The organism is uncultured Dokdonia sp., assembly GCF_947492815.1.
Taxonomy (GTDB): Bacteria; Bacteroidota; Bacteroidia; order Flavobacteriales; family Flavobacteriaceae; genus Dokdonia.
Genome location: NZ_CANLOB010000006.1, coordinates 115,344 through 173,014 on the forward strand (window position 1 = coordinate 115,344; position 57,671 = coordinate 173,014).

General features: G+C 33.7%; 65 protein-coding genes (2 of these 65 cut by a window edge). 33 read left to right on the plus strand and 32 right to left on the minus strand.

The window, feature by feature from the left end:
• The 9 genes from Q1A01_RS08315 to Q1A01_RS08355 form a co-directional block, all read left to right on the plus strand.
• A protein-coding gene (locus Q1A01_RS08315; protein WP_299678792.1) for a hypothetical protein crosses the window boundary here: on the plus strand, nucleotides 1-718 show its 3' portion. Its footprint begins 62 nt before the window's first position; 718 of the gene's 780 nt are visible here — the last part of the coding sequence; its start codon lies off the left edge, out of view; the stop codon is at nucleotides 716-718.
• 4 nt (nucleotides 719-722) lie between these two features.
• Nucleotides 723-1,226, plus strand: coding sequence for a cupin domain-containing protein (locus tag Q1A01_RS08320; RefSeq protein ID WP_299678795.1), 504 nt, complete (start codon nucleotides 723-725; stop codon nucleotides 1,224-1,226).
• An 8-nt stretch (nucleotides 1,227-1,234) separates the two neighbouring features.
• Nucleotides 1,235-1,618 (plus strand): hypothetical protein, encoded by a 384-nt coding sequence (locus tag Q1A01_RS08325; RefSeq protein ID WP_299678798.1) that lies wholly within the window; start codon nucleotides 1,235-1,237, stop codon nucleotides 1,616-1,618.
• Nucleotides 1,619-1,629: 11 nt separating this feature from the next.
• Nucleotides 1,630-1,896 carry a hypothetical protein gene (locus Q1A01_RS08330; protein ID WP_299678801.1) on the plus strand — a complete coding sequence of 89 codons (267 nt, stop codon included), beginning with the start codon at nucleotides 1,630-1,632 and terminating at the stop codon, nucleotides 1,894-1,896.
• 22 nt (nucleotides 1,897-1,918) lie between these two features.
• On the plus strand, nucleotides 1,919-2,392 hold the full coding sequence (locus Q1A01_RS08335) for a thioredoxin family protein (RefSeq protein WP_299678804.1): 474 nt from the start codon (nucleotides 1,919-1,921) through the stop codon (nucleotides 2,390-2,392).
• Between the two features lie 6 nt (nucleotides 2,393-2,398).
• Entirely contained in the window at nucleotides 2,399-2,920 is a 522-nt protein-coding gene (locus Q1A01_RS08340; RefSeq protein WP_299678807.1) for an exonuclease, read from the plus strand.
• A gap of 97 nt (nucleotides 2,921-3,017) precedes the next feature.
• Complete coding sequence (locus Q1A01_RS08345) at nucleotides 3,018-3,341, plus strand: hypothetical protein (protein WP_299678809.1); 324 nt, start codon at nucleotides 3,018-3,020, stop codon at nucleotides 3,339-3,341.
• Nucleotides 3,338-3,691: a hypothetical protein gene (locus Q1A01_RS08350; protein ID WP_299678812.1), complete on the plus strand. Its 354-nt coding sequence runs from the start codon at nucleotides 3,338-3,340 to the stop codon at nucleotides 3,689-3,691. The genes Q1A01_RS08345 and Q1A01_RS08350 overlap by 4 nt, the downstream gene beginning before the upstream one ends.
• A 135-nt stretch (nucleotides 3,692-3,826) precedes the next feature.
• Nucleotides 3,827-4,168 (plus strand): hypothetical protein, encoded by a 342-nt coding sequence (locus tag Q1A01_RS08355; protein WP_299678815.1) that lies wholly within the window; start codon nucleotides 3,827-3,829, stop codon nucleotides 4,166-4,168.
• Nucleotides 4,169-4,346: 178 nt separating this feature from the next.
• Here the strand turns inward: Q1A01_RS08355 and Q1A01_RS08360 are convergent, their stop codons facing one another.
• The 4 genes from Q1A01_RS08360 to Q1A01_RS08375 form a co-directional block, all read right to left on the minus strand.
• Nucleotides 4,347-4,715, minus strand: a complete 369-nt coding sequence (locus Q1A01_RS08360; RefSeq protein ID WP_299678818.1) for a hypothetical protein — start codon at nucleotides 4,713-4,715, stop codon at nucleotides 4,347-4,349.
• 106 nt (nucleotides 4,716-4,821) lie between these two features.
• Nucleotides 4,822-5,352 (minus strand): YfiT family bacillithiol transferase, encoded by a 531-nt coding sequence (locus tag Q1A01_RS08365; RefSeq protein ID WP_299678820.1) that lies wholly within the window; start codon nucleotides 5,350-5,352, stop codon nucleotides 4,822-4,824.
• Between the two features lie 172 nt (nucleotides 5,353-5,524).
• The gene (locus tag Q1A01_RS08370; RefSeq protein ID WP_299678823.1) at nucleotides 5,525-6,457 is read right to left on the minus strand and encodes a peptidylprolyl isomerase; all 933 of its coding nucleotides are present in this window, start codon (nucleotides 6,455-6,457) and stop codon (nucleotides 5,525-5,527) included.
• A 57-nt stretch (nucleotides 6,458-6,514) separates the two neighbouring features.
• Nucleotides 6,515-7,894, minus strand: a complete 1,380-nt coding sequence (locus Q1A01_RS08375) for an alanine/glycine:cation symporter family protein (RefSeq protein WP_299678826.1) — start codon at nucleotides 7,892-7,894, stop codon at nucleotides 6,515-6,517.
• Between the two features lie 288 nt (nucleotides 7,895-8,182).
• Here Q1A01_RS08375 and Q1A01_RS08380 point away from each other — a divergent pair, with 288 nt between their 5' ends.
• The 4 genes from Q1A01_RS08380 to Q1A01_RS08395 all read left to right on the plus strand — a co-directional run bounded on the left by Q1A01_RS08380 (nucleotide 8,183) and on the right by Q1A01_RS08395 (nucleotide 12,829).
• A complete protein-coding gene (locus Q1A01_RS08380; RefSeq protein WP_299678829.1) occupies nucleotides 8,183-9,463 on the plus strand; it encodes an acyloxyacyl hydrolase in 1,281 nt (426 codons plus the stop codon).
• 97 nt (nucleotides 9,464-9,560) lie between these two features.
• Nucleotides 9,561-9,785 carry a hypothetical protein gene (locus Q1A01_RS08385; RefSeq protein WP_299678831.1) on the plus strand — a complete coding sequence of 75 codons (225 nt, stop codon included), beginning with the start codon at nucleotides 9,561-9,563 and terminating at the stop codon, nucleotides 9,783-9,785.
• Between the two features lie 49 nt (nucleotides 9,786-9,834).
• Nucleotides 9,835-10,290, plus strand: a complete 456-nt coding sequence (locus Q1A01_RS08390; RefSeq protein WP_299678834.1) for a hypothetical protein — start codon at nucleotides 9,835-9,837, stop codon at nucleotides 10,288-10,290.
• Nucleotides 10,291-10,588: 298 nt separating this feature from the next.
• A complete protein-coding gene (locus tag Q1A01_RS08395; RefSeq protein ID WP_299678837.1) occupies nucleotides 10,589-12,829 on the plus strand; it encodes an ATP-binding protein in 2,241 nt (746 codons plus the stop codon).
• Between the two features lie 136 nt (nucleotides 12,830-12,965).
• Here the strand turns inward: Q1A01_RS08395 and Q1A01_RS08400 are convergent, their stop codons facing one another.
• From Q1A01_RS08400 to Q1A01_RS08415, 4 genes are all read right to left on the minus strand, one after another.
• Nucleotides 12,966-13,604, minus strand: coding sequence for a hypothetical protein (locus tag Q1A01_RS08400; protein ID WP_299678840.1), 639 nt, complete (start codon nucleotides 13,602-13,604; stop codon nucleotides 12,966-12,968).
• A gap of 4 nt (nucleotides 13,605-13,608) precedes the next feature.
• Nucleotides 13,609-14,553: a phosphoribosylaminoimidazolesuccinocarboxamide synthase gene (locus Q1A01_RS08405; protein WP_299678843.1), complete on the minus strand. Its 945-nt coding sequence runs from the start codon at nucleotides 14,551-14,553 to the stop codon at nucleotides 13,609-13,611.
• Nucleotides 14,554-14,671: 118 nt separating this feature from the next.
• Entirely contained in the window at nucleotides 14,672-15,169 is a 498-nt protein-coding gene (locus tag Q1A01_RS08410; RefSeq protein ID WP_299678846.1) for a hypothetical protein, read from the minus strand.
• A 30-nt stretch (nucleotides 15,170-15,199) separates the two neighbouring features.
• A complete protein-coding gene (locus tag Q1A01_RS08415; RefSeq protein ID WP_299678849.1) occupies nucleotides 15,200-16,153 on the minus strand; it encodes a PhoH family protein in 954 nt (317 codons plus the stop codon).
• A gap of 181 nt (nucleotides 16,154-16,334) precedes the next feature.
• Here Q1A01_RS08415 and Q1A01_RS08420 point away from each other — a divergent pair, with 181 nt between their 5' ends.
• A complete protein-coding gene (locus Q1A01_RS08420) occupies nucleotides 16,335-17,168 on the plus strand; it encodes an SAM-dependent chlorinase/fluorinase (RefSeq protein WP_299678852.1) in 834 nt (277 codons plus the stop codon).
• On the plus strand, nucleotides 17,168-17,464 hold the full coding sequence (locus tag Q1A01_RS08425) for an antibiotic biosynthesis monooxygenase family protein (protein WP_299678855.1): 297 nt from the start codon (nucleotides 17,168-17,170) through the stop codon (nucleotides 17,462-17,464). Before Q1A01_RS08420 ends, Q1A01_RS08425 begins: the two co-directional genes overlap by 1 nt.
• Before the next feature lie 15 nt (nucleotides 17,465-17,479).
• On the opposite strand, the gene Q1A01_RS08430 is transcribed toward Q1A01_RS08425, so the two are convergent.
• From Q1A01_RS08430 to Q1A01_RS08455, 6 genes are all read right to left on the minus strand, one after another.
• Nucleotides 17,480-18,367 (minus strand): DUF4835 family protein, encoded by an 888-nt coding sequence (locus tag Q1A01_RS08430; protein ID WP_299678858.1) that lies wholly within the window; start codon nucleotides 18,365-18,367, stop codon nucleotides 17,480-17,482.
• The gene (coaBC, locus tag Q1A01_RS08435; protein WP_299678861.1) at nucleotides 18,364-19,572 is read right to left on the minus strand and encodes a bifunctional phosphopantothenoylcysteine decarboxylase/phosphopantothenate--cysteine ligase CoaBC; all 1,209 of its coding nucleotides are present in this window, start codon (nucleotides 19,570-19,572) and stop codon (nucleotides 18,364-18,366) included. The genes Q1A01_RS08430 and coaBC overlap by 4 nt, the downstream gene beginning before the upstream one ends.
• Before the next feature lie 8 nt (nucleotides 19,573-19,580).
• On the minus strand, nucleotides 19,581-19,919 hold the full coding sequence (locus Q1A01_RS08440) for a DNA-directed RNA polymerase subunit omega (protein WP_299678864.1): 339 nt from the start codon (nucleotides 19,917-19,919) through the stop codon (nucleotides 19,581-19,583).
• Between the two features lie 11 nt (nucleotides 19,920-19,930).
• A complete protein-coding gene (gene bamD / locus Q1A01_RS08445; RefSeq protein ID WP_299678867.1) occupies nucleotides 19,931-20,743 on the minus strand; it encodes an outer membrane protein assembly factor BamD in 813 nt (270 codons plus the stop codon).
• Nucleotides 20,744-20,863: 120 nt separating this feature from the next.
• Nucleotides 20,864-21,742 carry a 4-hydroxy-tetrahydrodipicolinate synthase gene (gene dapA / locus Q1A01_RS08450; protein ID WP_299678870.1) on the minus strand — a complete coding sequence of 293 codons (879 nt, stop codon included), beginning with the start codon at nucleotides 21,740-21,742 and terminating at the stop codon, nucleotides 20,864-20,866.
• Between the two features lies 1 nt (nucleotide 21,743).
• Nucleotides 21,744-22,256 (minus strand): hypothetical protein, encoded by a 513-nt coding sequence (locus tag Q1A01_RS08455; RefSeq protein WP_299678873.1) that lies wholly within the window; start codon nucleotides 22,254-22,256, stop codon nucleotides 21,744-21,746.
• A gap of 61 nt (nucleotides 22,257-22,317) precedes the next feature.
• Here Q1A01_RS08455 and Q1A01_RS08460 point away from each other — a divergent pair, with 61 nt between their 5' ends.
• Both Q1A01_RS08460 and Q1A01_RS08465 read left to right on the plus strand, forming a co-directional pair.
• Entirely contained in the window at nucleotides 22,318-23,082 is a 765-nt protein-coding gene (locus Q1A01_RS08460; RefSeq protein WP_299678876.1) for a 5'-nucleotidase, read from the plus strand.
• Between the two features lie 5 nt (nucleotides 23,083-23,087).
• Nucleotides 23,088-23,999, plus strand: coding sequence for a metallophosphatase (locus Q1A01_RS08465; RefSeq protein ID WP_299678879.1), 912 nt, complete (start codon nucleotides 23,088-23,090; stop codon nucleotides 23,997-23,999).
• Nucleotide 24,000: 1 nt separating this feature from the next.
• Here the strand turns inward: Q1A01_RS08465 and Q1A01_RS08470 are convergent, their stop codons facing one another.
• The 8 genes from Q1A01_RS08470 to Q1A01_RS08505 form a co-directional block, all read right to left on the minus strand.
• Nucleotides 24,001-24,657 carry a hypothetical protein gene (locus Q1A01_RS08470; protein WP_299678882.1) on the minus strand — a complete coding sequence of 219 codons (657 nt, stop codon included), beginning with the start codon at nucleotides 24,655-24,657 and terminating at the stop codon, nucleotides 24,001-24,003.
• Nucleotides 24,658-24,825: 168 nt separating this feature from the next.
• The gene (locus Q1A01_RS08475; RefSeq protein WP_299678885.1) at nucleotides 24,826-25,482 is read right to left on the minus strand and encodes a hypothetical protein; all 657 of its coding nucleotides are present in this window, start codon (nucleotides 25,480-25,482) and stop codon (nucleotides 24,826-24,828) included.
• Between the two features lie 49 nt (nucleotides 25,483-25,531).
• On the minus strand, nucleotides 25,532-27,526 hold the full coding sequence (ligA, locus tag Q1A01_RS08480; protein ID WP_299678888.1) for an NAD-dependent DNA ligase LigA: 1,995 nt from the start codon (nucleotides 27,524-27,526) through the stop codon (nucleotides 25,532-25,534).
• Nucleotides 27,527-27,709: 183 nt separating this feature from the next.
• Entirely contained in the window at nucleotides 27,710-28,411 is a 702-nt protein-coding gene (gene aqpZ / locus Q1A01_RS08485) for an aquaporin Z (protein ID WP_366520091.1), read from the minus strand.
• A 133-nt stretch (nucleotides 28,412-28,544) separates the two neighbouring features.
• Nucleotides 28,545-29,135: a TIGR00730 family Rossman fold protein gene (locus Q1A01_RS08490; protein ID WP_299678891.1), complete on the minus strand. Its 591-nt coding sequence runs from the start codon at nucleotides 29,133-29,135 to the stop codon at nucleotides 28,545-28,547.
• A 72-nt stretch (nucleotides 29,136-29,207) separates the two neighbouring features.
• Nucleotides 29,208-29,615 carry a hypothetical protein gene (locus tag Q1A01_RS08495; RefSeq protein ID WP_299678894.1) on the minus strand — a complete coding sequence of 136 codons (408 nt, stop codon included), beginning with the start codon at nucleotides 29,613-29,615 and terminating at the stop codon, nucleotides 29,208-29,210.
• 48 nt (nucleotides 29,616-29,663) lie between these two features.
• The gene (gene prmC, locus Q1A01_RS08500) at nucleotides 29,664-30,509 is read right to left on the minus strand and encodes a peptide chain release factor N(5)-glutamine methyltransferase (RefSeq protein WP_299678897.1); all 846 of its coding nucleotides are present in this window, start codon (nucleotides 30,507-30,509) and stop codon (nucleotides 29,664-29,666) included.
• An 18-nt stretch (nucleotides 30,510-30,527) separates the two neighbouring features.
• Nucleotides 30,528-31,013, minus strand: coding sequence for a GNAT family N-acetyltransferase (locus tag Q1A01_RS08505; RefSeq protein ID WP_299678900.1), 486 nt, complete (start codon nucleotides 31,011-31,013; stop codon nucleotides 30,528-30,530).
• Between the two features lie 27 nt (nucleotides 31,014-31,040).
• Between Q1A01_RS08505 and ribD the strand changes: the two genes are divergently transcribed.
• The 4 genes from ribD to Q1A01_RS08525 all read left to right on the plus strand — a co-directional run bounded on the left by ribD (nucleotide 31,041) and on the right by Q1A01_RS08525 (nucleotide 34,161).
• Complete coding sequence (ribD, locus tag Q1A01_RS08510; protein ID WP_299678903.1) at nucleotides 31,041-32,042, plus strand: bifunctional diaminohydroxyphosphoribosylaminopyrimidine deaminase/5-amino-6-(5-phosphoribosylamino)uracil reductase RibD; 1,002 nt, start codon at nucleotides 31,041-31,043, stop codon at nucleotides 32,040-32,042.
• Nucleotides 32,039-32,905: a DMT family transporter gene (locus tag Q1A01_RS08515; RefSeq protein ID WP_299678906.1), complete on the plus strand. Its 867-nt coding sequence runs from the start codon at nucleotides 32,039-32,041 to the stop codon at nucleotides 32,903-32,905. The genes ribD and Q1A01_RS08515 overlap by 4 nt, the downstream gene beginning before the upstream one ends.
• A 118-nt stretch (nucleotides 32,906-33,023) precedes the next feature.
• On the plus strand, nucleotides 33,024-33,479 hold the full coding sequence (locus Q1A01_RS08520) for a hypothetical protein (RefSeq protein ID WP_299678909.1): 456 nt from the start codon (nucleotides 33,024-33,026) through the stop codon (nucleotides 33,477-33,479).
• A 73-nt stretch (nucleotides 33,480-33,552) separates the two neighbouring features.
• Nucleotides 33,553-34,161 (plus strand): YigZ family protein, encoded by a 609-nt coding sequence (locus Q1A01_RS08525; RefSeq protein ID WP_299678912.1) that lies wholly within the window; start codon nucleotides 33,553-33,555, stop codon nucleotides 34,159-34,161.
• Here the strand turns inward: Q1A01_RS08525 and Q1A01_RS08530 are convergent.
• Nucleotides 34,158-34,556 (minus strand): thioesterase family protein, encoded by a 399-nt coding sequence (locus Q1A01_RS08530; RefSeq protein ID WP_299678915.1) that lies wholly within the window; start codon nucleotides 34,554-34,556, stop codon nucleotides 34,158-34,160. The genes Q1A01_RS08525 and Q1A01_RS08530 overlap by 4 nt on opposite strands.
• Before the next feature lie 204 nt (nucleotides 34,557-34,760).
• Between Q1A01_RS08530 and dnaA the strand changes: the two genes are divergently transcribed.
• From dnaA to Q1A01_RS08565, 7 genes are all read left to right on the plus strand, one after another.
• A complete protein-coding gene (gene dnaA / locus Q1A01_RS08535; RefSeq protein WP_299678917.1) occupies nucleotides 34,761-36,188 on the plus strand; it encodes a chromosomal replication initiator protein DnaA in 1,428 nt (475 codons plus the stop codon).
• 119 nt (nucleotides 36,189-36,307) lie between these two features.
• Nucleotides 36,308-36,808, plus strand: coding sequence for a hypothetical protein (locus Q1A01_RS08540; protein WP_299678919.1), 501 nt, complete (start codon nucleotides 36,308-36,310; stop codon nucleotides 36,806-36,808).
• 88 nt (nucleotides 36,809-36,896) lie between these two features.
• Nucleotides 36,897-37,985 (plus strand): serine hydrolase, encoded by a 1,089-nt coding sequence (locus tag Q1A01_RS08545; protein ID WP_299678922.1) that lies wholly within the window; start codon nucleotides 36,897-36,899, stop codon nucleotides 37,983-37,985.
• Between the two features lie 114 nt (nucleotides 37,986-38,099).
• A complete protein-coding gene (locus tag Q1A01_RS08550) occupies nucleotides 38,100-38,558 on the plus strand; it encodes a low molecular weight protein-tyrosine-phosphatase (protein WP_299678925.1) in 459 nt (152 codons plus the stop codon).
• 48 nt (nucleotides 38,559-38,606) lie between these two features.
• Nucleotides 38,607-39,986: a PQQ-dependent sugar dehydrogenase gene (locus Q1A01_RS08555; RefSeq protein WP_299678928.1), complete on the plus strand. Its 1,380-nt coding sequence runs from the start codon at nucleotides 38,607-38,609 to the stop codon at nucleotides 39,984-39,986.
• Between the two features lie 10 nt (nucleotides 39,987-39,996).
• Entirely contained in the window at nucleotides 39,997-40,722 is a 726-nt protein-coding gene (locus tag Q1A01_RS08560; protein WP_299678931.1) for an SAM-dependent methyltransferase, read from the plus strand.
• On the plus strand, nucleotides 40,719-41,135 hold the full coding sequence (locus Q1A01_RS08565) for a GNAT family N-acetyltransferase (RefSeq protein ID WP_299678934.1): 417 nt from the start codon (nucleotides 40,719-40,721) through the stop codon (nucleotides 41,133-41,135). The genes Q1A01_RS08560 and Q1A01_RS08565 overlap by 4 nt, the downstream gene beginning before the upstream one ends.
• 18 nt (nucleotides 41,136-41,153) lie before the next feature.
• Here the strand turns inward: Q1A01_RS08565 and Q1A01_RS08570 are convergent, their stop codons facing one another.
• From Q1A01_RS08570 to Q1A01_RS08605, 8 genes are all read right to left on the minus strand, one after another.
• Nucleotides 41,154-41,393: a DUF3820 family protein gene (locus Q1A01_RS08570; protein ID WP_299678937.1), complete on the minus strand. Its 240-nt coding sequence runs from the start codon at nucleotides 41,391-41,393 to the stop codon at nucleotides 41,154-41,156.
• Complete coding sequence (locus tag Q1A01_RS08575; protein ID WP_299678940.1) at nucleotides 41,394-41,711, minus strand: hypothetical protein; 318 nt, start codon at nucleotides 41,709-41,711, stop codon at nucleotides 41,394-41,396. It abuts the gene before it with no gap.
• Nucleotides 41,701-43,329: an amidohydrolase family protein gene (locus Q1A01_RS08580; RefSeq protein ID WP_299678943.1), complete on the minus strand. Its 1,629-nt coding sequence runs from the start codon at nucleotides 43,327-43,329 to the stop codon at nucleotides 41,701-41,703. Before Q1A01_RS08580 ends, Q1A01_RS08575 begins: the two co-directional genes overlap by 11 nt.
• Nucleotides 43,330-43,390: 61 nt before the next feature.
• A complete protein-coding gene (locus Q1A01_RS08585) occupies nucleotides 43,391-43,861 on the minus strand; it encodes a hypothetical protein (RefSeq protein WP_299678946.1) in 471 nt (156 codons plus the stop codon).
• An 18-nt stretch (nucleotides 43,862-43,879) separates the two neighbouring features.
• Complete coding sequence (locus Q1A01_RS08590) at nucleotides 43,880-44,332, minus strand: hypothetical protein (protein WP_299678949.1); 453 nt, start codon at nucleotides 44,330-44,332, stop codon at nucleotides 43,880-43,882.
• Nucleotides 44,333-44,444: 112 nt separating this feature from the next.
• Complete coding sequence (locus Q1A01_RS08595; protein ID WP_299678952.1) at nucleotides 44,445-44,894, minus strand: hypothetical protein; 450 nt, start codon at nucleotides 44,892-44,894, stop codon at nucleotides 44,445-44,447.
• Between the two features lie 217 nt (nucleotides 44,895-45,111).
• Nucleotides 45,112-46,887, minus strand: a complete 1,776-nt coding sequence (locus tag Q1A01_RS08600; protein ID WP_299678955.1) for a TonB-dependent receptor — start codon at nucleotides 46,885-46,887, stop codon at nucleotides 45,112-45,114.
• A gap of 33 nt (nucleotides 46,888-46,920) precedes the next feature.
• Nucleotides 46,921-49,941, minus strand: a complete 3,021-nt coding sequence (locus tag Q1A01_RS08605) for a tetratricopeptide repeat protein (RefSeq protein ID WP_299678958.1) — start codon at nucleotides 49,939-49,941, stop codon at nucleotides 46,921-46,923.
• 180 nt (nucleotides 49,942-50,121) lie between these two features.
• On the opposite strand from Q1A01_RS08605, the gene Q1A01_RS08610 reads away from it, so the two are divergent.
• The 5 genes from Q1A01_RS08610 (at nucleotide 50,122) to Q1A01_RS08630 (ending at nucleotide 56,551) form a co-directional block, all read left to right on the plus strand.
• Nucleotides 50,122-51,327 carry a hypothetical protein gene (locus Q1A01_RS08610; protein WP_299678961.1) on the plus strand — a complete coding sequence of 402 codons (1,206 nt, stop codon included), beginning with the start codon at nucleotides 50,122-50,124 and terminating at the stop codon, nucleotides 51,325-51,327.
• Between the two features lie 151 nt (nucleotides 51,328-51,478).
• Complete coding sequence (locus Q1A01_RS08615) at nucleotides 51,479-52,840, plus strand: hypothetical protein (RefSeq protein ID WP_299678964.1); 1,362 nt, start codon at nucleotides 51,479-51,481, stop codon at nucleotides 52,838-52,840.
• 29 nt (nucleotides 52,841-52,869) lie between these two features.
• Nucleotides 52,870-53,553: an ATP-binding cassette domain-containing protein gene (locus tag Q1A01_RS08620; protein WP_299678967.1), complete on the plus strand. Its 684-nt coding sequence runs from the start codon at nucleotides 52,870-52,872 to the stop codon at nucleotides 53,551-53,553.
• A gap of 40 nt (nucleotides 53,554-53,593) precedes the next feature.
• On the plus strand, nucleotides 53,594-55,015 hold the full coding sequence (locus Q1A01_RS08625) for a hypothetical protein (RefSeq protein WP_299678970.1): 1,422 nt from the start codon (nucleotides 53,594-53,596) through the stop codon (nucleotides 55,013-55,015).
• Nucleotides 55,016-55,060: 45 nt separating this feature from the next.
• On the plus strand, nucleotides 55,061-56,551 hold the full coding sequence (locus Q1A01_RS08630; protein ID WP_299678973.1) for a hypothetical protein: 1,491 nt from the start codon (nucleotides 55,061-55,063) through the stop codon (nucleotides 56,549-56,551).
• A 40-nt stretch (nucleotides 56,552-56,591) separates the two neighbouring features.
• On the opposite strand, the gene Q1A01_RS08635 is transcribed toward Q1A01_RS08630, so the two are convergent.
• Nucleotides 56,592-57,671, minus strand: the 3' portion of a protein-coding gene (locus Q1A01_RS08635) for a S8 family serine peptidase (protein ID WP_299678976.1). 1,029 nt of this gene lie beyond the right edge of the window; 1,080 of the gene's 2,109 nt are visible here — the last part of the coding sequence; the start codon falls outside the window, past its right edge; its stop codon occupies nucleotides 56,592-56,594.

Sequence of the window (57,671 nt, forward strand, 5' to 3'; positions counted from 1 at the left end):
AATTAAAATCTCAGGAGGTCAAGTATATTCAGAAAATCAACTTGGTATAGATATTTTCTATTTTGTACATCAAACATTTGCTGATGCATTTTATATGAATGGTTTATCTAAACAACTAACAAATGATGAAATGTATTCTATACTAGAAAATGTATACTATCGTGTGACTAAAGAAGAGAAAGTACATGTTACGATAACTCAGGAAAACGGTCCAGACGCTGTATTAGCTTTTCAAATAATAAATACAAAAGATGGCGATTTATTTGTTTTAGCAACTAACTTTAATAATAAAACTAGAGTATTCGAAGAAGAAATCGACCCTGAAAATTCAATTTATAGATGGTATTTTATGAATAAAGGAAAACTTGTATACCGTAAGGATCTATATTCTAAAAAAGCAGAAAAAGAAAATAGTAAAGAGACCTATTTACTGATTGATATGTACTTATTTGATGACAATTTTAAAAATGATAAAAAAGCAAAGCCTTTAATTGATAAATTATTAGCATCAAATGAAAGTGACACAAATAAATTATATGGATATTTATATTTAGGAGAGTATTGGCTAATGAATGGAGATCTTTCAAAAGCAGAAGAGTCTTTAGCAATACTAAAAAAATTCTTTAATGAAAGTTCTACAATTCCTAAAGGATATGACCTCATAACTAAAATGGCTACAACAGAAGTAGAAATGATGAAACGTTTTATAAATAATTAAAACCATGAACACCAAAGAAAACCTCATCAAAACCTTAGACCTCCTTCCCCATCCAGAAGGTGGATATTATAAAGAAGTGTATCGAAGTGAAGGAAGTATACCTGCAAATGCACTTCCTGATGTTTATGGCAGTGATCGAAATTATGCGACGAGTATTTACTTTTTATTGACCTCCGATAGTTTTTCTGCTTTTCATAAAATCAATCAAGATGAGATTTGGCATTTTTATGACGGCGCTCCAATACGATTACATATCATTTCTAAAGAAGGGAACTATACTTATCATATTATTGGACGTGATATCATCTTAGGGCAAGTACCGCAACTTGTGGTACAAGGAGGTGATTGGTTTGCAGCCGAAGTGGTGGGCGATAACACCTATGCTTTTGTAGGGTGTACCGTGGCACCAGGTTTTGATTTTAAAGATTTTGTCTTACCAAGCAGAAAGGAATTAATAGATTTGTTTCCTGAACATAAAGCTGTGATAACACAACTAACTCGTTTGTAAATACACTTATGAAACCTGCATTAAAATATATAGAATTAAAAAGTGATTATAACGATAATGGCTTAGCATGGATAGGTATGGTTGAATTTTCAAAATCTGGACGTACCGTCTATTTTAACGGGAAAGCTTTAAAAAACTCAGGGGCTCAAGGAATTGCAGGAAATTATTATGATCTTGAAACTGGCGATGAATACTGGATTTCTGGAGTTAAAAAAGATGGAACAGATAGGCACTATGCTGGTGTAGGAAAAGTCATGATCGATAGAGACGTTGTTTCTCTTTACTTGAGTCAAGTAAACTTTAGCTCATTAAATAAAAATCGATTTGAATTAGTTGATATTTTACCTACAGATAAACAGAAGTTTTCTAAAATAGAAAATGACAAATTATAATAGAAGATCAAATGAAATTTCTAGCCTACAGAATATACCCTGAACCAAAGGGGACAACGTATTATTCTTCAGATTTAGATACAGAACAAAAAGTCATTGAGTTATTTGATTATTGTCAAATTTTAGAAGCTATTATTACCAAAGAAAGATGGCTTTTTTTAATGGACACTTTTGGGTTAAAAAAGCTATTCGAATTGAATAATATAAGCGGATGGCAAGATTGTGATACTATTTCTGAATATAAATTATATATTGAAGGAGAAATACAACATAAATAAAAAGTCCCGTAACGTAATACCTATGAAAAAAACAATATTCCTTTATACGCTTATTCTAACCACTGTTACATTCTTTTCGTTTACAACAATAACTGATACAAAAGCACCCAAAGTAGCAACTATCAATTATTATGAGCAAGATTTACAACTTAAAGAGTTAATTACAAGTATAGAAAAACAAGACAAAGTAGCTATTATTTACTTCTATGCTGATTGGTGTGGCCCATGCAAACGGTTTAAAAAGAGCTTTAAAAGTAACTTGGTAAAAGAAGCATTAGCAAATGCTGTTTTCATTAAAATAAATGTAGATGAAGATGTAGAAAAACAAGGTGTTCATGCAAATTACGGTATCAATGTAATCCCTACATTTATAAAAACCAATCCAAATGCAGACGTCATTGCAGAAATCACCAGTGATGAATGGGATGAAGATATTCCTGAAAACATCTCTAAGGTGATGAACTCTTTTATTAATACAGATACGTATCATAAATAAAATACTATGAGTTACTTTATGGTCGATATAGAGAGTGATGGTCCTATCCCAGGAGATTACTCTATGATTAGTCTAGGTGCTGTTCTCGTTGATGAAAAACTAGATAGAACTTTCTATGGAGAACTAAAGCCTATATCTGAAAACTACGATCCAAAAGCCTTAGCCATTTCTGGTTTTTCAAGAGAAAAAACACAAACTTTTGATGATCCAAAAACGATAATGCTCAACTTCAAAAACTGGATTGAAGAAAATTCTAAAGGACGTCCTATTTTTATAAGTGATAACAATGGTTTTGACTGGATGTTTGTGTGTTGGTATTTCCATCACTTTATACAAGAAAATCCTTTTGGATATTCCTCCCGAAGAATCTCTGATCTCTATTGCGGTTTAGAAAAAGACACTTTTGCAAAATGGAAACATTTGCGTAAAACTTTTCATACACATAACCCTGTAGATGATGCCATGGGAAATGCTGAAGTATTAGTACTTATGAAAAATGAAATGGGATTAAAGATTAGTTTGAAATAAATAGGCTATCATAAATTTAGAATTAGAAATAGAAACAATTTTTAGTGAACATCTAAGTTATCATGATTTTGATATAGCTATCGCATTAATCCAAAAGTTGATTACAAAAAATAATCAACTTGAAATATTCCAAATTCTTTGGAATAAGTCTATAAGTGCTCAAGATCAAAATAAACATGTCTATTTATCAGCACTTACATTATATAAATTAAACATTAATTGTCCATTAAGCCTCAAAAGTTCGATTCATCAAATTACTGAAAGTGAATGGGACATAAGCATAGAAGAAGTTCCTTGGTATTTAGTCAATCAGTTTTCAAAAGAAGCAATCATAGCGCTCCTAAAAAAAATTGATTTTAAAACTCAAGATCAAAAAATAAAACTCCAGACAATAGCGTATTGGGTAAAATTATCAAAATGAGATTAAACCTTCTTGTCATTAGAACACAAAACCCTGAAGCATTAAAATCACAATACGAATTATTAGGTATGAATTTCGAATATCACAAACATGAGAAAGGTCCTTACCATTATGCTTGTGAAACAAACGGATTTGTTTTTGAAATATATCCATTTACAAAGTCAATGAAAGAAGCTGACGCATCACTTAGACTCGGGTTTGATATCAAAAATTTATTTCAAACTATAGAGATACTTAAGAATACAAACTGGCAAATACTATCTGAGGTACAAGAAACACCTTGGGGACCTAAGGCTATCGTACAAGATTTAGATGGTAGGAAAGTAGAATTAAAAAATCATATCCTATAAATACATCTAATATTCCCTCATATACATAGTATCTAATAAATAAAGAATTTTCTTTTTTCTAAAGATTATCAAATAGATACTGAAATACCTGTACCTTTACCGACTGATAACCTCTGCAACATTATTACCTACACTATGGATAAAAATGAGTTTTTAGAAAAGCATATCTTCACTGACCTTCAAAAGATACATCAAGAATCAGATGCCGATACTATACATTATTTTTCAGAAGCAGACTTTGCAGTTATCCTTGAGCGAATTGAGCATTTTGGAATTGGTATCTATGGCATTGAACCTTGGTTTAATGGTGAATTCTATGGTGTAAAAACCAATGAAGATTACAGAAAAAAAGCAACAGATCCTAAATGGTATAAAAGAGCTTTTTTTGAATTTAAAAAACAGCAAGCTAATTTACAGTATGCTGCTACTTATAGAATTTCAGATAAACTACTAGCTAAAGCAACAATAAACTCTTAAGTATTTTAATATCAAAAAAACCTATTACTCATAATGAATAATAGGCTTTTAAATAATCTTTATTGGCACCGCCAAAGGGTATAATACTCCGAGACTAGCTATAAATTAAAATTTAGTATTGTATAAATGCCTCGCGGGCTTGTCCAGAGGTAGTTTACTAGATATTGTTGCAATACAATTATTTCTTTCTTATAATTAGATATTTTCTTTCTAGATTACTTTCAATTTCTTCCAAAAAAATAGTGTAATCCTTAGAAACATGTATTGTAATCTCATCTTTCACTTCAAAATCTCCATTATTCATTTTAAGTAGTATCGCTTCTCTACTTATCATGTTAATTAACGGACTTCTTGAAATTTTAATACTATCATTGTTTTCAAAAGTAACAGCAGTCAATAAATCAAAATTCTTTCCTTGTTCAGTTACTTTTTCTAAAAGTAAATATTCTCCTTTCTCTAGGAATACCTTCTCATAACTACTATCTCCAAACTCATTAACGACTATTAATGAATCAGAAAACATAGAACAGCTTTCTAATAAAAGCATTGTACTTAAAAGTAAAATAGATTTTTTAAACATAAAATGCCCATATCATAATAGCGTCAAAAACTCTTAGTATTCCCTACTATTTATAATTTGATTAGAATTTTAATTACGTCCACCCTTCTCTCTTTACAAGATTTGCTATGTGCATATAGTGATGCATTCCATGCCAGGCATATTGCCCTACATTTTGACGTAAAGAAATTGTTTTATTACCATCAGGATGTATAAACGTACGTTCTAACTGTTCATCACTTAAACTACGTAACAAACGTACTAATTTATAGTGTACTGCTTCGAGGTGTCGTAAAGACCATTCGACGGGCATTCCATCAAGATCTGGAAGGTTGGTCCATTCTTTTTCTAAATACGGCTTAATGGTTGGGTTATCTTCGGTAAGTGCCCATTTAAAACGAATATAACTATGGTGATGACTATCTGCCACATGATGTACTACTTGTCGTACAGTCCATCCTTCTGGACGATAGGGTGTGTCTAATTGTTCATCTTTCATTTCGCTTACCATATCACGCAATTGTGCTGGCAATACTTCTAGAATAGTAATCCATTCCTTTAATTTCTCATCAGAAATGGTATCTGGTGGCGTAAATGTGCCTATTGGGTATTTGAGTGCTTCCATACCCTAAAAATAGAAAAAGTGCCTATGGTAATAGGCACTTTCTTATGAGTAGTTATTCACAGTTTATACAACTAATGAATAGGTATTCTTTATTTTCTTTATACGCTTTCGCGAAAGCGAACTTGTGAAATTCACCACCATTAGAATAGCAAAGCGCTAAAGCATATATAACTTATTTTACAGCAACCAGTTCTACATCAAAAACTAGCGTAGCATCTGGAGGAATCACACCACCAGCACCACGGCTACCATATCCAAGATCTGAAGGAATTATTAAACGCGCTTTATCGCCTACACTTAATAACATGATTCCTTCATCCCATCCTGCAATAACTTGTCCTTGGCCGATTGGAAAATCAATAGGTGCGTTACGTTTATACGAGCTATCAAAGACAGTTCCATCAGGAAGTTGCCCTTTATAATGTACCGAAACAATTTGTCCAGCAGTTGGTTTTGCACCATCTCCATTTTGAATTATTTTATATCTCAGACCACTTTCGGTTTTATCAAATCCAGCTGCAATCTTATCTAATTGCGCTTCTTGAGCTGCTTTTGCTTCAGCAATTCTTCTTTCTCTAGCACCTTCAAACGTTCTAAAAGCTTCGATAGCATTCCATGCTTCAGCATCAGCTCCTTGACGTACAATAGCAACAGTATCCATAGTATCTCCCTGTGCAATCGCATCGACCACATCTTGTCCTTCTATAACAGATCCAAAAACAGTATGTTTACCATCTAACCATGGTGTCGCTACATGCGTAATAAAAAACTGACTTCCATTGGTACCAGGTCCCGCATTGGCCATACTCAATTTACCTGGCGCATCATGAACAAGGTCTGGATGAATCTCATCATCAAACTGATATCCAGGGCTTCCTGTACCTGATCCTTGAGGGCATCCTCCTTGAACCATAAAATCAGGAATTACTCTGTGAAATTTTAATCCGTCGTAATAAGGAGTTCCTTGTGGCTTAGCGCCATTCTCCATATTTCCTTCTACTAGCGCTACAAAATTACCTACTGTTCCAGGTGTTTTTTCATGCTCTAGTTGTACTAATATCTCGCCTTTTGGCGTACTAAATTTTGCGTAAATACCGTCTTGCATTCCTTCATTTTTTTATTGAGGTGCAAAGATAGTTATATCCTAATGAAGGGTAAAGTATTAGCCTTTAGATTTTTTGAAACTACTGAAGTATTTTTTTGCTTCTTTCATCACTCTAGGTGCCATATATATGGTAGCAAACATGGTAGGAATAGCCATTAATGCAAATACACCATCTATCAGGTTAATCATCATATCTAGTGTGGTCGTTGCGCCTAGCATAATACTCGCCACATAAAATATATTATAATATTTCTTGTTTTTGGCACCTGCTAAGAAACTTAAACTCTTTGATCCATAATAGGAATACGAGAATAATGACGAGATACTAAACACCGCAATACAAATTAATAAAATATACTTTCCTGCGCTTGGGATTGCTTTCGCGAAAGCGGTTGCCGTAAGGCTTACACCACTTGCTCCTGTATTTTCCCATACACCTGTTACCAAAATAGCCAGTGCTGTAAGTGTACAAACAATAAGCGTATCAATAGCAGGTCCCAACATCGCAACAAGCCCCTCACGTATAGGCTGTGCTGTTTTTGCAGCTCCATGTGCCATAGGTGCAGTACCAATACCCGCCTCGTTAGAAAAGGCGCCTCGTTTAATACCTAGTACAATCAATGCTCCTAATATTCCTCCATACAATGGTTCTCCTTTGTATAATGTTGCTGAAAATGCGTCGGTAAGAATCAATTTAAAGTATTCTGGAACAACTTCTATATGAACAATAAGAATATACATCACAGCCATAAAATACAGTACCACCATAGAAGGTACTAATCGAGAAGCCGTTTTACTAATACGATTCAATCCTCCTAATACGACAAAACCAGTAATAAGGACTAATATGCCACCTATAATAAGATTTGTTTCAAGTCCTACTTTTACTCCCTGAGGCTTGAGTAATATATCATTAATTGCTTGAGTTAACTGGTTGACATTAAAAACAGGTAATGCTCCTATCAATGCAGCGACACTAAAGAAAACAGCCAGTGGTTTCCATACTTTCCCCATGCCTTCTGTAATAAAATACATAGGTCCTCCTTGAGCAACACCTTCACTATCGGTACCACGATACATTACCGCAAGTGTTCCTGTAAAGAATTTTGTTGCCATACCTACAACAGCACTCACCCACATCCAAAATACAGCGCCAGGCCCTCCTATCGCAATAGCCACAGCGACCCCTGCAATATTCCCCATTCCTACTGTAGCAGATAATGCAGTTGTTAATGCTTGAAAATGGCTAATCTCTCCAGGATCATCAGGATCATCATACTTTCCGCGTAATACTTGAATAGCATGTCCTAAATAGCGAAAAGGTAAAAAACGAGAATAAAACAATAAAAAAAGACCTCCGCCTATTAATAAAACTAGTAAAGGAATACCCCATACTGCTCCTGAAAAAGCTTTTATAATTGAGTCTAATTTTTCCATAAATGATGCTCCATAAATTTGCTTAAATCTACAACTTATACCATTTAGAATGTAAAATTGGATAAAAGAATTTGAATTATAATGTATTCAAATGAGATAGAAAATCAAATCATAGCCTTACTTACGGTTCTATTTTATATTGAAATACGTGTACTGAGCGAAGTTGAAGTATGAATAAAGCTGCAACAAATTATTCATCTTATTGTATGTTTTAATTGGTAGTACACCTCTTTTTTCGATAGATAAATTAATTGAACTATCTTCCGACTTTGTAAATTTAAAAACTACATGAAAAATCCTACCTGTGTTTTACGATTTAAAAGAAGTTTCACACTACTATCAATCTTACTATTATTCAGTAATTTACACATATTAAAAGCACAAGAAGATGTTTCTAATATCACGATAGTTCCTGAACTTGTTTTTGGTACATCTGTAGCGTCTAATAAGACATTTCCAGAACGAAATCCTCAAATACAAGCTGTTTTTAATATCCTATGGCATCATGAAAACAACACACAAGAATGGGCACAACGTCTTAAAAGATTACGTACAGGAATAAGTGTAGGGTATACCAATTTTGGAAATTCTGAAAGCCTTGGCGGTGCCTATAGTGTAGTGCCTTTTGTAGCGTTTAATGTGTTTAAAAAAGAACGCTTAACCACTCAAATAGGTGTAGGTGTCTCTTACTTTACAAATGAGTTTGATTTTGATACCAACTTCTTTAATAGAGCTGTAAGTACAGATCTTACTTGGTCTTTTAAAGCGTTTATGCACTATAACTTTCTTCAAACAGAAACGATAAATTACAGAGTCGGTGCTGGTCTTTTTCATCATTCTAATGGCCATACACGGCTTCCTAACCAAGGGTTTAATTCATTCTTATTAAGTCTTTCTGCTGAGTTGAAAAGTCCTAAGTATAAGAGTTACAAAGAAAATATCACAGAACAGCCTACACCAGAAAGAAACGTTCAAAACTATATTGCGATACGTGCAGGTATTGGACAAAATGTATTTAGTGATATTTCCATTTTTAATGATAAAAAAGAAGTCTACACCATTTCAGCAGAATATGGTAAGATATATAACAAAACTCTAAAAATTGGAGTGGGTGCTTTTTACAGAGTATACGAACATTATTATGATTATATAAGAGGGAATGAATTCTTAGTTAGGGACGGAGAAGAATTTGTTTCTCTTAGAGACAATCCTTGGGATAATGCATCTAACTATGGGCTTTTTGCAAAAGGAGAACTCCTTTTAAATCATGTAGGTGTAGAACTACAATTGGGTGTTAATTTTCATAAACCTGCTTATGATATTGATTGGCGTATTAATGAAGGATGGGATTTTGCCCCTAGAGAAATTCCAGATGGATGGGTATTTGGAGAATTTGATTCTAAATTTAGAGCTAAAAAAGCCGTGAGTACGCGTGTAGGGTTAAAGTATTATTTAATAGGAACTGATAAAGCGCCAAAACATAATCTATATGCAGGTGCCTTTATCAATGCAAATTTAGGACAAGCTGATTTTACAGAACTAGGCATAGGCTACGTAAGGTCATTTTAATAATACAGTCTAAAAACTGTATTAAATGTAGTTTCTAATACATCATTTTTAAATTCTTGAATAGTAGCTGTATTATCTACTCTAAAAAATTGTTCTATTGTATGGGACCGCAACAGCTAACAACGGTGGTACTATTACTAACGGAACATGGGCACATATAAACAATGAGACCGAATTACTATTAAATTTTGGAACCTCCTCACCATTAGATGAATTAGAAGACGATTGGGATATCATTTCTGTGACAGAAACCCAAGCAGAGCTTCAAGATGTGAGTGGCGGTAATGGGGGAACTGATACATTGATATTAACAAGATTATAAATTATGAAAACACTGAATAAATTATTTATTGGTACTTTATTTGTCATAGGTGATAGCTTTACATAGTTGTACTACCGATGATAATAGCAATAGCAGTAATAACACGGATGCTCAAATCATGGAAGCACAAAGTATTGCAAATACAGGGACTTGGATCATTACCAACTTTAATGATTCTGGACAGGATGAAACACCAGGTTTTAATGACTATACATTTGACTTTGGAAGCGAAGGTGTATTAACAGCTACCAATGGCACAAATACACTAACGGGTACTTGGTCTATCACTGTCACTGATGACAGTAATAGTAGTAGTAGTAGTGATGATGATGATAGTTCTGATGATGATATCGATTTTAATATTTTTTTCTCTGTTTCTCAATCTAGTGATTTTGAAGATTTAAATGATGATTGGGATATCATGTCTATTACAGAAAATCGTATAGAACTTAGAGATAGTGGAGAAAATGGAGGAATAGACGTAGTCGTATTTGAAAGAAGTTAACAAACAACGCCCTGAATAATTAGTTTAAATCGATAGATTTAAATGATATCTCAAAGAAGTTATCTCATAGATAGCCTCTTTTTTATTGTATAATTATTTTTGAAACAAACACTAACACACCACTACTGTTAAACAACAATTAAAATAAAGAAAAATCTTACATATTAATATTTTAAAAATTTAAAAAAGTATATTTGTTCTGGTTATCAATAAAGTGCCCCCCTATTTATTGATTGATTATATATTATAATGATATATACACTCGTAATATATCATACAGATTTATTGATACTAACCAATGAATAAAGACATAGACCCTACTTCTGAAGTTATCGAACTTCTCGATAAAGCGTATGCACTACGTGGTGAAAATATGCACCATAGTATAAAACTCGCCCAAGAAGCACTCAAAAAAAGTAGAATCCTTAATGATTCTTCTCTTATAGGGAGTAGCCTAAGCAAACTTGCTTTATTCCACATGGTAAGTGCAGACAATCAAAAAGCTATTGAGATGTCTGAAGAAGCTATCACTCATTTTAAGAAAGACAATGATGAGTTAGGCATCGCTAAAGCCAAATATAATATTGCAGGAGTTTATTATAAGACGAATAATTACCATTTAGGAATGTTTCATCTTATTGATTGTCTTACCATATTTCGGAAACACGATGATAAGCATAATGAATCTAGAACTCATAAAACCCTTGGAACCATCTACGAAGTTTTAGGAGACCAAGAAAATGCCATCATGGCTTATAAGAGCGCAATTGCCTGCGCTAAGGACGTAAATGATAAAAATCTAGAGTCTAATGCCTATAATCCACTTTCAGGGATTCTTCTTAAAAAAGGAGAAATTAAAGAAGCTTTAGAAATCATAGAATCATCTGTTACTATAAAAACAGAAACTAAAGATACACGCGGGTATGCCTTTGCCATTTATGGACGTGCAAAAGTATTAACCTATCTAGAGCGATATGACGAAGCTCTAAAAGATTTTGACGAAGCACTAGCCATTCATAAAGACGTAGGAGATCAATTTGCTATAGCAATGTGCCATAATAAAATGGCAAAGCTATTTATAAAAACTGGCAAAAGAGAGATGGCAAAAAAATGCTTACGCATTGCCATAGATATCAGTACAGAAAATAACCTCTCTATTATGAAATATAAATGTTATCAATTTATGTATACCATTTATAAAGAAGAAGGAGATACAGAAATATCATTACAATATTTAGAAAATTATATACAAGAAAAAGATGCTGCTCTAAATTCTCAAACACTCAAAGTAATTGAGAACTATGAACGTATTTCTAAAATACAATCTAAAGAAAACAAAGCAAAATTAGAACGACAAAAAGCCGAAATCACAGCCAAACAAGAACGCGCAGAACAGGAAGCATCTATGAAACAAAATTTCCTGTCGGCGATGAGTCATGAGATTAGAACTCCTCTAAATGCAGTGACTAGTATTATCTCTTTACTTCGAGAACGATCAAATGAAGAAGAGAAAAAACTACTAACATCACTACGCTTCTCTGCAAATCACCTCATGCATATCATTAATGATATTCTTGATTTTTCCAAATTAGAATCCAATAAAATGGATTTAGAAGAACATCCTGTAAAATTCAAGGAAGTATTACGAAATATACAGCAAACCTATGTGAGTCTTGCGGAAGATAAAGGCATTTCCTTAGATTTAAAAATAACGGACACCGTAGCTGATAGTTATGAAATAGATGAAACCAAATTATTTCAAATTATAGGGAATCTAGTCAGTAATGCAATAAAATTCACAGAAAAGGGTAGTGTAGAAATCTGTGTAGCGACTAGTATTGTTGGTGAAGAAAAGGATACATTATCCTTTAAAGTAAAAGATACAGGTATTGGTATTCCAATGGCAGAAAGAGAAAAACTCTTTGAAAGTTTTTATATGCCTAAATCTATCATGACCCGTAACGATGGAGGCACTGGGTTAGGACTTTCTATTGTTAAGAAATTAATCGAACTTCATGATAGTACCATATCTATAGATAGTGTTGAGGGAGAAGGTTCTGTATTTACATTCGAATTGGAATTTAAAAAATCAGAAGCACCTGTTCATATGGACAAAGATGTCTTCAAGTCACTTCAAAACAAAACTGCTATCCTAGCAGAAGACAACGAGATTAATGCCCTTGTGATGCGACAACTACTTAACAAATGGGGTATCTCTATAAAACGTGTTAAAAATGGTAAACAAGCTATTGTTCAGGCACATGAATTTAAAGTAGATTTTATTTTAATGGATATTCATATGCCAGAAATGAATGGTTTTGATGCCACAAAAATTATTAGATCTACAGAAAATATAAATCAACATACACCTATTTTTGCATTAACCGCCGATGTAACTTCTGCAAACAAAGATGAATTCGCACATCTATTTGATGGTTTCTTATGGAAACCTATAGAAATTCAACGCATGTTTGATGCGCTTACCAAAATATACTCCGAAAAAGATATTCCAAGTACTCGTTTTATAGATGCAAAATAAAAGGTATTAAACCTCAAGGATAATCCTAGATCTTATAAAAAGAATCAATCTAAAAGTAGGCGTTAGTTAAACTATCTATTTTGTTACATGTCTTACAGATTTTGCAAAATAATGTTTCACCAAAAAACAATACAATTTAATTTACCTTTAAAGAAAGGTCTTTAAAATTTAATTCATAATCCCTATTAAGGACATCTATATGTATCACCATAAATGATCGTATATCGCTACTTATAAAGTATTGTGTAAAAAAGCGATTATCGATAAAGTCAGAAGTTTGCTTTAACTTGAGTTTGACCATTTTCTGCCCATCAAACGTTTTAATTCGTTTTTCAATGATTTCAGAAGTTATTCCTAGCTTTTGATCTTGCCTTTTCATATTAGAGGCAAAATCGCTTATATAATAAGAAGCTGTTTCCTTATCTAAACGTATATAAGAACTAGGATAAATCGCTATAAAATTGCTAGGCATAAATTTATCTCTAAAAAAAACAGGTTTCTGTTCTTTATTTCTATACTCCTTAGAAGATTGTAGTAACATATTTACAATAACATCATCTCCTACTCCTCCCAATTCAAAAAGCGCTTCATAGGTAAGCTTTTCATAACTAGTAGGTAACCATATTGTTGTATTTAGAAATTCAACTTCAGACTGTTCTAGTACTGAAGTATCTAATTGCTTTTTAGGTGTACTTTCCTTTTTTTCATTACAAGAAACAAAACAAAAGATAATTAGAACACAGAGTGCTAATAGGTATTTTTTATATGTATACAAATTTCTACCCAAGATAGTTCAATACATTTTGTTCTATTCTAGTTTCTATGTTGGTTACGTCTGCTTTCGCGAAAGCTTCCCCAGTAATATTTTCATATAATTCAATATAACGGTCTGACACAGTTGTTATATAGTCATCAGACATTTCTGGTACTGTTTGCCCTTCAAGTCCCTGAAAGTCATTACTAATAAGCCATTGTCTCACAAACTCCTTAGATAATTGTTTTTGGGCTTCACCTCTCGCCTGACGGTCTTCATATCCTTCTGCATAGAAATAGCGAGAAGAATCTGGAGTATGAATCTCATCAATCAGTACAATCTCTCCATCGGCTGTCTTTCCAAACTCATACTTAGTATCTACAAGGATCAATCCTCTGCTCGCTGCAATCTCAGAACCTCGCTGAAATAACTTACGTGTATAGTCTTCTAATACGATATAATCTGCTTCAGATACAATGCCTTTCTTAATGATGTCTTCACGAGAAATATCTTCATCATGATCACCCATTTCAGCTTTGGTAGCAGGCGTAATAATAGGATTTGGAAACGCATCATTTTCTTTCATTCCTTCTGGCATAGGCACACCACATAACATACGTCTTCCGGCTTTATACTCACGAGCAGCATGACCAGACATATACCCACGTATCACCATTTCTACCTTAAAAGGTTCGCAACGCTTTCCTATCGCTACATTCGGATCAGGAGTCGCCACAAGCCAATTAGGTACGAGGTCTTCTGTATCCTTCATCATTTTGGTTGCAATCTGATTTAAGATCTGTCCTTTATAAGGAATTCCTTTAGGCATCACCACATCAAATGCACTTAACCTATCGGTTGCTACCATCAATAATAAATCATTATCTAAGGTATATACTTCCCGTACTTTCCCTTTATATAAATCTTTTTGTCCAGGAAAATTAAAATTAGTGTCAATAATGGTATTCATAATGGTATAAGATAGATGCTATTGTGTGATTTGATTTAAAATGTAAAAATAAGGAATACTCTTCTTTTCATTTGTGCTAAAAATAAACGAAACAATGATAGTTGCTAACAAAGATCTATTAATAATTCACGAGACGTTGGACATTCTTTTTCAAATGTTCTAATACAATACTATTTTCAGGGTGATTAGATTTGTATACAATCATATATAGATCTCCCATAGCGCCCTTTTTACTTTTAGAATGAACTGTATAATTCTTACCTCCTACTTTATATGAAAGTGTATGAATATAATGTAATAACCTACCTCTATTTTTTATGGGTAAGCTATCTATAATTGTACCTTTAGCGGTCTTTCCATCCAATAAAATTGAAATGATTTTCTTTTTCCTTCGTTCCCAAACAACTAGTGAAATTATAAAAATGACTTGAAAAGCAACTACAACTACTTTAAGAAATGTATCCTCTATAGTTATCAATCTAGGATAGGCACTAAACATATCATAATTTATAACTATAAAAACTAGAAGCACTCCGGCGATCAGGTAATTATCCCTATGTATAGCTCTTCGAAGCTTCTTTTCATCTTCGATGATCACTTTTTTTCCTTTAGCCACTACATACTTATCTTTTAAAACTAAATACGATCAATTCCTATTCTCGATATCCTTATAAGCAGCAATCACTTTCTTAACAAGTGCATGACGTACTACATCTTTATCATCTAGGTACATCATTCCTACTCCTTTTACATTTTTAAGAATTAACAACGCTTCTTTTAATCCGCTGGTTACACGTCTTGGTAAATCTATCTGCCCAGGATCTCCCGTAATAATAAACTTTGCACTACGCCCCATACGCGTTAAAAACATTTTCATTTGCGCATGTGTCGTATTTTGAGCTTCATCCAATATTACATATGCATTATCTAACGTACGCCCTCTCATAAATGCCATAGGTGCAATTTGAATAACGCCTTTTTCTATAAAGCTTTCTAATTTCTCATGCGGAATCATATCTCGTAAGGCATCATACAGTGGCTGCATATATGGATCTAACTTCTCCTTCATGTCTCCTGGTAAGAATCCTAAGTTCTCTCCAGCTTCAACAGCAGGACGTGTTAATATAATACGTTTTACAGATTTTTCTTTAAGTGCTTGTACAGCAAGTGCAACACTTACATATGTTTTCCCTGTTCCCGCAGGACCAATGGCAAATACCATATCATTTTTCTTAGCAAGCTCTACAAGCTTACGCTGATTTGCCGTTTGTGGTTTGATTAATTTACCACTTACGCCATGTACAATCGTTTCACCACTCTCTTTAGAGGTTTCATAATCGGCTTTGCTTTGACTGGTAAGTACACGCTCAATTATATTTTCATCCAGCTTGTTATATTTCCCAAAATGCTCTGTAAGCATAGAAAATCGCCTATCAAATTCTTCTAATAAGTCTTCGTCACCATAGGCTTTTATCTTATTTCCTCTAGCAACAATTTTTAATTTTGGAAAGTAGCGTTTAAGTAATTCTATATTGGCATTTTGTTGTCCAAAAAACTCACGCGGGTTGATTTCTGAAAGTTCAATTATTAATTCGTTCAAATGGCAAGCAGTTTTTATGAGATTCCTCAGTAAATTATTTTAGATTTGTTATAGCAAAGTACGAAATTTTTGAGCGTCTATACCTACTCATGAGTTATCGTATTATTAAAAATAATAAACAATTTGGGGAAGGTTGTTGTTTTTGCTTTCGCGAAAGCGGACCATCTCTACATATATACGTATGGCAATTATCACATTAACTACAGATTTTGGCGAAAAAGATCACTTTGCTGGTGCTGTAAAAGGTGCGATTTATAGTGAACTTAGCGACATACGTATTGTTGATATCACCCACACAATAGCACCATTTCATATCACCGAAGCAGCTTATATCATCCAAAACGCGTATAAAAACTTCCCAAAAGGAAGTATTCATATCATAGGCGTAGATAGTGAACTCACTCCGGAAACCAACCATATTGCGGTAAAACTAGAAGATCACTTCTTTATTTGTGCTAATAATGGCATCATTTCTTTAATCACAAGAGACATTGTACCACAAGAAATGGTTGAGATTAATATTCATAATAGAGTAACCACTAATTTTACAGTGCTAGATGTATTTGTTCAAACGGCTTGTCATATTGCTAGAGGAGGTACTTTAGGGGTGATAGGAAAAGCAATTTCTGAAATAAAACCACTTACTGGAATTCAACCTGTTGTTAATAAGTCACAAAAGCAAATTATAGGAAATATCATTTACATCGATAATTATGGAAATGTAGTAAGTAATATTACGCGTAAACTATTTGAAGAAGTTGGTAAAGGACGTTCCTTTAAAATAGAAGCCAGACGTACGCAAATTTCTAAAATACATACTTCGTATAGTGGAGCAATTAATTTCTCTTTAGAAAAACACAAACGTGAAGAGGAAGGAAAAAAGCTTGCTATATTTAATTCAGGCGGTTATATAGAACTTGCCATTTATAAAAGTAACCCTTCTACAGTAGGAAGTGCCGCAAGTTTATTTGGTTTAGACTATCGTGATGCTATTACTATAAACTTTGAAGATTAATGTTAGTACGAATCGTCAAACTAAGCTTTCGCGAAAGCGAAATACCTCTCTTTTTAGCAAATTTCGAACAGGTAAAAGATAGTATAAGAGCTTTTCCAGGATGCCAATTTTTAGAATTATATAGAGATCAAAATGATACGTCTATTTTCTTTACATATAGTTACTGGGATACCGCCGAAGCCTTAGAAGACTACCGCCACTCTGAGTTGTTTAAAGGAGTTTGGGCAACTACAAAACCCTTATTTTCTGACAAGCCCGAAGCTTGGAGTGTTGATAAACTAGCGAGTTTAAAGTAAAAGTAAAATTCTTTATTAAAAAGAAATTTGTCTCCAAAACGTAGACTTTGTTGGAGCTATACGATTTAATGTCGTTAAGAAATCTGTAATAGGAAGCTGTGGTCCTCCAGAAAACATCGACGCAATTTCTTCTGCTTTTGAATCAAAAAACACACGATTTAAAAAATTATTAGGACGCTTGTTATACATTGCCTTCATCTTACCGATAGCATCCATCACTGCTTTTTTTCCTTTTTTAGTATCATCTGCCATGATATCCATTCCTCCACGGTGATAATCATACATCACATTACTAAAGTCTCTAAAATTAGGAGATAATAGATCTTCATTCAATCTGTATCGTGATTGCGGACCATCTTGAGGTCTCCAACCTCTGTTATTACTTCCCTGTGCCGTTGTTACGATCTGTTTTGCTATCTGAAAATACTTATCTCCGCCATTACGCTCAAATGTATTACTATCATATCCTAAAATTGTATATACATAATAGGAAAGTACAGAAACTAAATTAGAATCAAAGTTATTAGGATTGAAAATAAGAGGCTGAAATTCTACATATTCAAAATCAAAATCTCTGTCATTAAAATTAAATACAGGGCTATCGTAATTTGAATTAAATATAGGACGTGACGACTGTACTTGGATACTTGCTTTAAATGCATCAGAATTTACTTCCTGAACGATAATATTAAATGAGCAATCAATACGTTCTTGCTGTTTGTATCTTCTATCGGTCCACTTTGTATTATTGATAAACTCGGTAAGAGAGCGTTCAAGTGTTCTAAAAACTTGAAGTTCTGCTTTTCCTGTTTGTTCTGCGTTAATAATCACTACAGCATTAAGTTCTTGTGCTTGAACTGATAGTGAACATAAAATTACAAAGATTGCGATAAGTGTTCTCATGTCGTTTTTATAAGTATCTGATCAAAGATATCTGCAGCAACTTCTTTTTTAGACTTCAAATCATAAGAAGTAGGCGATCCATCTTTGTCTATAAACGTAATTTTATTGGTTTTGGTCTTAAAGCCAGCACCTTTATCTCTAAGCGAATTTAAAACAATTGCATCTAAATTCTTCTTTTTCAATTTTTTTAGTGCGTTTTCTTGCTCATTTTGAGTCTCTAAGGCAAACCCAACAAGGAATTGTCCTTGTTTTTTCTCTCCCATGGAAGCAAGAATATCTCTGGTCTTTACAAGATGAATCGTAAAGGTATCATCATTCTTTTTTATTTTCTCATCTGCTACGTGTGATGGCTTATAATCTGCAACTGCGGCAGCAGCTATAGCAATGTCACATTGTTCATACACTTGATGAACAGCATCATACATATCGTCTCCAGAAACTACATTATGTACTGTGATAAGGTCATGCTGTACTTTTAAGGCACTTGGACCCAAAATTAGATCAACAGTAGCCCCTAAATCGGCTGCTCTGTATGCGAGTTCTGCTCCCATAGTTCCACTACTATGATTTCCTATAAAACGTACAGGATCTATAGCTTCGTACGTAGGGCCAGCAGTTATAATAACACGTTTACCTCGTAAAGGTAGTTTTTCTTGCATATGATTTTCTATAAAGCGTACAATGTCTTCTGGCTCTGCCATTCTTCCTTGGCCTACTAATCCACTTGCTAGTTCTCCGCTAGTGGCTTCTATCATAATATTTCCGTAAGAAGTGAGTTTTTGAAAACTCTCTTTAGATGAAGGATGAATATACATATCAAGATCCATAGCCGGGGCAAAATATACAGGACATTTTGCACTAAGATAGGTTGCTAATAATAAGTTGTCACAAGCACCATGTGACATTTTTGATAGTGTGTTTGCTGTTGCAGGAGCAATAACCATCAGGTCAGCCCATAATCCTAGTTCTACATGATTTGTCCAAACAGCATTATCATCTTCTTCCTTTGTGAAAGAACTATGAACAGGGTTTTTCGAAAGTGTAGATAAGGTCAGTGGGGTTACAAAATCTTTTGCCTTTTCTGTCATAACCACTTGTACAGAAGCGCCAGCTTTAATAAATGCTCTTACTAAAGTGGCGCTTTTATAAGCTGCTATGCCAGCGGTAACTCCTAGCAGTACTTTTTTACCGCGTAATATTGACATATATGTGATTAAACGTTTGTGTCGTCCTCAGAAACACTTGTATCTCTATAATAAATACGATCTTCTAACCACTCTTGAACTGCAAGTGCATGTGATTTAGGAAGACGTTCGTAAAACTTAGATACTTCTATTTGCTCTTTATTTTCAAATATTTCTTCAAGACTATCATTAAAAGTAGCAAACTCGTCTAACTTGTCAGAAAGTTCCTTTTTAATTTCAGTATTGATTTGTGTTGCACGCTTAGCAATAATAGATATTGCCTCATATACATTATCTGTAGGGGCATCTACTAGATTTTTATCTATTGTTGTCGTGTTTACAGGTGCATCAGTCTCCTTAATATTCATCGTATAAATGTTTAATTTATGGTCTCTTCTGTTTGAAGTCGCTCGTTAATATCTTCTATCATTTTTGCCACTTCTTTCTCATATTTTCCGGCAGGATAATATCTTTGTAATACTTCATATGCCTCTTTTGCCGTTGTTAATCGATCAGCCATAAGGTCTTGTCGACTTCCTAAAGCATATTGATAGGCAGAATCAAACTTCCAGAACATGGCATCTTCTCTGTAGATAGATCCTGGATAAGCAGATATAAAGTTATCAAATGATTTTATAGCATTAGGAAATGTATTACGGCTTGCGCCTATAGTATTGAATCCTTTTGCTATTTCAAATTCTTTTCTTTCTAATTTTGTTTGCAGTTCCTTTACCATGGCATTGGCATTTTCCTGTCTTTCTGATTCAGGATATGCATTGATAAATTCTTGCAATTTCTCCATTGCTTTATTTGTATCTTCTTGATCTAAATAATAACTTGGAGAAAGCTGGTAATAGCTTTCTGCACTCTTAAAGGCAGCTTCTTCCTTTTTGGTACTTTGAGGATACGATTTTACAAAACGCTCAAATTGATATCCTGCTAAATAATAATCTTCTAATTGATAATAAATATCAGAATAGGCATACATCACACGTTCTGCTTGTGGACGTCCTCTATATAAAGGAACTATTTGTTCGTAAAGCTTTAATGCTTTTTTATAGCTTCCATTCTGATATAACGAATCAGCAAGTGAATACTTGAGTTTGATATCATCAGACTTTAACGCATCTTGGTATGTAGAACACGAACAAAATACGGTTGCAAAAACAAAAAGGATAAGAATATTCTTCATAAGACTAAAACAGCAGGCAAAATTACACAAAAACTATCACATATTAAAACGATATATGATGAACCAAAAATAAACCGATTTATGGTCCCTATCTCAGGATTAGCATAAGATTAACGCTTTTTATAAAGTTTTAAGATATGCTGCGATTTTTTTATTTAAACCTTCACTAGCTTTCACAAGAGGTAATCGCACGTGATTTTGACAGATATTTAAATGGGCTAATAATGCTTTTATCCCCGCAGGATTTCCTTCCTCAAAAATAAGATCAATACTTGGCATCACTTGATAATGTGTTTTATACGCTTTCGCGAAAGCGCCCTCTAAACCATTCCTGATCATAGAAGAAAAAGGAGTTACTAATCCCTGTCCTATTACAGAAATCACGCCATCACCACCAGCAGAAACCATAGGTAATGCCAACATATCATCTCCAGAAATCACTAAAAATCCTTCAGGTTTGTCTTTCAATAAGCGTAATGCCTGTGTCATGTCGCCAGCAGCTTCTTTAAGAGCTATAATGTTTTTAAAATCTTTTGCTAGACGTAATGATGTACTTGCTTCCATATTACTCCCTGTACGTGAAGGTACATTATACATAATAATGGGTAGTGATGAAGCCTCTGATATGGCTTTGTAATGTGCATAAATACCCTCTTGTGTGGGTCTGTTATAATATGGAGACACTGATAAAATAGCATCAAATCCATCAAGAGTGCCTACTGTTTTGAGTTCTGTAATAACAGCAGCTGTATTATTCCCTCCTAATCCTAGCACAAGAGGTAAACGTCCTTTATTAACAGTCACAATATGTTGTTTGACTTGTCGCTTTTCTTCTGATGAAAGTGTAGCACTCTCGGCAGTAGTACCTAAAGCAACTAAATAATCAGTTCCTTGGGCTATATTGTGTTCTATAAGTCTTGTTAACCCATCAAAATCTATAGATAGGTCTTCATTAAAAGGAGTGATTAGGGCGACTCCTGTACCTCGGAAGGATTGCATGTTAACTAATTTTAAGTATTTGTAAATATTTCTCTAATTCATTTATAAATAGTGTCTCTTCATCTATAGCCGTAGTGATCACTAAATCCTGAAAACTTTGTGCATCTTCAATAAGACCTACTTTAAAGGTCGCTTTAGAAAGTCCTGAAACTATTTGAAGAGGTAGTCGATCTTCTGAGTAATAGCTTAAAAGAATATCAAAATCTTTTGCAACAAATTCTTTTAAGGTCGTTGTTTTTAATGTTCCGTTCCAACCAATTCCTTTTCCTGAATATACTCCAGGAGCATCTTTTTGAGCTTTAGAAAGTTTTGGCATATAAGAAAGTACGACAATATCATTTTCTTTAATCCCTAAAGTAGCAGCTAGTTGTTTTATTTTATTTGCATCAAAAGGTCGATCTCCTTCTTGTACAATCCCTAAACTACGTATTTGTCTACCCGAAGGAGTATACGTTCTACTTTCTGTTTCTTTTTTAAGTTTTCTTAAAATGGATTTTGCCTTTAATCCGTTCAAAAACATCTATCTTAGCTTTTTACGCAAATGTAGCTAAAAACAGACTAAATCTGACTTAAGAATGGTACTAAAAAAAATAACATATTTACTCCTTTTTGTTGGTATTTTCACACTCTTCACTTGTTGCAAACAAGATACATACAACACTTCAAGAGTAGATGCTAAAACTGTATCTATAGATAGATCTATAAAAGAAGATAGTTCAATTACGGCTTTTATCACTCCTTTTAAAGCAGCTGTAGATAAAGAAATGGATAGCGTACTTGCTTATGCTCCAACGTCTATATCTAAAAATGATACTCCATATAATACAGCACTAGGTAATATGATGGCAGATGCTGTATTTGAAATGGCAAACCCCGTCTTTAAAAAAAGAGTAGGCTACACTTTTAATGCTGTTATTCTAAATCATGGTGGGATACGCGCTCCTTTAAATAAAGGAAAAGTAACTACAGGTACTGCTTATGAATTAATGCCTTTTGAAAATGAGGTTGTTGTTGTTGAATTAAGCGGTTTCCAAATGAAAGAGTTATTTCAATACCTAGCAAAAGGAAAGGCACATCCTATTTCAAATCTACAAGTGATTTTAAATGAAGACGGAAGTCTTAAACAAGGAACCATACAAGGTCATGAAATTATAGATAATGAAACTTACTTTGTAGCAACAAGCGATTACTTACAGAAAGGAGGAGACAATATGACTTTTCTAACTAAACCCGTAAGCTTACTTACTTTAGATTACAAAATACGTAACGTACTTATTGATTACTTTAAAAAATACGATACAATTGCTCCAGTAAGAGACAACAGGTTTATAAAAGAATAAAGGATATGAAACGTAGACATTTTATAAAACAAACAGCAGCAGCAGGAAGTCTTATTGGATTAGGAGGCGTTGCTATGAGCTCAACATCTTTAACTTCTAAAAAGCATATTACCATTCTACATACAAATGATGTACATAGTCATATAGAACCGTTTTCTGCTAACGATCCTAAGTACGCAAATCAAGGAGGTGTTGCCAGGCGACTCACGCTTATTAATAGTGTTAGAAAAGAAAATCCTAATGTACTACTTTTAGATGCTGGTGACATCTTTCAAGGAACTCCTTATTTCAATTTTTATGGAGGTGAATTAGAATTCAAACTCATGTCTATGCTTGGTTATGATGCCGCTACTATAGGAAATCACGATTTTGATAATGGTGTTGGTGGCCTTGCAAAACAAATGCCACACGCATCTTTTGAACTCTTATCAGCCAATTATGACTTTACAAACACTATTATGGAGGGGCTTACTAAACCTTATCGTGTTTTTGTAAAAGATGGTATTCGCATAGGTGTATTTGGAATTGGAATTCAATTGGAAGGACTTGTCAACAAACGTCAATTTAAGGAAACAAAACACTTAGACCCAATAGAATTAACTGATGACATGACCCGCATCTTAAAAGAAGATGAAGCCTGTGACTTAATCATATGCTTATCACATCTAGGGTACGATTACAGTAATAAGGACCGCATATCTGATCTTAAGCTAGCTAGTGCTACTAAAGATATAGATCTCATTATTGGAGGGCATACACATACTTTTCTTGACAAACCAACCATTGCTCAAAACAAAGAAGGAAATATAGTGCTCGTCAATCAAGTAGGATGGGGTGGTATTCATGTAGGTCGTGTAGACTTCCACTTAGATCTCATAAAAGGAACTGAACACACCAGTACTTTTTATAATATCTAATTTAATTATAATTGTGTTCTGTTTTCTTAATATTCTTAATACGTATAAGATACATTGTAAATATAATTTTTAAAAAAGCTCCAAAGATATGAGCCATCACTAAATAAGCTTTATGATCTGATATATATTCAAAAATAAAGCCAAAACTCATTTCTCCTATTAGGCCTCCACCTATTCCCCATAACATAATATTATCAGGGTGCTTATTAAAAAAAGGAATCCCTATACAGATAGTTACCATTATAAAAAAAACAATAACAGAAGGCAAAAACAATGTTAGATCTGGTATTAAAGGAAAAATTAAATACAGTAAATATCCAATCACATAACTTATTCCAATAAAACCAATAATAAGCTCTATTAAATTATGAGTGCTAAAATTTTCGAATTTTACTTTAAGCATAGATCGTATGAGCCAAAAAAAACACATTTGACCTATAAGTTGCGTAAGGGACACTACATTGATATACTTTTCAAAATCATATAAAAACATGACTTCTGCTACTAACATAGCAACTAAATAAATTAATAAAACGACATTAAATTTCTCTGTAGCTTTATAATGATACAGGAATAGAAATAGCATATATATCACAAAAAGTATTGATGTATATTCAACATCAAAAAACACACTAGTCAATGCTAAAAGTAAAGACATTATTATTGCTAATGTCCTATATATTCTACCGTGTATGTGATCTGCTTCTCTAATTATATCCTATTTAGTAATTCTTGTGTAGAGATCATAATCAACACAAGCTTTTACAAGCTTACTAAATCCCGTTTAATCTCTAATAACAATAAATGGAATAACAACTACTCAATCTTATAAATGGTCTTTATCAAAAGTCTTCATATTTCTTGCTCTTATAAGATATATCACAAATATAATCTTTAAAAATGCTCCAAACATATGTGCCATTACAATAAAAACTCTTAAATCTGATATATATTGATAAATAAATGCACATGTCATTTCTGCTATCATACCACCTCCAATACCCCACAATAAAATATTATCTGGATGTATATTAAAGAAAGGGTATCTAACACATAAAATTGTAATAATTAAAAATGAAATAACAGAAGGTACAAACAATGTTAAGTCTGGTATCAAAGGAAAAATTAAGTACAATAAATACCCTACTACATAACTAATCCCCAAGGTTCCTATAATTAGTTCTATTAAATTGTGTGTGCTAAATTCTTTAATATCAACTTTTAATATAGGTTTTAATAACCATAAAAAGCATAACTGACTTGTGATATGTAATGCAGAAACAATATTAATATACTTGTCAAAATCATACAAAAATATCATTTCTGAAAGCATTGCTGTGACTAAAAAGGCAAGAAGTACCTTACTAAATATCCCCGTAGCATTGTAATGATATAAAAATAAAAACAAGGCAAACATTGGAAAAAATACAAACGTATATTCTATATCAAAAAATAAAGTAGCAAGCGCTAATAACACAGACACTATGATTGTTAGTGTCCGATATACCTTACCTTGTATGTGTGCTTCTTCCTTAATTTTCAATCATATTTAAAAATTCTTGTTCAGAAATCATCGTGACTCCTAGTTTTTCAGCTTTTGCAAGTTTACTAGGTCCCATTTTGTCTCCTGCTACCAAAAATGTAGTTTTAGAAGATATGGAACTAGATACTTTCCCTCCATTATCTTCTATTATTTTTTTCAAATTAGTACGAGGCATTTCAAAAACTCCAGATACTACAAAGGTTTTTCCTTGTAACACATCAGATTGATCTGCCAATTTTTCTGCAGAGATTTCAAGCTGTACATTATATGATTTTAATCTTTCTATTAGGGTATTATTTTCCGCTTTCGCGAAAAAAGCCACAACACTCTCTGCAATCTTTTCCCCTATTTCATCTACACTTACCAAGTCTTCTTCTGAAGCTGTTGCTATCGCATCAATCTTATTATAATGTTTTGCCAGTTTTTTTGCTACTGTCTCTCCTACATATCGTATTCCTAACCCAAAAAGTACACGTTCAAAAGCAATAGCAGTAGATGCCTGAACACCTTTTACTAAGTTTTCGGCACTTTTTTGTGCCATTCTTTCCAATGGCAATAATTGTTCAACGGTGAGTGTATACAAATCGGCATAGCTAGTAATAAGCCCTTCTTTTACTAATAAGGCTACAGTCTCCCCTCCTAGTCCTTCTATATCTAATGCTTTACGAGAGATATAATGTTGAATTCTCCCTACAATCTGAGGAGGACATCCTGATTCATTTGGACAATAGTGTTGCGCTTCTCCTTCTTTACGAACTAATGGTGTAGCACATTCTGGACATTCAGATATATATACTGTTGGAATAGAATTTTCAGACCTCTTTGTAAGATCAACCGCAATAATTTTCGGAATGATCTCTCCTCCTTTTTCTACAAATACCTCATCGTTTTCCCGGATGTCTAATTTGGCAATTTGATCGGCATTATGTAGTGATGCTCTTTTTACTGTAGTACCAGCAAGTTCTACAGGTTCTAAGTTTGCTACTGGTGTAATCGCTCCCGTACGACCTACTTGGTATGTGATTTCGCGTAAGCGTGTAGACACCTGCTCTGCTTTAAACTTATATGCCATCGCCCATCGAGGAGCTTTTGCCGTATACCCTAGCTCTTCTTGCTGTTGTAAATTATTTACTTTGACTACGACTCCATCGGTCTCATATGGTAAATCATGACGTGCAACATCCCAATGATTTACAAAGGCTAATACCTCATCAATATTTTTAGCCAATTTAGAAGCATCTGGTACCTTAAATCCCCATGCTCTAGCTTTTTCTAAACTCTCCATCTGGCTGGTAATTCCCAGATTATTTCCAGTAATATTATATAATAAACAATCCAAAGGTCTTTTTGCGACCTCGGCACTATCTTGCAATTTTAAGCTTCCTGAGGCTGTATTTCTAGGATTTCTATACAACTCTAATCCTTGTGCTTCTCTAGCTTCATTCATTTTATGAAATCCATCCCAAGGCAAAATAATTTCTCCTCTAATATCAAACTTAGGAGGATAATCGCCTTTTAATTTTAAAGGAACAGACTTAATTGTTTTAATATTTGTAGTGACATCATCGCCTTGTATACCATCTCCTCTTGTTAATGCCCTTGTAAGTTCTCCGTTTTCATACGTAAGACTTATAGAAGCACCATCATATTTTAATTCACAGGTATAAGACACTTCCCCATCTACTTGTTTTTTAACACGTACTTCCCAATCTTCTAAATCTTGTTTTGAATACGAGTTATCTAAAGAGTACATTCGATGCTCATGAACTACCGTATTGAAGTTTTTTGTCACATCACCACCTACACGTCTAGAAGGTGAATTAGGATCATCAAATTCAGGGTGCGCAGCCTCTAATGCTTGTAACTGCTTAAGCATTTGATCAAACTCAAAATCCGAAATTATCGGATTATCAAGCACATAATACCTATGATTATGCTCTTGTAGTTCTTTACGTAGGGATGTAATTTGCTGTTCTGTATTCATTAATTATATGCTTTCGCGAAAGCGGACTTATGGGATAAATATATATTCATTTTGATAACACAAAATAATCATTTTAATGCTACTATAGTCTCCCTTTTGTAAAAAACTATAAACATAAAGAGCCATTAAAAATGGCTCTTTACTAAGCAATATCACTATAATATGTAATTATAAATGACACTATCAATCATCTACAAATACTTTACGTAATAAAGCTGCAAAGATGCCACCTGCGAGTGGTGCGACTATAAAAAGCCACAATTGTTGTAAAGCAATTCCTCCTGCAAAAAGAGCAGGCCCTAAACTACGTGCTGGATTTACAGAGGTACCTGTAATAGGAATAGCTACAAAATGAATTAATGCTAATGATATACCGATAGCAAGTCCTGCCATTTGAGGAGATGCCTTTTTTGCTGTCGTTCCAAAGATGACCATCAAGAATAAGAATGTAAAGACAAATTCTGCTGTAAATGCTGATTTCAGATCATAAGCGCCTAAATATCCTTCTCCCCATCCATTACTTCCCAATGCCCATGGCACCATTTCAAAGCTTGCACTTCCAGTGGCTAAAACATATAATATTGCTGCACCAAGAATTGCACCTATACACTGTGCGATCACATAACCTATAAGATCTTTTACAGATAATTTTCCTGCAACACACATCGCTACAGATATGGCTGGATTAATATGGCAACCAGATATAGGTCCTATAGTATATGCCATTGCTACTACGGCTAAACCAAAAGCTAAAGAAATTCCTAAAAGACCTAATCCTGAAGGTCCTGCTGTAGAAATACCCGCTATTGTTGCTGCGCCGCATCCAAATAAAACTAATGCAAACGTACCTAGTCCTTCTGCAGTGTATTTTTTCATCGCACTCATAATTAATTGATTTTTAGTTAGTAATACTAATTTAGAAATTATATTATGAGTGGTATTACAAATGGGTCTTATAAATCAAACATCGACAAAAAACACAAAAAAATCGACTAAGTACAAGTAAAAATAAAAAGATTTAGGTTCGATCTCCTTTTAGCCATTTTGGAACATCCTGTGGTTTATAGGCTTTCATTTTAGAGATCAAACCTTCTACAGTAGTATCTACTAATAAGAGTTCGTAGTTTTCCATTTTTAAAAATCCTCTACGCACCATATGTTCTAACATCTTTAACAAATCATCATAAAAACCATTGATATTTAAAAGACCAATAGGTTTTTGATGCAATCCTAACTGACTCCATGTAATGATTTCGAAAAGTTCTTCTAAGGTTCCAAAACCGCCAGGCAAAGTGATAAATCCATCAGAGATTTCCTGCATGGTCATCTTACGTTGATGCATATTCTCATTGGTAATCAGCTCTGTTAATCCTAAATGAACTACTTCTTTAAGTTTTAAAAACTCTGGAATCACCCCTATCACTTTTCCTTTGTGATCTAGACTTGCCTGCGCTACTTGCCCCATCACGCCTATTTTGGCTGCACCATATACCAATGTGATATCATTTTGTGCTAGATATGTACCGAGTTCTTTGGCCTTTTCTTCTACTTGTATGTCATTGCCATCACTGCTTCCGCAGAATACGCAAATGGATGTTATCGTTGTCATACCTTATATGTTTATGTATTCCCATAAGTATGGAAATAGATTCGTTAGTTTTATATTGAGTGTATATCCTTCTTACTTTTTCTGCACTACTAAATAATGACCATTTACAAATTCAGTTTTTGAATTTCTCAAAACGTCCCATCCATCTTTTGTTTCTATGATTAATGTATCTGATGTGACAAAAAACGATGGCTTATGATTTTTAGAAAAACTAAATGAAATAGAGTCATTAAATGTCTTATAAGTTCCTGCATAATATCCTGAATTTACGACTCCTACTACTTTAGAGTAATAACGAAACGTATTGTTCTTCCTTAAAATCAATATATCATCTCCCATTTTCCAACCTTTCAAAGCTGTTAGTTCAGTTTTAGAAAAACGATTAAAAAAGTCATTACGCCGTACTTTTCTATCCATCTTATCCATACTGCCGCAAGATAATAGTACTAAAAAACATAATGTAATTAATAAATACCTCATATATAGATCTTTAAAACCACACATTACCTCCCCGAAGAGAGTGTATCTTTACTTACTTGCCTTTATCATTCGATCGTTACCAAATATATCTTGGCGTAATTCTACATGTATAAATCCTATTTCTTTAAGGAGTTGCACGGTTTCTTTACCAAGATACTGATTGATTTCAAAAAATAACATCCCATTTCCTGATAAGTTCTCAAATGCCAATTTTCCAATAGCATTATAAAAAACCAACGGATTTGTATCTGACACAAATAAGGCAGTATGCGGCTCATGGTCCAATACATTCGATTGAATCTCTTCCTTTTCAAGCTCACGTACATACGGCGGATTAGACACTATGCAGTCATATACTTGGTCTAATACACCAACATTTAAAATATCTACCTGTTTAAAAGTAACGGCAACCTTATTTGATATCGCATTTGCTGAAGCTACCTTCAGTGCCTCTTCCGAAATATCATAGGCGGTTACATTTGTTTGCTCCAAATGTGTTGCCAAACTAATAGCAATACATCCTGAGCCTGTACCAATATCTAATAGTTTCAACGCGCTATCTTTAAACAAGTCTTCCAATATCCACGATACGAGTTCTTCGGTTTCAGGTCTTGGAATTAAGGTCACTGGTGTTACTTTAAAGGGAAGTCCGTAAAACTCTGTGTCTCCTAAAATATACTGTATGGGTTCGTGGTTTTTTAATCGATCGCAAGTAGTTAGAAACTGTTGTACTTGAGTTTCTTCTACAATCGTTTCGAGATGTAACACGATATCCATTCGGCTATACCCTAAAAAATGATGCGCAGTGATTTGAAAAAAGCTTTGTACTTCTTCAAGCGGGTAGTGATCCTGTAAACGATCTACAAAAGCAATACGGAGGTTTTTTATTTTCACGAAAGTGTACGACTAATTTTACAAATCAATAAGCATATGCACTGGACAAGAAAAATGTCCTGTATCTCCCATAGGGCCTTCTATATAATGAAAACCAGTGCGTTGATATAATTTCTGAGCAGCTTTCATATACGGCATAGTTTCTAGATAACATTGCTCATATCCAAAACGACGAGCAGTATCTAAACATTCCTTCATCATCGCACTACCTAAACCTTTTCCTCTAGCTTCTTCTAGGAAATACATTTTTTGTAATTCGCATACATTCCCTTCGTAATTATCTAGTTGTGCTACTCCAGCAGCTCCAAGAATAACCCCATCTGCAACTACCACAAAATAAGCTGCTTTAGGATGGTCATAGGTTTCAAACATCTGGTCTAACGCTGCATCTTCATAGGCTGTTCCCACTTTAGGAACTCCAATATCTATAAGTATTTTACGAATCATAGCAGCAACTTGCTGATTGTCTGCCTTTTCTATCGGACGAATAATAGGTTTGCTCATCGAAAGTTATAGTTCTATTTTTGCAGTGTGAAGATACACGAAAAGTACATAAAACGTTGTATAGATTTAGCTAAAAATGGACTTCCAAGTGCGATGCCGAATCCTTCTGTAGGGGCACTACTCTTGGTAGATAATCGTATTATTGCTGAAGGCTATACCAGTGCTTATGGAGGACCACATGCCGAGGTAAATGCAATTACCTACGCACAGACACATTCTCCTGAACTTCTTCAGAAAGCTACCTTATATGTTACTTTAGAACCCTGTAGTCATTATGGAAAAACACCTCCTTGTGCAGATCTTGTCGTTGCTTCCGGTATCAAAAAAGTAGTCATTGGCACCACAGATCCTTTTGCTAAGGTTGCTGGCAATGGTATCAAAAAGCTCATGGAAGCGGGCATTGATGTCACTGTGGGTATTCTAGAATCAGAATGCTATGAAGTGAATAAACGTTTTTTTACATATCACGAGAAAAAGCGTCCTTATATACTATTAAAATGGGCAGAAACCTTAGATGGCTATATTGCTCCGGCTCAAAGAGACAAAACTGCCCCTGTATGGATTACAAATTTGTACTCAAGGCAGTTAGTTCATAAATGGCGTAGTGAAGAACAAGCTATTTTAGTGGGCGCTAATACAGTACTGGCAGACAATCCCTCATTGACAACAAGAGACTGGTATGGAACATCGCCACTACGTGTTGTTTTAAACGAACGAAATGAATTACCTAAAGATGCATCTATTTTTAATGACCAAGCCGAAACCATAGTGATCGCATCACAAGATCCAAATGAAGTAATCGAGATTCTCTATAAAAAAGGAATTCAATCTATCATTATAGAAGGTGGCGCCAAAACATTACAGCATTTTATAGATGCAGGCATTTGGGATGAAGCACGCGTATTTACAGGAAAAACTACATTTGAAAACGGCATGAAAGCACCTGTATTTCATACACAACATTACACAGCTACTACACAAGATATTAAAGGAGACATACTCACTACTTACAAAAATAAAACCACGTGATCTATTTACTCCTTAGTATAGCTTCCTCTAGCATCATTTTTGTTGTTTTTAAGTTATTTGCGCGTTTTAAAGTCAACACACTGCATGCGATTGTCATCAATTATTTTACGGCAAGTACCTTAGGTGTCTTATTATATAATGGAGAGATTTCTATAACAGTGATACCACAACAAGATTGGTTTTTTTCTGCTGTAGCACTTGGTTTCTTGTTTATTCTCATTTTTAATTTAATGGCACTCACGACACAACGTAGCGGACTATCTGTTGTATCTGTTGCTACAAAAATGAGTGTTGTTATTCCTATACTCTTTGGCATCCTTTATTATAAGGAGTCATTAGGGTTCTTTAAAATGACTGGAATTATCATTGCGCTTATTGCAGTTTATCTTGCATCTGTAAAATCTAAAGATGGAATTGCGTTTAAAAAAACAGATCTTATTTTTCCTGTGCTTGTCTTTTTAGGAAGTGGCGCGATAGATACCAGCATCAAATACCTTGAGGGAAAGTATCTAAGCGAAGGAGATTTGCCCATATTTTTAACGATGGTTTTTGGTACTGCAGGAGTTATAGGCACACTGATTATTACAGGGCAGATCCTAAGAAAACGTTTTACTTTTGAAGTTAAAAATATTATTGCAGGCATCTGTTTAGGTATTCCTAATTACGGGTCTATGTATTTTTTGGTAAAAGCATTGCGAAATGATGCTTTTGACAGTTCAACTATTTTCACCATCAATAATGTAGGAGTGGTGATGGTATCAACCTTATTAGGAATTCTATTATTTACAGAAAAGTTACATCTCAAAAACTGGATTGGTATTGCACTTGCGGTGATTTCTATTATATTCGTTTCACTTTCGTGAAAACATATACTGATGTCTTTTAGTAATTATACGCTTTCGCGAAAGCGTATACATGCCTTTTCAAATCAATAGGTACTTTATATAATTTATCGTGCTCATGAATTAGACAAAAAAATTAATGGGATATAAAAAGAAATGGATAGATAGAGCTGAAGACGACTCACTTAAATACTTAGACAAGATAAGTGACATTATAAGCCCTTTATTTAAAAATAATGGAAAGGCAGATTTACTAAATCTTGATAAAAGAGAGGATTTAGAAGATTTTCTCGCACTCCTATTCAACTGCAATTTGTCATCCCATAGCCAAAGTTTTGGCGCCGATTATATTATTGCACTACAAATAGAGGTTGAAAACAATAAGTTGCTACACTATTGGGGGAAAATAAATTGGTTAGGAGTACCAAGTGGTCACGAATGTCATAATTCATTTCAAGATCCATTTTATGCCCTTTTTAAATTTGAAAATAATCACATAGAACTCGTTAAGGCTATGTTTGGTGATTATGATAAAAACGATTTAGATAGTCGATCCTGGATTTATTCCGAAATAGATTGGATGTATGATTTATAAAACATATAAACAAATCGATTATTTCAAACCTTCTTATATTACTTTTGATTTCCGCACCAACCATTAATACACTATGAAAGATACCTATAAAACAATTACTACACCTTCTCCTGAAGCATTATTTAAGGATCGAAATAGTAAATTTTATGGATATGCTTTTCCTGTAAAAACAGAGGAAGACATCAAGGAATGTATTGAATCTTTAAAAAAGCAACACCATCAGGCACGTCACTGGTGTTATGCATGGGTACTTGGAACAGCATACAATCGGTACCGTGCTAATGACGATGGAGAACCTTCTAATAGTGCAGGTGCTCCTATATATGGGCAACTCCAAGCTTATGAGCTTACCAACACACTTGTAGTGGTGGTACGTTACTTTGGAGGCACCAAATTAGGTGTAGGTGGACTCATCAATGCTTATCGCACTGCTGCACAACTTACATTAGAAAAAGCATCCATTCAAGAAAAAACAATCGATATTGAATTTACAATCACTTTTGAATATGCCCTCATGAATAAAGTTATGAGAGTTATCAAAGAACAAAACATTAGAATTGTTGGTCAGAAGTCCGAACTGGCTTGTGAGTATACATTAGCCATTAGAAAGAAGGATTTTGAACAAAAAAGTATACTTGTAAAAAATATATACGGTGTAAAATTCAAAGAAAAAGACAATTAACCTTGTAGTTTATCGAGGATATAAGCAGGACATCTTATCGGTTTATTTTTTTTAGCATCCATGAAAATTAATTCGGTATGAGCAGTTGTTAACAATTCATCATGCTGATTATAAATTTTATAGTCAAAAATGATCCGAACTGTAGGTAAATTCCGCAAGCTTACCACCACCTTTAATTCATCATCAAATTGTGCTGATTTCTTGTACGTTACCCCTATAGTATACACCGGTAAAAACACCCCATTTTCTTCCATTGTTTTATAAGATATTCCTAAGGCACTTAACCATTCAAGCCTCGCTATTTCAAGATATTGCGGGTAATTTCCGTGATGCACCACTCCCATTTGGTCTGTTTCTGCATATCTGACTTTTATAAAAGAATTATGTGTTTTCAAAGCTATGGTACGTTTTTTTTTTGTAGATTTAGAGATGTAAAGTATGCACAAAAATTAATCGAAAAACAACCCCTAAGTCGTTTTTTTTTTCAAAAAATTGTTCACATATTTGCTACAGGTTAAAGCGGGGAACAATTATGTTAATAATTGATATATTTTTAACCTTCTAATTACAACTAACAACCAAATAATTTAAACTAACGAATGAGTAGAACTGCGCAATCTGTATGGGATAATTGTCTGTCTTTCATAAAGGACAACATCACACCCCAAGCATATAAAACGTGGTTTGAACCTATCAAAGCTGTAAAGCTTACTGATGTGGCATTAAATATACAGGTGCCAAGTAAGTTTTTCTATGAGTGGCTAGAGGAGCATTATGTTAAGCTTTTAAAAGTGGCACTTAATAAAGAACTGGGGGAGAACGCAAAGCTGGTATATGTCATAAAAATGGAAAATACCTATGGTAATAATCAACCGTTTACGGAAAAAATACCTAGTGCAAATAGAACTTCTTTAAAATCTCAAGAAGTATCAGCTCCATTAAAGAATAAAAACCCTGAATTAAAAAATCCATTTGTAATTCCTGGAATACGTAATTTACAAATAGAATCGCAACTCAATCCAAGTTATAATTTTGATAATTTCTTAGAAGGAGATTCTAACCGCCTAGCACGTTCTGCTGGTATGGCTGTAGCTAATAAGCCTGGAGGAACTTCTTTTAATCCATTACTTATATTTGGTGGGGTTGGTTTAGGTAAAACACATTTAGCACACGCTATTGGTGTACATATTAAAGATCAGTATCCAGAAAAAACAGTCCTATATATCTCAGCAGAGAAGTTTACACAACAGTATATAGAATCTGTGAAGAAAAATAATAGAAATGATTTTATACATTTCTATCAAGTAATAGATGTCCTTATTGTTGATGATATCCAACTACTAAGTGGAAAAGCAGGAACACAAGATGTATTCTTTCATATCTTCAATCACTTACACCAAAATGGAAAACAGGTGATCCTTACCAGTGATAAGGCTCCTGTAGATATGCAAGATATAGAACAACGCTTATTATCTCGTTTTAAATGGGGATTATCTGCCGAACTACAACATCCTGGCTTTGAAACTCGTATTTCTATTATCAAGCATAAGCTTTACCAAGATGGTGTAGAAATGCCAGAAGAAATCGTAGAGTTTCTTGCTAATAATATCAAAACAAATATTCGTGAATTAGAAGGTGCTATCATTTCATTAATTGCACACTCTTCTTTCAATAAGAAAGAAATCACACTAGATCTTGCTAAGAAGATTGTAGATAATTATGTAAAGCATACCAAACGTGAAGTATCTATCGATTATATCCAAAAAATCGTATCTGATTATTTCCAGATGGATGTAGACACTTTACAATCCAAAACACGTAAACGTCATATTGTACAAGCAAGACAACTCGCTATGTTCTTTGCTAAGAAATTAACAAAAGCATCATTAGCAAGTATTGGTTCGCAAATAGGACAACGTGATCATGCCACTGTATTACATGCATGTAAAACCGTAGATAATCTCGCTTCTACTGATAAGCAATTCCGTAAATACGTAGAAGATTTAAATAAAAAATTAACTGTATAAATACAGTTCGCTTAATTCAATTTTAAAAGGGATCAAATAGTAGTATTTGATCCCTTTTTATGTTTTATTTAATTCTTTTCTAAAAATTCGGTATTATTTTAGAGTTCGTAATAATTGAAATGAAAAACTTCAGCGTAGAAAAGAATAGATTAGTATCAGAATTGAATTCTGAAATTATAAACAATCCCAATAACGAAATTTTGAAATCATTAAATCAGATTTTAAAATCTTATAATTCTGTTTCTGACTTAAATGGAAAATTAAGTAGAATAATTGTTGACAGCCTTGAACATAATCTCAAAATTGGAGAAAAGTTAATCCAATTTGAAAATTATTTCTCTGACTATTCTAATGCTATCCAATCAACTGATTTAAAAAAACTAGCTAAATATTTAATTAAGGGAAACGTAAAGATTACATATTTTGGAAAAGCTTGGTCTCAAAACGCTCCCAATTGGATGTATTTTGACAAGGTATTAGATTTAAAAAATCTCAGAGATAAAATGTTGTTTGGAGAAAACATAATTGATCACCAAAATATAGATAATAAATCTGGATTAGAAAGTGGGTTTATAGATAAAAAAACTGGAGAAGGTATAATGGGAAAATTAAAGTATTGATGTTATGTTAATCCACAACATCAATGTTTTTTTAGAACTTTATGTCTTACACACAATATCATCTTTCTAAAAATACATTTCATTTTATATGAAGACAAGAATTATTTACTCGCTTTTTTTGACACTACTATCTACTTTAAGTTTTGGACAAGAAACATACACCTACACGACCCCAACACAATACTCCGATGGTTGGAAAACAAGTGATTTACGATCGCAAGCTATTGATACTACATTATTACAAAAAGGATTTTCGCAATTAGCAACTGTAGATCATAAAATACACAGTGCCCTTATTATTAAAAATGATCACATTATTTTTGAAGAGTACTTTGGAGAATATGCATATGACAAACAACAAGACTTGCGCTCTGTAAATAAAAGTATTAAATCCATACTTATGGGAATTGCCATTGATAAAGGATATATAGATAGTGAAAATGATCTTATTTCAAAATACTTGAAAAAGCCAATTCCTGAGAAAAACCTAGATCCTAGAAAAGAGAAAATTACGATCAAACATTTACTTACAATGAGTACAGGTTTAGAGTGTAATGATTGGGATAAAAAATCAAAAGGACAAGAAGATCGTGTATACAAAAAGAAAGATTGGTTACAATACACACTCGATCTTCCGATGGTTCAAGAACCAGGAGAAACATCACTTTATTGCTCTATGGGAACACTACTTGCTGCAGAAATCATCCAACAAGCTTCTGGCATGTCTATAGAAGAGTTTACACAAACATATCTCTTTAATCCATTGGGAATTACAAATATCAAACGAGGGCATACAACTACCAATAGAGAGGTTATCAATACTGCAAAACGTATTTATATGACCCCTAGGGACATGGCAAAGATCGGAAAATTGATACTTCAAAAAGGAAACTGGAAAGGTCAACAAATTGTCTCCGAAGCATGGGTAAAAAGAGCTACTTCTACACATACCCAAATCACAGGAATTGATTATGGGTACTTATGGTGGCAATTTCCTTTTAATATTCAGGGACAGCGCATTTCTGCAACCTTAGCCACTGGAAATGGAGGCCAATACATAATGGTGTTTCCCGAACAAGACATGATTATTGTATTTACTGGAGGTGCCTATAATTCGCAGGAAGACAAGCTACCATTTAAGATTGTACAGGACTTAATTTTACCCTCTTTACGTTAGGGTTATCATAACATACGCTTTCGTACTTCGACATAACTGAGTGTAAACTTCTAGACCTCTATGTTCCTAGAAAGCGTAACAATCCCTATTTTAGTATTCCCAAAACCAATGATTATGAACAAGACAAAGGTACTTATGGTGTGTCTTGGTAATATTTGCCGATCACCACTTGCCGAAGGAATTCTCCGCAACAAATTAGATGCTGATCGATTTACTATAGACTCTGCAGGGACTGGAAACTGGCATGTAGGAAATCCACCTGACAAAAGAAGTATTGCCGTTGCAAAAAAATATGGATTAGATATTTCTACCCTACGTGGAAGACAATTTACGAGTATTGATTATCAAGATTTTGATCATATCTATGTAATGGATAGTTCCAATTTAGAGAATGTACTTGCCTTAGCAGAAAGCGATCAAGACCATAAAAAAGTATCTATGATACTAGAAACTATATTTCCTGGAGAACGTGTAGATGTGCCTGACCCCTACTATGGCGGCGATGATGGTTTTGAACGTGTTTATAAAATGCTAGATGAAGCGTGTGACACTATTAGTCAAAGAATACGCTAGAAATCCGTATATGCGTAGATTTCGTATATTTAAGAAAACTATCTTATCATGAAAAAAATTAAAATCCTACTTACATTATTTCTAGCAACGTATATATCATATGGACAAGATCCTGATATTGATATATTAGAAGTTGCCTCTGGCTTTAATCGTCCCATTGACATACAAAATGCAGGCGACGATCGACTTTTTATTGTAGAACAACCAGGTGCCATTCAAATTATAAATGACGATAATACTGTAAATAGTACGCCTTTTATTTCAATTGCTGTAAATGACAGTGGTAATGAGCAAGGTCTCTTAGGACTTGCCTTTCATCCAGAGTACGCAACTAATGGTTTCTTTTATGTGCATTATACAAGAAATAATGGTGCTTCTCGAATATCAAGATTTACCGTAACGGATGATCCTGATATTGCTGATCCTAATTCAGAATTTGAAATTCTAGAAGTGGCACAACCTTTTGGAAATCATAATGGAGGTGGTCTTGCTTTTGGAGAAGACGGTTTCTTATACATTGCTTTAGGTGATGGAGGAAGCGGCGGTGACCCTGGAAATAGAGCACAAAATCCAGCTATATTACTGGGTAAAATGTTACGTATAGATGTAGATAATCAAGATGAAGGTTTAAATTATAGTATTCCTGATTCAAATCCTTTTGTTGGAAATACTAGTTTCCGAGGAGAAATATGGGATTATGGACTTCGTAACCCGTTTCGTTTTTCTTTTGATGATGAAACTGGCGCTATGTGGATAGGTGATGTTGGTCAGAATGCAGTAGAAGAAATAGATCGTGGTACTGGAGGTGGTCATAATTATGGATGGCGTTGTTATGAAGGAAGTAGTACATTTAATACTTCTGGATGTCCTGATGAAAGTGAACTTACCTTTCCTGTTGCAGAATACCCACACGACAATAGCTGTAATTTCTTCTCCATCGTTGGTGGTTACGTATATAGAGGCGCTGAATTTCCTACCATGCAAGGCACGTATTTCTTTTCTGATACCTGCGCTGATGATATACGATACATAGATGCTGCAAATCCAGGTGCCATTATGTTTAGCGAGTCATTTAACAACAACTCATTTGTTACTTTTGGAGAAGATCAAGATAAGGAATTATACATCTCTGGTCTTGCTGGAACTGTATACAGAGTTGTAGATGCTAATCTATTAAGTGTTGATGAGTTTGCACGAGAGAATACAATTCGTGTGTATCCAAACCCAGCAACAAATACAGTACACATTGCATTTTCAGACAGACCAAGTACGGATACGGTTACTATTTTTGATATTACTGGAAAACTTGTAAAGTCGGCTGTGATTCAAGGGCTTGATACAGTTATAGACATAGATGATTTAACAACGGGTGTATATCTTGTACAATTAAAAAATACGGGCTATACCCAGAAATTAATTATTAACTAACAAATCCTTTATGAGTGAACCCCAAATACAAGGCAAATTATACCTTATCCCTACTACTTTAGGAGAAACCAGTGCGCTGGAAGTAATACCTTTATCAGTAAAGAAAGTGATAGAAGTGATTGATCATTATATTGTTGAAAATGAAAAAACAGCAAGACGATCAATCAAAGCTATTTCTCCAGGAAAGTCACAGCCTAAGTTACAGATCAAACTTTTAAATAAGTATACGGACGAACTCGAATTACCTTCGTATTTAGATCCTTGTTTTGAAGGAATTTCTGTAGGGTTACTCTCAGAAGCAGGCGTACCTGGTGTTGCAGATCCTGGCGCTGATGTGGTGAAAATTGCACATCAAAAAGGCATTCAAGTTGTACCGCTCGTAGGACCATCTTCTATTTTGATGGCAATGATGAGTAGCGGTATGAATGGACAAAATTTTGCTTTTAATGGCTATTTGCCCATAGAGCAAAAACAACGTAAAATGGAATTGAAACGTCTCGAAAAATTATCTTTCGAGACGGGTCAATCTCAATTATTTATTGAGACACCGTATCGTAATGACAAAATGCTCACCGATATTGTTAATACGGTTCGTCCTGACACTCTTGTTTGTATAGCCTGTGATATTACCTTACCCACCGAGTTCATCCAAACGAAGAAAGCCAGTTTTTGGAAAACCAATTTACCAGATCTTCATAAACGCCCAGCTATATTTATTATACATAAAGGATTGTGAAAACATTAGTAATGAACGTAATTGAAGACAAAATACCTCTAAGAGTATATCAACAAATGAGAGTTAATTGCGGTCTATCTGCAAAAACGAGTGAAGCATGCGAAGTTGGATTAAATAATTCAATATATTCCTTGATGATAAAAGAAGAAGACAACGTTATTGGAATGGGAAGGATTATAGGAGATGGCGGATGTTTCTGTCAAGTAGTAGATATTTGTGTAATTCCTGAAAAACAGGGTAATGGAATTGGCAAAATAATAATGGAATATATAGCTACTTTTATAAAAACAAAATTACCCAAATCATGCTATACAAGTCTAATAGCAGATGGAGATGCTTCATTTTTATATGAAAAATTCGGTTTTAAAGATACGTTACCTGAATCAAAAGGAATGTACATAAAAAACGAGTAAAAAGAATATTATATCGATTTACCTTAAATTAGAAGGCTTCCCATAGGACCGTTGTACTTTTTTAATCATAGGTTCTAACCCATTGACTTTGATCTCATACATTTCTTGAAGTAGTCGTCCTAATTTCCCTTCTGGGAAGCCTTTTTGCTTAAACCATACATAGTAATACTCTGGAATATCCACAAGGTATTCGCCTTTGTATTTACCAAAAGGCATTCTATAATGTGCGAGTTCTATGAGATGATCTTGAGGTGTCACTTACTTATCTTCTAATTTCCAATATTCAAGTAACTCGTTCCATTCTTCTAATAGCGTTAAACCATCATGACCTTCGTCTATTTGCAAATCTCTAACATGCATCCAGATGTATATTTCATTCTTTCTTTTACGAACAACTTCTAATCTGGCTGCTGAAATATCTTTTAAACTCACCAACTCATGATACTCTTTCCTTTTACTCTCTATTTCAATAGGATCTGTGTTAGATCTATACAAATATGCCGCCACTCTAGGAGTCAATAAATACACTAAAAGACCTATTGTACCTAAAACAAAAATTGTCCTTTTATTTCCCATATACCTTCTCTCCTCCTACATAGGTTGCTCTTACTTCTAGATTTGGAATTTCGTCTTCTGTTACGGTCATGATATCTTTATCCATGATAATAAAATCGGCAAATTTCCCTGTTTCGATACTTCCTTTTTCTGCTTCTTCAAAATTGGAATAGGCAGCCCAAATAGTCATTCCTTTTAAGGTTTCTTCTCGGGTTAAAGCATTTTCCATTTGATAACCTCCAGCTGGATATTGTTTAAGGTCTTTACGCGCTACTGCTGCATAAAAGGTATAAAACGGACTTACTTGCTCTACAGGAAAATCTGTTCCTAAGACAACAATACCAGATTTATTTAAAAGATCTTTAAAGGCATAAGCTCCTTTGATACGATCTGTCCCTACTCTATCTTCTGCCCAATACATATCACTGGTCGCATGAGTAGGCTGTACCGATGGGATGATCTTTTTATTAAAGAAATCAAAATCGTTTTGTGCTACTACTTGTGCATGTTCTACCTTCCATCGTGGGTCGTCTGTATTTTTTAATGCTTCTTTATAAGCTCTTAATACTACCACATTAGCACTATCGCCAATGGCATGAGTGTTCATTTGAAAACCTGCATCTGCAATACGCTTTGAAAGATTCTGAATATCAGCTACTGGAGTAATCATCGCTCCAAAATGTCCATCTTTATCACTATATGATTCTTTTAATGCAGCTCCTCTAGACCCTAATGCACCATCTCCATATACTTTTACTGAGCGTACATTAAGGTAATCTGTTTTTACTTTCCCTGTGGTTAAGTAATGATCTAAGTTTTCGTCATTATTACTAATCATTGCATAGACACGCATTTTAAGATCGTCAGCTGTATGAAGACTATCAATAAGCTCAATGATAGGTTTATCTAATCCTGCATCATTTACAGTAGTTAGTCCATACGAGAAGCAAAGTTTTTGTGCATCTTTAAGTGAAGTGATATTTTGTGCTCTACTCGCTTTAGGCATCACGGCATCAACTAATTCTTGTGGTCTATCTACTAATACACCAGTAATTTTTCCGTCTACTTTTACGATTTCACCTCCTGTTACTATGGTTGCTTCCGTAATTCCAGCCATATCTAATGCTTTTTGATTTACCAAATAAGCATGTCCATCTACACGTTCTAAGGCAACGGGTACATCTGGAAATAAGGCATCCAATTTTTCTTTGGTTGGAAACACTTGAACTTCCCAATCATTTTGGTCCCATCCTCTTCCTCTTAAAAATGCTGTTGCTGGGTTTGCTTTCGCGAAAGCGGATACACGTTCCAACACCTCATCATAACTTGTGGTTCCTACAAGGTCTACGATTTGTAAATTTTGTCCTAATCCATAAAAATGACAATGTGCGTCGATAAGACCAGGTAACACGGTCTTGCCAGAAGCATCTATGATTTCTGAAGCAGTATAGGCATCAGTGATTTCTTGAGAGGTTCCAACGGCAACAAAAGCACCGTCTTTAATGGCAAATGATTCTGCTTTCGCGAAAGCGTCATTCACCGTATATACTGTAGCATTGGCAACAATGAGATCTACTTCTTGTTTTGAGGTACAAGAAACAGCTATTATAAAAAGAGATAAGAAAGTAACTATTCGCATGACAAAGATTTTTGCACTAAAGTACAAAACATCGTCCTTTTACAATAGTATCTAAATACTTTTAAAAGAGTAATCTGTAAATACCGAAATCACTAAGCTCTACAGAAACATTTTCGATATCGGCAGTTACATCACTATAGATATTTCCTAAACAACATGGCCCATCGATAGCCTCAACTGAAAAGCTAAAAGGAATTTCAAAAGTATCAGATATAACGATTAAATAATTTTCTGAGGTGCTTTCTACAAAAAATGGAAATGTTATAATAGTACGTTCTGTAGTTGCTAAAGTAGCTACATCAAATGTAACTGCTTCATTTACTGACGTGTTAATTATTTGTAAACTATCTATAGCAAACGTTTCATTAAACAATAAATCTTCTCCTGTTTCGCTAGATACAAATTGTATTGCTAAGCTCTCAGGTCCACAATCTATAAGATCACATGCACTAGCCGCTGTTTCAGCATCATCTGATGCGCAAGAAAGGCAAAGGATAGCTAGAAATAAACAAATTATACTTCGTTGTAACATAATTAATATTCTGGGGTGTTATATAAAAATACGTAAAAACAATCTATTCTCATCTTCTACTTGTTCAAAGGTTGCATTTGTAACGGCTATATTAGTATAAGAATAGTTTTGACAGCAACCATTTGAGATAGCTTCAAAATCATAGGAAATAGTGACTTCAAATACGTTTGGCAATAAAATTTGAAATTGTTCTGAAAACCTAAAAATGCCTAATTGATTAGAAGGGCTCAATGCATAATCTAAACCTAACTCTAAAGTAATATCATCTTCTCCTAACGCAATAAAAAAACCATCAGGAACACCATTATCAAAAACTCCATCCAATACATTTTCTCCGGTATCTGCATCTATAAACTCAAAAACAAATTCTGGCCCTTTACACAATACCGTACTACAATCTATTGAATCGTCATCATTACCACATTGTATGAATGAAAGACTTATAAATAGAATAAAAATGATTTTTTTCATTGCTAGCTATTTTAATGTTCTATCCTCAAGATTCATAAAACGAAAAAAGGTTGCGTTACTTTTAGATAAAGTGGCACTCTTTTAAAAATCTTATTTGAAAAGGTTTTTAAATTTAAATTAAAATTCTATAACCAATAAAAGGGGTTTCAGTACGTTCAAACATACCTTCAGAAACTTCTATAATTCGAATCCCAGATAATGGTCCGCAGCATTCATCATCTCTTACTGTAAAAATCTCTGAGGTGATGATTATATCTATTGTATCAGAAAATACAAATCGTATAGGTTCGCCGTCACCAAAAATACGTACGTTGCCTGTTTGCTCGTTTATAGTTATGAAGTCTTCATTAATTAATAATGTATTGTCAATAGTAAATAAATCCAAACTCTCAAAAAATGCTTCTTCCGTTAATCCTTCAAAAAAATTATTACCGGTCGTTGCATCTACAAATTGTATGTTTAACTCAAGAATGACAATAGGACAACCTACATCATCACAATTATTTGAACTACATCCTAAACAAAGAATACTTAGAAGTAGATATTTAATAATTCTTTTCATATTTTATTTTTATATCTACTCTTAAGATTCATAAAACGAAAAAGGTTGCGTTACTTTTAGATAAAGTAATGCAACCTTTAAAAAAAAATCATCTATATGTATTTTCTAGGCCATTACGAGAAACATACTATTTCTTAACATCGTTTTTATTTCCTCTTTCCTAAAGGGATTACAAACCGTATTATACATCATTCCGTAAAAAAGGCTTACCTCTTTATTAAAAGTCAAATTTATAGGTAGCACCTATCATTCCTTGAAGACCTTGTACTTCATAGTTTAACCATTTTTGATAATCGCTATCCAGTATATTATTTACTCTTCCAAAAGCGGAAAGTCTGTCATTAAATCGGTATCCAACATGCGCATTTGCATCTAAGTAACTATCTAATGTTGTGATTTGTGGTTGTGCAAGAATATCAGTAGGGTCATTTGAGAATAATAAGTCTTGACGCTCTCCTACAAAGAATAGATTGATTCCAGCAAACCATTGTTCTGTAATTTGATAATCTGCAAATACAGAAGCTCTTAATTCTGGTAAGTTCCAAGCTTCGGCCTGATTGTCTGTTGTATAGGAATTAAACTGTCCGTTAATTTTCATTTTGAAGTTACTATTTACATCAAAATTAAGTTCTCCAAATACGCCTAATGTTTCTACATCATCATAAATAACACTAAACGAGTTACCATTTAAGAAGGCTACTTGCGATGCTACTTGTGCTGGATTAAATATAAATAATGCTTTGTTACTTTCTGAGATATAGTTTGCTCTTAGGTTATAACTCACATTATTAGAGAGCTTCCCTTTCATTCCTAAATAACCATCGTATTGTTGATCTGTAGGAGTAATTGCAAGTGACGGTGCTACGAAAGGATTTTCTTGTACAAAATCATAGTAGCTGTTTTGTTGTAGGTTTCCTTCTAATCCCCCGTAAGCTATGAAGTAATCTCCCACAATACGATATGATGCTGTAATTTTTGGATATACAAAGAAATCAGTATCGCTGTTTTCACTATCTAAACTTACAAAACCAGCAACGCCTAAATTTACAGTAAGGTCATCTCTTAAAATCACTAAACTAGGATTAACACCTACATTCAGGATACTATGATTTGTCTCTTCTAGATTTGGAGCAAAGTCATTTGCAAAACTTCCATTGACATAGTCTACTGAAAATGCAGTGGTAATATTTTCACCAGCAATAGGAAATTCAATAGTTGGTTTTACAATGGCACGCAATTCATTACTACTTTCTGAGTCGCTTAAATAACGAATGGTTCCTGTTCCTCCATTAAAAATACCGTCTTTAAAGGCAACACTTCCGTTTATAGCTCCTGTAATATAAGAATGTGAGACGTCAAAGCTGTCAGTAAGGATGGGAGCATCTACGGGTCCTATATCCATGATGGTAGGAGAAATTCCATACCAGTTAAATACTTGGTGTTGTACATCAAGATCCGTACGCCAAGAGAAATCACGTTCTCTAGCGCCATAATTAAGGTTTAATCGGGTATCGTAAAAGAAATCATCTACACGTACATTATCGATGCCGCCTTGTGACGAGTTATGATTTAAGAATACGCCAAAATCTTCTGTACGACTGATTTGGAAATTACTATAAAACTCGGCTAATACAGAGGTAAAACTACCAAACCCTAAAGTGGCATAATTATCATACAACTTCAATTTTGGTGCTTTTTTAACAACAGCAGCTTTTCCTTTGGCAGGTGTAAATGTACTAGCAACGGGTGCAGAGAAAATGCTATAGGTCACTTTTTTCTTAGCGGTATTTACAGAGTCATTAAGCTTAGGTGTTGCCTTTACTTTAAACGCATCACTAATGGTAGGTGTATATGGTTTTACAACATTTACGACCTCTGTTCCTAGATCTTGTTTGTCTTCTTTCTCCTCTTCCTGTGCATATACTTGAGAAGCAGCTAGTCCTAAAACAAGTAAGAATATCGTTTTATATGTTTTGATCTGATGAATTATCATATATAAATAAATTATGTCTGTGATTGATAAAAATTAGTTTCCGCCTTCTTCTACTGAAGAATTTGTTTTTGCTTCATTTGTTTTAATAAGCGCAAGTTGTTCTTGTGCTTCTTGCACGGTATCTGGGTAGTCTGAGAAATTACTAATCACACTTTCTAAGATATAGGTTGCTTGGTAGGCGTCTTCTAAGGCGTAAAAGTTTTTTGCCATAAGTACCAATCCTTTTGCTCCAAATTCTTTATAGCCACTGTAATCTCTTGCCAGTTCCTGCACTGCTGTATTAGACCCTTTAAAGTCGTTTGCTTTGTGCTTAAAATAGGCATCGTAGTATAACGCTTCTGCAGCAAGTGCACCAGTAGCAATCTCTTTTACAGAAGCATAGGCAGTTTTTGCGCGATCTTCATCTCCTGTTTTAATAGAGGCTCTTGCTATAATAACTTGTGCATCACTCTTTACTGCATTATCAATCTTTGCATTGGTCAGTACTTTTTCTGCGTAGGTCACGGCATCTGTATAGTTTTCTAATTCGTAATGTGATTTCATCAAATTAGATTGTGCAAAAATTACATTCTGCGGAAAATCGGCTTCGGTTTCTAGGCGTTGTAACACAGGTATTGCTTCTGCATACATACGTTGTGTTAAAAACACTTGTCCCAATCTTGCTAATGCTTGTTCTGTAAACTCTGATCGTTCTTTCGCAATCACAAACTGATAATGAGGAATGGTGGTGCTGTAGTCCGCTTTCGCGAAAGCGAGTTGCCCCAAATAAAAATGTGCTTTGAGTGCATGTTGCCCATTAGGATAGCTCTCAATATATTCATCTAGCAAGCGAGTTGCCTGTGTAGTATTATTTTCTAAATACTGTTTTTCTGCTGAAGCATAGGCAGCGTCATCCAACTCTGCATCTTCTACATCTATAAAATCTAAGGTACTCACCCATTGTCCATATTCATTCACGCGTCCTAAATCTATATAAATAAGTTTTGCCGTTGTAACGGCTTGCAATGCTTCTGGGGTTCCTGGGTAATCGGTTGCTACTTTTTTAAGGATGGTAAGTGCTTGGTCTGACTGATTACTATTATCATAAATCAATGCTTTTTTAAGTAATGCTCGAGATACGTATGAGCTTCCTGGCACCTCACGCACCAACTGATCATAGGCTGCAATAGCTTGATCTGTGTTATCCTGAGAAACATATACATTACCTAACTCATATAATGCATCATCTCTATAACTAGATTTTGGGAAGCTTTGCGCAAAATTTTTAAGACCATTAATCTTATCTGCATTACGGTTTACAAAACCATAACTCATCGATTTCTGAAAAGTGGCATAATCTCTATCGGCAGCATTAATTTCAATTGCTTTATTATAAGCTTCTAATGCAGGCCAATATTTACTAGATATAAAACGACTATCGCCCAATCGTAAATACGCATCATTAAGACGCACATTATCTTCTATGTTTTGAGTGGTAAAACTTTCAAAATACGATGCTGCATTTTCATAATCTTTATCTGAAAAATACGCATAGGCTAGATTGTAATTCAGATCCTGATATTCTGGAGTCGTTGTCGCATCACTGTTTTGAGCATATTGTTTATAGCCAATAACAGCTTCTTTGTGATTGCCTAATACATAATCACATTCTGCACTCCAATAAATAGCTCTTGCTACAAATTGCTCATCTCTAGGTTCTTTTAACGACTTTTTAAATAACGCTTGTGACTCTAAATAATTTCCTTCATTATATAACTCTACTCCTCTGTAAAAAGCTACTTTTTGGTAAGCAACTTTATTTTCAAAAGAAGAATTCTTTTCTAATAACACAAGTGCTTCTTTATAGTTTTTTGAAGTTATATAAGAATCTATTAGTAATACTTCTAATTCTTCTTTTGCTGGAGTCTTAGGATAGGCTTTGATATAATTTGCAATGACTTGTGGAACGGTTTGATAGGCATTTCCGATCTCGTAACTAAGCTTTGCATAATTGAGACCGCTATCTTCCTTTATTTTTTCATCAAAATCCATTTCTGATGCATTCTTAAAGGCATTAAGCGCTTGTTGTTTCTTATCTGTTTTAAGGTAGGATTCGGCTAAATGATAGTATGCATTCTGAGCTACACTATTTTTACCATCTACAATTTTATTAAACTCATTGATGGCATTTTCATAATCACCTTGCTTATAATAGGTATATCCAAGTTGGTAATAATCTGTATTATTCCATCGTCCTCTTTTTCCTTTGTATTCTTTTAGATACGGTAATGCTTCTGTATACTTTTCTTGATTAAAGTAACTCTCTCCTATAATTTTATTGAGTTCTGATTTTTCTTTAGGATTTGCGGTAGGGAGTTGTGATTTCCCTTCGGTAATGGCTTGATCAAATTTTCCTAATTTAAAATTTAAGTCGGCTTTAAAATACGCGAGTTCTTCTTTATAGTCTTCTTTATCTTCTACGGCATCAAAAAGCTCATCGGCTTCCTGATAGTCATCACCTTCATATGCCATGAATCCTAGATAATATTTTGCTTGAGAGCCATATTTTTGAGAATCACGTACACGATTTAAAAACTTCTTTGCTTGATCGTACTGCTTGCTTCTGTAGTAGGCATATCCGTTATTAAAATCATAGGTTTCTCTTGCGCTTCCTGTAAGACTTCCCTCATCTACTCTATCGTACCATTTGCGAGCATAGGCATACTTTCCATTCTCAAAATAGAAAGAAGCCACATCTAGAAATGCTGAATTACGCTTGGTACTTGTCGGATAATCACTTACAAAACTTTGCATTAAGTTATCTGCTCCTTGTTGATTTAAGCGTACTGCAGCATTGGCAATATAATAGGCACAGTCGCCTTTTACAGTAGTATCACTGGTTTCATTCTTCACCTCTTCAAATAAGGTCTGCGCTGCTAGATACTGCTGACTATTATATAATGATAGTGCCTTATTATACTTAACAAGATCATCTGTATAAATAGCCGTTTGTTGTGCAGAGAGGATGCTTGTATATAGTAGAAATGCGGTAAGTACCGTAATAAATTTCTGCATAATAATTGTTTTTGATATGATGTATGAGATTGGGTCTATTTTTCTAACTCAAAGATAGTTTTCTTATATATGGATAACGGAAGAAATCCTTTATAATTATATAGAGTTTTAAAAAGGAAATTAACAATTAAAAAATCATACAATTACACTTATTTTATTATTTTTCGTAAAAATTTTAAAATGAAAAAAAAATACACCCTTTTATGCATAGTTTTATTGTCCACTTTTGTTGCTCAGGCGCAAACCAAAAACAAAAAAGGATATTACATTGATAATAATGGTACTAAGAAAGAAGGGTTAATTAAAGACTTAGATTGGGGTATTACTCCTGATTCATTTACATTTTATAGTAGTGAAAATGCAGAAGGGAAAACTATTACTATTTCTCAAGCTAGTGTTTTTGGAATTTATGATGTATCAAAATATGAAAGACATAAAGTAAATATTGATAGGTCTTCAAACAAACTAAATGATCTAGGTAGAGAAAGAAACCCTGACATGAAAGCTGAAACTGTATACTTAAAAGTAGAGTTAGAAGGTCCTTTAAAATTATATTCTCATACTATTACTGCAGGATCAAAGTTTTTTGTTCAAAAAGAGGGTGAACTCATATTTCCTCTTATTTACAAACGATACCTAACGTATGATAATAAAATAAAAGAGAATAATTATTTTCAACAACAATTAGTGGCTGACTTTGCATGCGATGGATTCACTTTCAATACATCTAACTTATCTTATAATAGAAATGATATCCTAAAGTATGTAACTAAATATAATACTTGTAAAGGATCTGCTTCTAAAAAAATAGGGAACGAAGAAAAATCACCATCATTTAAATTACATTTAATAGCTGGCGCAAACTTTAATAGCTTATTAATTAAAGAATCTGATAACAGAAACTTTGATTTTGGTTCTGCTACAAATCCAATATTAGGTTTTGAAATAGAATATACATTACCCAATACTAATAATAAATGGGCTGGATTTATTGATGGTAGATATACAACATTTAGTGCAGATGGCGTGTCTAACTTTGAATCTGTATTTGGAGATATTACATTTACTCAAACGGTGAGCGCTGAACAACGTTTTTTTGACGTAAGCATAGGAGGACGTCACTATTTTTATTTAACTCCATCTTCTAAAATCCATTTAGGCATCAGTTATGGACTAGAATTGTTATCAGATACAGACATTGATTATGAAACATCTGAAGATTTTGATGTAACGAATGGTTCTGGTAGCTTTGGTGTATCTGCCGGAATTTCTTGGAAAAACTTCAGAGGAGAAATACGATATAACACACAAAAAGATCATGTAAGCTCAAAATCTGAATACTCAAGTCTAATGCTAACCGTAAGCTACAATATTCTACGGTTTTAATTGTATTAAATAACTAAAATAATTAAGTGCTATTCTGTTTTATTACTAATGGGTACGCTTTCGCGAAAGCGTATAAAACCTATAAAAAGTGATAAACACATATTATGATGCATAGAAAACACGTATTTTTACAGACTACTGTCATGAAAATATGTATAGGATAATTCAAAGATTTATACTCCAAAAACCGCTACTATTTTTAATTATTATAGGAGCTCTGGCACGAATACTTATTGCACTATGTTATAGCAATCAAGTCTCAATATTTAATGATTCAGAAAGCTATGTGCCATTAGCAGAAAAGCTAGGCGCTTTAAATTTAAAAGGGTATGACGGATTACGCACACCTGGATATCCTTTCCTATTAATGCTGTCTGGGATTAATTTTAGTGTGGTTGTCTTTATTCAAATGATATTGGGAATTATATCATCTATTTTTCTTTTTAAAATAAGTTATAAATTAATTCATAGTACCGCTCTTGCATTACTTAATGCATTGAGCATCTCTTTTTTCTTGCATATTTTATTTTATGAAAGAGCTATTCTCACTGAAGCTTTAACGTTATCTACACTGATTGTATGTTTATGGTACATCACTCATATACAGTTTTTCAACCAAGAAAAGAGTTCTAAAATCACCTATAAACAAAGTCTCATTTTAGGCATCTTAATGGCCGTTGTTTTTCTAGTAAGACCCATGTTTATAGTAATTACACCTCTTGTGGTCTTTTGTTTTATAGTTGGCTATAGGCACTTACGATTTACCGCTATTTTAAGTAGAGCACTTCTTCTATGTATTCCTGCTGTAATGAGTTATCAAGGATGGAGTTATCTTAATTTTCAAAATACAGGATATAAATCTGTTACTGCATTTTCTGGAATTAATCTTGCTCAAAGTTGTGTTTCATTTGTAGATAAAGCAAATGACACACATGCAGATCTACGCGATTTATATGTACATAAAAGAGATTCTGTGATCGCAGAAAATGGCGATGTATCAATGACTGTTTGGCGGGTATATGAAACACTTAAAGCGAAAGAAAATATTACAGTTTCTGAGCTCTCTCAGCGTTTTGATCCTATGACCAAAGAACTTATTAAAAACAATCCTTCTAGCTATTTTAAACAGGTTGGAATTTCTTGGATAGATTTCTGGGAGGAATATATCCTTTGGAACTATAGTAAATTCGAATATAAGATTCCTACATGGACACTATCAGGTATTTGGTTATATATACAAACACCTATGTTATATATTATGAATGTGCTCTTTTTGATCATTAGTGGAATCATAACGATCAGGCGTATTCGGGAAAAAAGATTTTATTTTGATTTTTACTTATTTTGCACAGTACTTATTATTGGATCTTCCATAGGACAGGCATTAGTTATATACGGTAATAATGGGAGGTTTTCGGTTCCTTTTCTTCCTTTTATTATTATAGTGATCTCTCATTATCTCTATAAAAAAGAAATTTTTAAAAAGATTATCCCTGTAAATAATAAGATTTAATCTATTTTTATCGTTAGTCTATAATTACTATGTCAGATCCAGTACTTCACCTCAGCAATGCCGCAATATATCAAAGAGAAAATATGATTCTCTCTGATGTACAGGTCACTATCAATAAAGGAGATTTTGTATACCTCATTGGAAAAACAGGCTCTGGAAAGAGTAGTTTTATGAAAACACTCTACGGAGATTTACCTCTTACTGAAGGTGAAGGTGAAATTGTTGGTTTTACTTTAAATGGATTAAAAGAAAAACAAATTCCATTCTTACGTAGGAAGCTTGGTGTTGTATTTCAAGACTTCAAACTTTTAAACGATCGTACTGTAAAAGATAATTTACTCTTTGTATTAAAAGCTACTGGTTGGAAAGATAAGACTGCTATTGATGCTAAAATTGAGGAAGTACTTGCTAAGGTAGGAATGAAAAGTAAGGGATTTAAATTTCCATATCAACTTTCAGGAGGAGAGCAACAACGTGTTGCTATCGCAAGAGCATTATTGAATGATCCAGAACTCATCCTTGCTGATGAGCCTACAGGGAATCTTGACCCCCAAACCAGTGTCGAGGTTATGGAGGTGTTACAAGAAATCAATAAGAATGGAAATACCATTTTGATGGCTACACATGATTATGCATTGTTACTTAAATACCCTTCAAAAACCTTAAAATGTGATAATAATAAGATTTTTGAAGTGGTGCAACGAACAGTGTAAATAGTTTAAACATAGATTCCTTTTCTTAGAAAGAATAGATATGGATAACAAGCAATTTACCTTAAAAAAAGAAGCTACAGATAGCGACTCTAATTGCTCTACCATAAAAATTAACGACTATTATCTAAGTTTCAATACCAATTTAAACTACACTCATGCACAGGATACTGATTTTTCACTTTACTTATTAGGTAATTTATTTGATTATAATGATACAAAGGCATCAAATCAAGACTTACTAAATATTCTTATCGAGCAAACTAACAAAGAAGATTTTTTTAAAGTTCTTGATGGTTATTATGGAGAATATGTAATTATATATGTTAGAAACAATGAATTCATCTTATTAAACGATTGTTGCGCGCAAAAAGAAGTATACTACACTGATACTTATTCAATGGTAGGTTCTCAAATACAATTACTATCTATTGAAGCAGATTTTCAGAAAGAACACCCTTATTACAGTTCCAACCTATTTAAAAAAAAGAAACTGCATGTAGGTACAAGCACTTCTCATCCCAATATAAAGCATCTTGCTCCAAATCATTATATCGATATTCTTCACAAAAAAACGATACGTTTTTTTCCTAGAAAAAAAATAGCTCCTCAATCTACGCATAGTGTAGCACAAAAAGCAGCCAAAATGCTCAAAGGCTATATAACAGCTATAGCAAATAGGCATGAAATTGTATTGCCAGTTACTGGCGGCTTTGATAGTAGAGTATTATTTCTTTCAAGTTTACATATTAATTGTACGTATTTTGTATCTCAACACCAAGATATGAACAATGGCCATTATGATATCAAGATTGCTCAAAAACTAACACGTATTTTTGATAAACACTTACACATTATTAAAGATTCAAATCAAAACACAGAAACATTAAATACGAATCGTATTGATAACCCTAGAGCTACTTCTTTCCCAAAATTGGTAAATAACAAGGTTTTAATAAATGGTAATATCAGTGAAATAGCCAGAAATTACTTTAATTATATTCACCCTGTTACAGCCAAGAAATTAACATTACTCAATGGGTATTCTGACAATTCATATGTAATTAAAAATTATAAAGAGTGGTTATTAAAGAACAAAGAGACTTTCAAAAAATATGGGTATCACACTTTAGACATGTTTTATTGGGAAGAAAAAATGGGTAATTGGACAGCCAAAGCAAAAACAGAAGCGCATGCAATGTCCATAGAGTTAATGTCTCCTTTTAATTCAAGAGAATTATTATCACTTCTTTTAAGTACAAAAAGAAAAGATAGAGATAAGTTCACTAGCATATTATATAAAAAAATCATTGAAAATCTTGTTGATACTCATGAAGAGATAAATAGTATTCCAACAAATCCTGATTTTGAAAGAAAAAGAGCGTTGTTTTTAAAAAAGCTAAGACTCTTTAAATTATTTGACGCTGCTAGACTACAGCTTAGAATTTTAAAAAGAAAAATCTAATACTTACATTTAATGATATGCACTGAGTTCATTTAAACACGCGCTTTGAGAAGAAAACAATATTTTATTACTGATGATCCAACAATAGATTTTGCTTCTGAGGAAGGTTTCTCATCATATCTTATAGATAGCTTCACTGTTTTTTATCATCAAGATTTAGAGACAACGATAGCACAATATGAAGATGCAACTATTGTCATTCTAGGATTTATTCTCAACCCGAATGCTCCCGAGGAAACTAATCTGCAAATTGCTGAAAACTTAGCAAGAGTCACTTCAAAAACTCAACTATTTGAAGCATTAGAAGTACTTACAGGGAAGTTTGCTATTTTTTATCACTCCAAAGTCCATCAAATACTCCTTACAGATTACTTTTCAGAAAGACAACTGTATTACTGGAAGAGAGCAGATCATTACTATATCTCATCCTCTGATAAACTTATCTTGGACACATTAGTTCTTGCTCCAGAAATAAGCTCCGAGAAACAAGAACTCATTGCATCTTCTCTATTTCTTAACATAAATGAACACTGGCTTTTATCTGAAGAAGATTGGGATAAACGAATTAAAAAATTAATTCCTAACCATTACCTAGACCTTCAAAAAAACACCACAGACCGACTTCCTGTTTTTGTGAGTGACCAACTAGCTAAAGAAACAGTAGTAGCCGCATTTAAAACTTATTTACAAAATGTAATGAAAGCGCTTGCGCTAAGGTATGATTCCATTTATTTTCCAATCACAGCGGGTTATGATTCCCGGTTACTATTGGCGGCAAGTATGCCTTGGAAAGAAAAAATGACGTACTATATTTTTAATTCAGGGAAAACCTATGTCGTTCGGGATGTGAAAATTGCCAAAAAGATTGCAAAAAAATTTCAATTAGATTTTGAAGAAATTAAAGTTCCCGAAGCTAGTGCTGCATTCAAAAAAGAATATGCTACTCATTTTATAGTCCCTCGTTTTTTATCAAAAACTAGAAATATTGCTTGGTTTAAAACGCATATTAAAACACCTACTATTAATATCTCTGGTGGTGGTGGGAACCTAAAAGGCGTATATGATAAAGAAGCGTTTACCTCTATAGAAACACTCTGTAAAGCCATTGAGTATGATACCTTACCCATTCACAAAAACGCATTGGAACAGTGGCTTACTGAAGCAACACCCTATGCCGAAAAATATAAAATCCCGCTGAATGATTTATTCTTTCAAGAATTACGTATGGGAAAATGGGCTTCAAAAATGTATCACGAAGCAGATCTTACTCCTGTAGATTACTACTCCCCTCTTAATTCAAGACATATCATGCATATGGCCTTTTTACATATTCCTGAATCGCAAAGACATATGCCTGATGCTGTTCTTTTCAAAACTGTCATGGAAGAATTATTACCAGGCTCCACAAAAATTCCATTTAATCCAAAAACATGGAGAGATTATGTAAAAAGCATTATTCCTTATCAACGTATAAAGAAACAAGTGCGGTTATTGAGATATAGGAAACCTTCAAAAAGAAGAGATCATTCAAAATGACCTCTTCTTACATAAAATATTTTTTGTACAGTATAATTAATTATTCTTTAATTATCTTTTCTGTCACTACCTCTTCATTAGATACTCCATATCCTTTTATAATATAAATCCCTCTTTTTAAACCAGAAAGATCAAACTCCATAATATCATTATTTTTTAAATCTTCTAATGTATCATTCGAATATACAATACGATTAAATAGGTCATAAACAACCACTTTAGAAATTGTATGATCTGTATTTCCTATCTTTTTTAAAGCAATTATTGAAGTCACTTTAGTAGGATATACTTTATACATAATTGACTCGGCTTGACGAATTTCTACAGGATCAGTAGTATCTGTAAATCCAGGTGGGTCACATATAGTATCAATTGTCAACGCTGGATCAATCACTAATAAAGCATTTCCATCAGAATTAGGTTCTAACAGAGAATCTTCTTCTATCAATATGCGGTTTTTAGCTACAACATTTAACGTTGACCCTTCTGTAAACTCTTGATTGCGAATTTCTATTTTCTCAGAAACTCCCTTAAATTCAAAATCCCAACGTGTGAATTTTTGATTTTCTAAATAGGCAGTTTCAGTAGGATCTAATAGATCATTGACAAGTTTAACCGATCTTCCAGTATGAAGACCTCCTGACCCATATCTATTTATCCATAATGATGATTGATGTGCAGGAAGATCTCCCACATAAGTAGATGTAATTTTAAGTATAGATTCTACTTCTTCAAAACTTAAACATTGATTTAAATCTAACATTAAACCAATAGTGCCAGACACTTGGGGAGTAGCCGGAGATGTAAAAAAACTTTCTTCCCCAATAAATGCTGAATTAGGATCTGTATCCCCATTAAATACATTTCTCAAATAAGTACCATATGAAAACATCCCTCCTCCAGGTGCATTGATATCAATAGCATCATTACGAGTAGATGCACTAGTAGGGTTTATATCTGTCGTATTAATAAATTCTACGGGATTAGTTTCATTAATATCTACCCACAATTTTACACCAATATAGTTTTTGACATTCCGAATTGTATAAAAATTTCCATCTGGAACAGCATCTTCAATTAAGGGCACTTCTTTTTTGTGTCCTATACCACCTACAGAAAT

Bases quoted from the DNA above. Each gene is read 5' to 3' on its own strand.
- Q1A01_RS08320 (WP_299678795.1), top strand. From the start codon at position 723: ATGAACACCAAAGAAAACCTCATCAAAACCTTAGACCTCCTTCCCCAT.
- Q1A01_RS08325 (WP_299678798.1), top strand. From the start codon at position 1,235: ATGAAACCTGCATTAAAATATATAGAATTAAAAAGTGATTATAACGAT.
- Q1A01_RS08330 (WP_299678801.1), top strand. From the start codon at position 1,630: ATGAAATTTCTAGCCTACAGAATATACCCTGAACCAAAGGGGACAACG.
- Q1A01_RS08335 (WP_299678804.1), top strand. From the start codon at position 1,919: ATGAAAAAAACAATATTCCTTTATACGCTTATTCTAACCACTGTTACA.
- Q1A01_RS08340 (WP_299678807.1), top strand. From the start codon at position 2,399: ATGAGTTACTTTATGGTCGATATAGAGAGTGATGGTCCTATCCCAGGA.
- Q1A01_RS08350 (WP_299678812.1), top strand. From the start codon at position 3,338: ATGAGATTAAACCTTCTTGTCATTAGAACACAAAACCCTGAAGCATTA.
- Q1A01_RS08355 (WP_299678815.1), top strand. From the start codon at position 3,827: ATGGATAAAAATGAGTTTTTAGAAAAGCATATCTTCACTGACCTTCAA.
- Q1A01_RS08360 (WP_299678818.1), bottom strand. From the start codon at position 4,715: ATGCTTTTATTAGAAAGCTGTTCTATGTTTTCTGATTCATTAATAGTC.
- Q1A01_RS08365 (WP_299678820.1), bottom strand. From the start codon at position 5,352: ATGGAAGCACTCAAATACCCAATAGGCACATTTACGCCACCAGATACC.
- Q1A01_RS08370 (WP_299678823.1), bottom strand. From the start codon at position 6,457: ATGCAAGACGGTATTTACGCAAAATTTAGTACGCCAAAAGGCGAGATA.
- Q1A01_RS08375 (WP_299678826.1), bottom strand. From the start codon at position 7,894: ATGGAAAAATTAGACTCAATTATAAAAGCTTTTTCAGGAGCAGTATGG.
- Q1A01_RS08380 (WP_299678829.1), top strand. From the start codon at position 8,183: ATGAAAAATCCTACCTGTGTTTTACGATTTAAAAGAAGTTTCACACTA.
- Q1A01_RS08395 (WP_299678837.1), top strand. From the start codon at position 10,589: ATGAATAAAGACATAGACCCTACTTCTGAAGTTATCGAACTTCTCGAT.
- Q1A01_RS08405 (WP_299678843.1), bottom strand. From the start codon at position 14,553: ATGAATACCATTATTGACACTAATTTTAATTTTCCTGGACAAAAAGAT.
- Q1A01_RS08420 (WP_299678852.1), top strand. From the start codon at position 16,335: ATGGCAATTATCACATTAACTACAGATTTTGGCGAAAAAGATCACTTT.
- Q1A01_RS08425 (WP_299678855.1), top strand. From the start codon at position 17,168: ATGTTAGTACGAATCGTCAAACTAAGCTTTCGCGAAAGCGAAATACCT.
- Q1A01_RS08430 (WP_299678858.1), bottom strand. From the start codon at position 18,367: ATGAGAACACTTATCGCAATCTTTGTAATTTTATGTTCACTATCAGTT.
- coaBC (WP_299678861.1), bottom strand. From the start codon at position 19,572: ATGTCAATATTACGCGGTAAAAAAGTACTGCTAGGAGTTACCGCTGGC.
- Q1A01_RS08440 (WP_299678864.1), bottom strand. From the start codon at position 19,919: ATGAATATTAAGGAGACTGATGCACCTGTAAACACGACAACAATAGAT.
- bamD (WP_299678867.1), bottom strand. From the start codon at position 20,743: ATGAAGAATATTCTTATCCTTTTTGTTTTTGCAACCGTATTTTGTTCG.
- dapA (WP_299678870.1), bottom strand. From the start codon at position 21,742: ATGCAATCCTTCCGAGGTACAGGAGTCGCCCTAATCACTCCTTTTAAT.
- Q1A01_RS08460 (WP_299678876.1), top strand. From the start codon at position 22,318: ATGGTACTAAAAAAAATAACATATTTACTCCTTTTTGTTGGTATTTTC.
- Q1A01_RS08465 (WP_299678879.1), top strand. From the start codon at position 23,088: ATGAAACGTAGACATTTTATAAAACAAACAGCAGCAGCAGGAAGTCTT.
- Q1A01_RS08470 (WP_299678882.1), bottom strand. From the start codon at position 24,657: ATGTCTTTACTTTTAGCATTGACTAGTGTGTTTTTTGATGTTGAATAT.
- ligA (WP_299678888.1), bottom strand. From the start codon at position 27,526: ATGAATACAGAACAGCAAATTACATCCCTACGTAAAGAACTACAAGAG.
- aqpZ (WP_366520091.1), bottom strand. From the start codon at position 28,411: ATGAGTGCGATGAAAAAATACACTGCAGAAGGACTAGGTACGTTTGCA.
- Q1A01_RS08490 (WP_299678891.1), bottom strand. From the start codon at position 29,135: ATGACAACGATAACATCCATTTGCGTATTCTGCGGAAGCAGTGATGGC.
- Q1A01_RS08495 (WP_299678894.1), bottom strand. From the start codon at position 29,615: ATGAGGTATTTATTAATTACATTATGTTTTTTAGTACTATTATCTTGC.
- Q1A01_RS08505 (WP_299678900.1), bottom strand. From the start codon at position 31,013: ATGAGCAAACCTATTATTCGTCCGATAGAAAAGGCAGACAATCAGCAA.
- Q1A01_RS08520 (WP_299678909.1), top strand. From the start codon at position 33,024: ATGGGATATAAAAAGAAATGGATAGATAGAGCTGAAGACGACTCACTT.
- Q1A01_RS08525 (WP_299678912.1), top strand. From the start codon at position 33,553: ATGAAAGATACCTATAAAACAATTACTACACCTTCTCCTGAAGCATTA.
- dnaA (WP_299678917.1), top strand. From the start codon at position 34,761: ATGAGTAGAACTGCGCAATCTGTATGGGATAATTGTCTGTCTTTCATA.
- Q1A01_RS08540 (WP_299678919.1), top strand. From the start codon at position 36,308: ATGAAAAACTTCAGCGTAGAAAAGAATAGATTAGTATCAGAATTGAAT.
- Q1A01_RS08545 (WP_299678922.1), top strand. From the start codon at position 36,897: ATGAAGACAAGAATTATTTACTCGCTTTTTTTGACACTACTATCTACT.
- Q1A01_RS08550 (WP_299678925.1), top strand. From the start codon at position 38,100: ATGAACAAGACAAAGGTACTTATGGTGTGTCTTGGTAATATTTGCCGA.
- Q1A01_RS08555 (WP_299678928.1), top strand. From the start codon at position 38,607: ATGAAAAAAATTAAAATCCTACTTACATTATTTCTAGCAACGTATATA.
- Q1A01_RS08560 (WP_299678931.1), top strand. From the start codon at position 39,997: ATGAGTGAACCCCAAATACAAGGCAAATTATACCTTATCCCTACTACT.
- Q1A01_RS08575 (WP_299678940.1), bottom strand. From the start codon at position 41,711: ATGGGAAATAAAAGGACAATTTTTGTTTTAGGTACAATAGGTCTTTTA.
- Q1A01_RS08580 (WP_299678943.1), bottom strand. From the start codon at position 43,329: ATGCGAATAGTTACTTTCTTATCTCTTTTTATAATAGCTGTTTCTTGT.
- Q1A01_RS08585 (WP_299678946.1), bottom strand. From the start codon at position 43,861: ATGTTACAACGAAGTATAATTTGTTTATTTCTAGCTATCCTTTGCCTT.
- Q1A01_RS08590 (WP_299678949.1), bottom strand. From the start codon at position 44,332: ATGAAAAAAATCATTTTTATTCTATTTATAAGTCTTTCATTCATACAA.
- Q1A01_RS08595 (WP_299678952.1), bottom strand. From the start codon at position 44,894: ATGAAAAGAATTATTAAATATCTACTTCTAAGTATTCTTTGTTTAGGA.
- Q1A01_RS08600 (WP_299678955.1), bottom strand. From the start codon at position 46,887: ATGATAATTCATCAGATCAAAACATATAAAACGATATTCTTACTTGTT.
- Q1A01_RS08605 (WP_299678958.1), bottom strand. From the start codon at position 49,941: ATGCAGAAATTTATTACGGTACTTACCGCATTTCTACTATATACAAGC.
- Q1A01_RS08610 (WP_299678961.1), top strand. From the start codon at position 50,122: ATGAAAAAAAAATACACCCTTTTATGCATAGTTTTATTGTCCACTTTT.
- Q1A01_RS08615 (WP_299678964.1), top strand. From the start codon at position 51,479: ATGTATAGGATAATTCAAAGATTTATACTCCAAAAACCGCTACTATTT.
- Q1A01_RS08620 (WP_299678967.1), top strand. From the start codon at position 52,870: ATGTCAGATCCAGTACTTCACCTCAGCAATGCCGCAATATATCAAAGA.
- Q1A01_RS08625 (WP_299678970.1), top strand. From the start codon at position 53,594: ATGGATAACAAGCAATTTACCTTAAAAAAAGAAGCTACAGATAGCGAC.